The following is a 40455-nucleotide window of genomic DNA, read 5'->3' on the forward strand; positions in this document are numbered from 1 at the left end:
CAGAAGTGAAACGCCGTAGCGCCGATGGTAGTGTGGGGTCTCCCCATGCGAGAGTAGGGAACTGCCAGGCATCAATTAAAGCCGAAAGCCCATCCTCACGGATGGGCTTTTTGCGTTTCTGCGTATTCTATCCCGTCTTTAAAGTTATCCCCCTAACCGATTCCATATACGGTAAACTATCCCGGTTTTTGCATCTGGATAGCGTCTATGAATCACTCCCTTAAGCCCTGGAACACCTTCGGTATTGACCGAAATGCCCGACAGATCGTGCGGGCCGACGATGCGCAGCAACTGCTGGCCGCATGGAATCACGCCACGCAACACCACCTCCCTGTTCTTATTCTGGGCGAAGGCAGTAACGTTCTCTTTCTGGAAGACTTTTCTGGTACGGTGATCGTTAACCGCATCAGCGGGATTAAAGTTGAAGAGGCGCAGGATTGCTGGCGTTTGCACGTGGGAGCCGGGGAGAACTGGCATCGCCTGGTGCAGTTTACCCTTGAAAATAATATGCCGGGTCTGGAAAACCTGGCGCTAATCCCTGGCTGTGCGGGTTCATCTCCTATTCAGAATATCGGTGCCTATGGCATCGAACTCAAACATGTTTGTGATTATGTCGACTGTATCGAGCTGGCAACGGGTAATCCGCTGCGTTTAAGTGCGGAACAGTGCCGCTTTGGCTATCGCGACAGCATTTTCAAACATGAGTATCAGGATAAATATGTCATCGTTGCGGTTGGTCTGCGCCTGACCAAAAACTGGCAGCCTGTCCTGACCTACGGCGATCTCACTCGTCTGGATCCTGCCACGGTCACTGCAAAAGAGATTTTCGACGCGGTTTGCCATATGCGAATGAGTAAATTGCCCGATCCGAAAGTGAACGGTAACGCCGGAAGCTTCTTCAAAAATCCGGTTATCTCCGGTGAAAAAGCCGAAACCTTACTCGCCCAGTGGCCGCAGGCGCCACACTATCCGCAGGCAGATGGCAGCGTTAAGCTGGCTGCGGGCTGGCTGATCGATCAGTGTCAGCTTAAAGGCACAACCTGTGGCGGCGCAGCGGTACATCGTCAGCAGGCCCTGGTGCTTATCAACGAAAACAATGCGACCAGCCGTGATGTCGTGCAGCTGGCCCATCAGGTGCGCCAGCATGTGGGTGAGAAATTTGATGTCTGGCTGGAGCCGGAGGTGCGCTTTATCGGCCATCACGGTGAAGTTAATGCGGTGGAGGCCATTGCATGAAGGATCATACCGTTCCCCTGAAGCTTATCTCTGTTCTGGCTGATGGCGATTTCCATTCCGGTGAACAGCTGGGCGAACAGCTGGGAATGAGCCGCGCCGCCATCAATAAACATATTCAGACCCTGCGTGACTGGGGAGTGGATGTCTTTACCGTGCCGGGCAAAGGCTACAGTCTGCCGGAGCCGGTTCAGCTCCTGGACGAAGCCTTTATCAGCGGTCAGATCACCGACAGCAGCGTTGCCGTTCTGCCGGTAATTGACTCTACTAACCAGTATCTGCTCGACCGGCTTGACACGCTACAGTCCGGCGACTGCTGCGTGGCAGAATACCAACAGGCGGGTCGTGGCCGCCGGGGACGTAAATGGTTTTCGCCTTTTGGTGCCAATCTTTATCTCTCCATGTACTGGCGTCTGGAACAAGGTCCCGCCGCCGCCATCGGCCTCAGTCTGGTGATTGGCATTGTGCTGGCAGAAGTGTTGCAGTCGCTGGGCGCCGACAAAGTGCGCGTGAAGTGGCCAAACGATCTCTATCTGAACGATCGCAAACTGGCTGGTATTCTGGTAGAACTGACCGGGAAAACCGGTGATGCCGCGCAGATCGTAATGGGTGCGGGGATAAATCTGGTGATGCGCAATGTACAGGCCGAAGATATTAATCAGGGCTGGATCAACCTGCAGGAAGCAGGGATCGCCATCGATCGCAATGTCCTTGCCGTGCAGGTGATTAACGAGCTACGCCATTCGCTGAAAATCTTCGAACAGGAAGGTTTAGCCCCGTTCCTGCCCCGCTGGGAAAAGCTGGATAACTTTGCTCACCGTGCGGTGAAGCTGATCATCGGCGACAAAGAGGTCTACGGCACGTCGCGCGGTATCAACGAGCAGGGCGCGCTGTTGCTGGAGCAGGATGGCGTGATTAAACCATGGGTCGGCGGCGAGATTTCACTGCGCAGCGCCGAATAAATTGCGGGGAGCCGCGGGCTCCCCGGTTCTTCAGCTATACCGCCGCCATCCCCCGTGCGAAGCGGCAACCAGAATAATCCCTAAACGCCTGGTTACACTCTCTTAAACAGTTCCCGATAAGGTATACTCTGAAAGCAGCAGGGTAACAGTTGATTAACCTGCCTTTCGCGTTTCTGGAGATCCATTTTGCGTGTCAGCCGCTCTTTAACTATCAAACAAATGGCGATGGTCACTGCCGTCACTATGGTGTTTGTTTTCGTCTTTTGCGTTATTTTGCTGTTTCATGCCATTCAGCAAAATCGCTACAACACGGCTACGCAACTCGAGAGCATCGCCCGCTCAATCCGTGAGCCTCTCTCTGCCGCTATTCTGAAGGGTGATATTCCTCAGGCGGAGTCCATTATCAAAAGCATCAAGCCGGCAGGGGTCGTCAGCCAGGCGGATGTTGTGCTGCCGAATCAGTTCCAGGCGCTACGCATGAACTTTATCCCGGAGCATCCGGTACCGGTGATGATGAAGCGGCTGTTTGAAATGCCGGTGCAGATCTCCCTTCCGGTCTATTCGTTGCAGCGTCCGGCGAACCCGCAGCCGCTGGCCTATCTGGTGCTACAGTCTGACTCCTGGCGGATGTACAAATTTGTCATCAGTTGGATCTCGACGTTGGTAACCACTTACTTATTGTTGACGCTGATGCTTACCGTGGCGCTGACCTGGTGCATAAACCGTCTCATCGTCCATCCGCTGCGTCGCATTGCCCGGGAGCTGGATACCCTCTCGCCGCAGCAACAGATGGGGCACCAGCTTGCCCTGCCGCGCCTGCATCACGACGACGAAATTGGCATGCTGGTCCGCAGCTACAACCTCAACCAGCAGCGTATGCTGCGCCAGCATGATGAGCTCAACCACAATGCCACCCGTTTCCCGGTGTCGGAACTGCCCAACAAGGCGTTTCTGATGGTGATGCTGGAGCAGGCGGTGAAGCGGCAGCAGACCATGGCGCTGATAGTGGTGGCCTGTGAAACATTGCAGGATACCGCCGGCGTGCTGAAAGAGAGCCAGCGAGAGATGGTCTTGCTGACGCTGGTTGAAAAGCTGAAATCCGTGCTTGCGCCGCGGATGGTACTGACGCAGGTAAGCGGCTACGACTTCGTGATTATCGCTAATGGCGTCAAGGAGCCGTGGCATGCCATCACATTAGGTCAGCAAGTGCTTACTGTTATCAATGAGCGGTTGCCGGTTCAGGGGATCCAGCTGCGCCCGAGCGCCAGTATTGGTATCGCCATGTTTTACGGCAACCTGACCGCAGAGCAACTTTACCGCCGGGCCTTTTCCGCCGCGTTTACCGCCCGGCAGAAGGGTAAGAATCAGATTCAGTTCTTTGAGCCCGAGCAGATGGAGAAAGCGCAGCAGCGGCTCTCAGAAGAGAACGATATTCTGACCGCGCTGGACAGCAACAATTTTGCCATCTGGCTACAGCCGCAGGTCGATCTGCGTACCGGTGAGGTCCATAGCGCCGAAGCGCTGTTGCGGATGCGTCAGCCCGATGGCAGTTGGGCGCTTCCGGAAGGGCTGATCGACCGTATTGAAAATTGCGGCCTGATTGTGACGGTGGGGCACTGGGTACTGGAAGAGTCCTGTCGTCTGCTGTCAGCCTGGCAGTCGCGTGGGGTGATGATGCCGCTATCGGTTAACCTGTCGGCGCTCCAGCTAATGCACCCCAACATGGTTCCGGACCTGCTGGCGATGATTCTCCGCTATCGGATTAAGCCGGATACCCTCATTCTGGAAGTGACCGAGAGCCGCCGAATTGACGATCCTAACGAAGCGGTAGCGATACTCCGCCCGCTGCGGAATGCCGGGGTGCGCATCGCGCTGGACGATTTTGGCATGGGATACGCTGGTCTGCGCCAGCTGCAACATATGAAAACCCTGCCGGTAGACGTACTGAAGATTGATAAGGCGTTTGTGGAGGGGCTGCCGGAAGACAGCAGCATGGTCGAGGCGATTATCCAGCTGGCGCGTAGCCTGAAGCTGAGCATTATTGCCGAAGGGATCGAAACCGAAGCCCAGCGTCATTGGCTGGCCGATGCCGGGGTAGAGTGCGGGCAAGGATATCTGTTCGATAAAGCCGTTCCTGGCGATATTTTTGAGAGTCGCTATCTTAAACACAATGCCAATAGCGCTGATGACTGAAATGTTGCTGGATTGTGCGAGTCAGCTCAAATTTCTTAACATTTGCGTTTCAATTTCAGCCTGAACTTCTATCTGTCCTGATTTATGGGTGGTATTTTAAGGCCGCAGGTAACGGGTAACCCTACATTTCCTGCGGCTTTTCTTCCCAAGGACATCTTATGAAAACCTCTCTCTTCAAAAGTCTTTACTTTCAGGTATTAACCGCCATTGCCATTGGTATTCTGCTTGGTCATTACTACCCTGAATTAGGCGCCCAGATGAAACCGCTTGGCGATGCTTTCGTTAAGCTGATTAAGATGGTGATCGCGCCGGTTATTTTCTGCACCGTCGTGACCGGTATCGCAGGCATGGAAAGCATGAAAGCCGTTGGCCGTACGGGTGCAGTGGCGCTGCTCTATTTCGAAGTCGTCAGTACCCTCGCGCTGATCATTGGTCTGGTGATTGTTAACGTCGTGCAGCCCGGCGCGGGCATGAACGTTGACCCCTCGACGCTGGATGCGAAAGCGGTGGCGGTCTACGCCGAGCAGGCGAAAGATCAGGGTGTGGTCGCCTTCCTGCTGGATGTGATCCCCGGCAGCGTAATTGGCGCCTTCGCCAGCGGGAATATTCTGCAGGTGCTGCTGTTCGCCGTGATGTTTGGTTTTGCCCTGCATCGCCTCGGCAGCAAAGGTCAGCTGATTTTTAACGTTATTGAAAGCTTCTCGCAGGTGATTTTCGGCATCATCAACATGATTATGCGTCTGGCACCCATTGGCGCCTTCGGGGCAATGGCCTTCACCATCGGTAAATATGGTGTCGGTACCCTCGTGCAGCTGGGCCAGCTGATCGTCTGCTTCTATATCACCTGTATACTGTTTGTGGTGGTGGTGCTGGGCAGCATCGCCCGCGCGACCGGCTTCAGCATCTTCAAGTTCATTCGCTACATCCGTGAAGAGCTGCTGATTGTGCTGGGCACCTCCTCATCCGAATCGGCGCTGCCGCGCATGCTCGATAAGATGGAGAAGCTGGGCTGCCGTAAATCGGTCGTCGGGCTGGTGATCCCCACCGGCTACTCCTTTAACCTGGATGGGACATCGATCTACCTGACGATGGCGGCGGTGTTTATCGCCCAGGCCACTAACAGCCATATGGATATCTTCCATCAAATTACGCTGCTGGTTGTGCTGCTGCTCTCCTCAAAAGGGGCGGCTGGGGTCACGGGGAGCGGATTTATCGTCCTGGCGGCAACCATTTCCGCGGTGGGACATCTGCCGGTGGCCGGCCTGGCGTTGATCCTCGGTATCGACCGCTTTATGTCTGAAGCCCGTGCGCTGACCAACCTGGTCGGTAACGGCGTGGCAACAGTAGTCGTGGCGAAGTGGGTAAAAGAGCTGGACCACAAAAAGCTCGACGATACGCTGAATAATCGTGCGCCAGACGGCAAAACACACGGTTTGTCCTCCTAAAATCTTCCCTCAGGCCCGCATTCCCTTGTCGGGGTGCGGGCTCCTGCGCATAATGGCCCAGCATACTTGTCATAATTCGATAAGATTTATTTCGGGTAAATTTCACTTCATGCCGTGACGTTTCGTTTCATGCGCGGTCTAATCGGAGTGTTTTGTACATCATATTTAGAGTGCGACAGGGCGTGTGGCACTCTTTGTTACCAGGAATGTTGATCAGGGGTTCACATGCAGGGCACAAAAATTCGACTCTTAACCGGCGGTTTGCTCATGATGGCAGCAGCCAGTTACGTGCAGGCTGACGCGCTCCAGCCGGACCCGGCCTGGCAACAGGGAACGCTGTCTAACGGTTTTCAGTGGCAAGTTTTAGCCACCCCACAGCGCCCCAGCGACCGCATTGAAATCCGCCTTTCCGTCAATACCGGCTCCCTGACCGAGAGTACGCAACAGAGCGGTTTCAGTCATTTCCTGCCCCGACTGGCTCTGACCCAAAGCGGTAGCCTTCAGGCTGTACAGGCCCGTTCACTGTGGCAACAGGGTATCGATCCGAAACGCCCGCTGCCGCCTGCTGTCGTCTCCTACGACTACACCATGTTTAACCTCAGCCTGCCAAACAACCGCAACGATCTGCTTAAAGAGGCGCTGACCTGGCTGTCAGATACCGCCGGTAACGTGTCCATTACCCCTGAGACGGTGAATTACGCCCTGAGCAACAGCGACATGGTGGCGACCTGGCCTGCGGATACCAAAGAGGGCTGGTGGCGCTATCGTCTGAAAGGTTCGGCGCTGCTGGGCCACGATCCGGCAGAGCCGCTAAAGCAACCGGTTGATATTGAACAGGTGAAGTCGTTCTACCAGACCTGGTATACCCCGGATGCCATGACCCTGATTGTGGTCGGTAACATTGATAGCCGCGCGGTGATTGAGCAGATTGGCAAAACCTTCGGCGAGCTGAAAGGCAAACGTAACACGCCAGCGCCGGTGCCAACGCTTTCACCTCTGCGCGCAGAGCCGGTGAGCATCATGACCGATGCCGTGCGCCAGGATCGTCTCTCCATCATGTGGGACAGCCCGTGGCAGCCGATTCGTGAGTCTGCCGCGCTGCTGCGCTACTGGCGCGCCGATTTAGCCCGTGAAGCGCTGTTCTGGCATGTTCAGCAAACCCTGAGTAAGAACAACGCCAAAGATATTGGTCTGGGCTTTGATTGCCGGGTGCTGTTCCAGCGCGCCCAGTGCGCCATTAATGTTGAGTCGCCGGGCGACAAGCTGAACGCCAATATGGCGATAGTGGCAAAAGAGTTGGCGAAAGTACGTGATAATGGCCTGAGCGAAGAGGAGTTCAACGCGCTGGTGGCGCAGAAAAATATTGAGCTGCAAAAACTGTTCGCCACCTATGCCCGTACCGATACCGATATCCTGATCAGCCAGCGTATTCGCTCCCTGCAAAATCAGGTGGTGGATATCGCGCCGGAACAGTATCAGAAGCTGCGCCAGGATTTCCTTAACAGCCTGACCGCGGATATGTTGAGCCAGGATCTGCGTCAGCAGCTTTCTCAGGATATGTCGCTAATTTTAATGCAGCCGAAAGGTGAACCTGAATATGATATGAAGGAGCTGCAGGCGACGTGGAACGACATTATGGCACGCGCGCAGTAAAAGGAAAAAGGCAACGTAAGTTGCCTTTTTTAATGGATAGAGCCCTTAAGCAGGCATCGCTTCGCGTGGAATGATGGCGCCGCGATACTGGATCACCGTGCTGGCGGTCAGGTGGCCGCGCTGCGCTGCCGCTTCCGGCGTACCGCCCGTCAGACGCACCGCCAGATAGCCGGCGCTGAAGGAGTCACCCGCCGCGGTCGTATCAATCACTTTCTCTTTCGCCAGCTTCACCGCAGGTACTTCGATAACCGCTTCTCCGGCGATCGCCACCAGGCAGGAATCTGCCCCGCGCTTAATTACCACTTCGCTGACACCGGCGGCCTGCGTACGCGCAATCACCTCATCAACCGGCTTCTCGCCCCACAGCGCATCTTCGTCGTCGAGGGTTAAGAAAGCGATATCGGTGCATTCCAGCATCTGGCTATAGACCTGCTGCGTCTCTTCGCGGCTGGCCCACAGGCGTGGACGGTAGTTGTTGTCGAAAATCACCTTCCCGCCGTTGGCGCGGCATTCGCGCAGCAAGGAGAGCAGTTTTTCACGGCTGCTCTGGCTGAGGATCGCAAGGCTGATGCCGCTCAGATAGAGGTAGTCGAAATGGGCCAGCGTTTCGCAGATCTGCGCCGCGCTGTCGCTCTCCAGCCAGAATTTGGCGGCAGCTTCGTTACGCCAGTAATAGAAGGTGCGCTCGCCGGTGCTGTCGGTCTCGATGTAATAGAGGCCCGGCAGGCGGTTTTCCATCCGCTGGGTCAGGGAAGTATCGACATTTTCACTCTGCCATGCGTCCAGCATCTGCTGGCTGAAATTGTCGGTGCCCAGCGCCGTAACATAGTTTACCGCCAGCGCGTCAGCATCGACCTGACGAGCAATATATACGGAGGTATTTAAGGTGTCGCCACCAAAGCCGCGGCTGACTTCCGCGCCTTTCTGGGAGAGTTCGATCATACATTCGCCGATCACGGCAATTTTTTTGGACATAGTCGTGAACCTGGATAATTAAACTGCGGTTAGTTTGCGCTGGAGGCCGGAAGCGGTCAACTGTATTAAAACGACGTTCCATTATTTTTTTGAACTCGGACAAGTTCCTGACGGGTTTGATATCTCAGATTTTCATTTTCGTCCGCAACCGGACATAAAGTTCTCTTACCAGGAGCCGATAATCCTTTGACCAGTCCCGACAGGCTCTTTCCCATTCAACAGGACATCTGAAATGAAGTTAAGGCAGGACATCCAGCTGCTGAGCATCCCTGAAGCGAGTATTGAGAACTTACAGGAACACCGCTACTGGCTGCAATGTGAGCGCGCTTATACTTATCAGCCGATCTACCGTACCGACGGTAAGCTGATGGCGATTGAGATCCTGACCGTCGTGACCCATCCTTCAAACCCGGCACAGCGGATTGCACCGGATCGCTACTTCGCGGAAGTCCCCGTGCGTCATCGTCTGGATATCCTGGAGGAGCAGCTCGCCATGCTGGCGGTGAGACAAAACTTTTTCGCCGACAACAACATTCTGGCTTCGGTTAACGTCGATGGCCCAACTCTGCTGGCGGTGCGGCAGGATGAGAGCCTACAGAAGCTGATCCAGCGGCTGCCGTGGCTGCGCTTTGAGCTGGTGGAGCACGTTCGTCTGCCGCAGGACTCCTCGTTTGCCACCATGTGTGAGTTTGGCCCGCTGTGGCTGGACGACTTTGGCACCGGTATGGCGAACTTCTCCGCCCTGAGCGAAGTGCGTTACGATTACATCAAAGTGGCGCGCGATCTGTTCATTATGCTGCGCCAGACGCCGGAAGGGCGCAATCTGTTCACGCTTCTGCTGCAACTGATGAACCGCTACTGCCAGGGGGTTATCGTCGAAGGCGTCGAGACGCTGGAAGAGTGGCGCGATGTACAGAACTCACCCGCCGCTGCCGCCCAGGGCTATTTCCTCTCCCGCCCGGTGTCGATGGAGACGCTCGACAACGTAATCATCACCCTGTAAAACCCAGCAGCTTCCCGTAATAGCGCGTGGTTAACGCGTTATTACCGGACGCTGCCGCCCCCTTTCCGCATGCCTGGACTATATTCATGAAAGGCAAGTGATTACTGAAAGGGAGTATGGGATGACAAAAACAGCGAAGATTATCACCTGGACAGGGGGAGTCTTCTTGTTGCTGATTGTGGTGCTGATTGTCGTGATCGCGACATTTGACTGGAACCGCCTCAAACCGACCATCAACCAGAAAGTCTCGACCGAACTTAACCGTCCTTTCGCTATTCGCGGGGACTTGGGCGTGGTATGGGAGCGGCAGAAGGGCGAAACGGGCTGGCGCAGCTGGATACCCTGGCCGCACGTTCACGCTAACGACGTTATTCTCGGCAACCCGCCGGACATTCCTGAAATCACCATGGTGCATCTCCCGCGCGTGGAGGCCACCCTTGCGCCGCTGGCACTGCTTACCAAAACGGTCTATCTGCCGTGGATCAAACTGCAACAGCCAGATGCCCGGCTGATCCGCCTGTCGGAGAAGACCAATAACTGGACCTTCGATCTGGCAGGCGATGATAAAGAAAAAGATCCTGATGCCCAGCCTTCGTCCTGGTCTTTCCGCCTCGATAATATTCTGTTCGATCGTGGGCGGATCGACGTGAACGACGCGGTCAGCAAAGCACAGATGGAGATCTTCGTCGATCCGCTGGGCAAGCCGGTACCCTTCAGCGAAGTGACTGGCGATAAAGGCAAAAAGGATAAGGTCGGCGATTACGTCTTTGGCCTGAAGGCGGAAGGGCGCTACAACGATCAGCCGCTGCGCGGCACCGGTAAAATTGGCGGTATGCTGGCGTTGCGCAGCGAAGGCACCCCCTTCCCGGTGCAGGCTGACTTCCGCTCCGGCAATACCCGGGTGGCTTTTGTCGGTACGGTGAACGACCCAATGAAGATGGGCGGCGTCGATCTGAAGCTGAAATTTGCCGGGGATTCGCTGGGCGAACTTTATGAGCTGACCGGCGTACTGCTGCCTGATACGCCGCCGTTTGAAACCGATGGTCGGCTGGTGGCGAAGATCAATTCGGAAGAGGCCTCGGTCTACGATTACCGCAACTTTAATGGCCGGATCGGTGACAGCGATATCCACGGTTCGCTGACCTACACCACCGGCAAACCGCGGCCGAAGCTGGAAGGGGATGTGGAGTCGCGTCAGCTGCGGCTGGCGGACCTCGGGCCGCTGATTGGCGTCGACTCCGGTAAAGGCACCAAAGCGGAGGAGGTACGCAAGCAGGCACCGCCGTCCGGCAAAGTGCTGCCGAACGACCGCTTCGAAACCGATAAGTGGGACGTAATGGATGCGGACGTGCGCTTCAAAGGGCGGCGGATCGAGCATGGCAGCAGCCTGCCTATCAGTAATCTTTCTACCCATATCCTCCTGAAAAACGCCGACCTGCGTCTGGAGCCGCTGAAGTTTGGTCTGGCTGGCGGCACCATCTCCTCAAATATCCATCTTGAAGGCGATAAAAATCCGATGCGGGGCCAGGCCGATATTCAGGCGCGACGGCTGAAGCTGAAGGAGCTGATGCCGGATGTGGAGCTGATGCAGAAAACCCTGGGGGAGATGAATGGCGATGCCAAAATTCGCGGTACCGGCAACTCTGTTGCGGCCCTGCTGGGGAACGGTAACGGCAATCTGAAGCTGCTGATGAACGACGGGCTGGTGAGCCGTAACCTGATGGAAATTCTGGGTCTGAACGTCGGGAACTTCATCGTCGGCCAGATCTTTGGCGACGACGAGGTGCGGGTAAACTGCGCAGCGGCCAATATTGACCTGGTCAACGGCGTCGCACGGCCGCAGATTTTCGCCTTCGATACTGAAAACGCGGTGATCAACGTCACCGGCACCGCCAGTATGGCCTCGGAACAGCTGGATCTCACCATCAACCCGGAAAGTAAAGGCATTCGCATCGTGACGCTGCGCTCGCCGCTGTACGTGCGTGGTAGCTTTAAAGATCCGGATGCGGGGGTGAAGGCGGGGCCGTTAATTGCTCGTGGTGCGGTGGCCGCTGCGCTGGCGACCCTGGTTACCCCTGCTGCAGCGCTGCTGGCGCTCATCTCGCCGTCTGAGGGGCAGGCCAATCAGTGTCAAACCATTCTGTCGCAGATGAAGAAATAGTGGGAGGCTTTGCCCGGCCTACAGGAGAATGTAGGCCGGGTAAGCGCAGCGCCACCCGGCATTAAGGATCACAATGACTGATGGCGAGTCTCGTGAGTCAGCAGCAGCGCAATCAGCGTCAGTGCCGCCATCGCCGCCAGGTAGATCCCTACGTATTGCAGACCGTAATTCGCCTGTAACCAGGTAGCGATATACGGCGCCACGGACGCACCCAGAATCGAAGAGACGTTATAGGAGAAGGAGGCGCCCGTGTAACGCACTTCGGTCGGGAACAGCTCTGGCAGCAGCGCGCCCATCGGACCGAATGTCAGCCCCATCAGGCTCAGGCCAATCAGCAGATACGCCATCACCAGCGCCGGATTACCGGAACCGAGCAGCGGCGGGAAGACGAACAGCGCAAACAGAATAATCAGCGAAGTGATCACAATCATGCTCGGGCGACGGCCAAAACGGTCGGCCAGCAGGCCCGCAATCGGCACCATCACGCCAAAACCGATAACCGCCATCATCAGCATCCACAGCACTTCGTTACGCGGCAGGCCCAGGCCCACCGGCGCAGGCGTGGTGCTGAAGGTCATGGAATAGACGGTCATGATATAGAACAGCGTGTAGGTCGCCAGCATGATGAAGGTGCCGAGCACGGTCACGCGAACGTGTTTGGTCAGCAGCGTGCCCAGCGGGATTTTTACCTGTTTTTTCGCGGCGGCCACTTTGGCAAACACCGGGGTCTCGTGCAGGGAGACGCGCACATAGAGGCCAATCAGCACCAGCACCGCCGAGAAGATAAACGGAATACGCCAGCCCCAGGTCATGAACTGCTCGTCAGTCAGCAGCCAGGAGAGCAGCAGGAAGGTGCCGTTGGCAAAGAAGAAGCCAATCGGCGCGCCCAACTGTGGGAAGGATCCATACAGCGCACGTTTGCGTGGCGGGGCATTTTCGGTGGCCAGCAGCGCCGCTCCGCCCCATTCCCCGCCCAGTCCCAGACCCTGGCCAAAACGGGCCAGCGCCAGAAGCAGCGGGGCCAGAATCCCGATGGTTTCATAGGTCGGCAGCAGGCCGATGGCAACGGTAGAGATACCCATGGTCAGCAGCGAAGCAACCAGGGTTACCTTACGCCCGACGCGATCGCCGAAGTGACCGAACAGGGCCGAGCCGATAGGGCGCGCAACAAAGGCGATGGCGAAGGTTGCCAGCGACTGTAGCGTGGCCGCCGTCGGGTCGCCCTGCGGGAAGAAGATATGCGGGAAAACGATAACCGCAGCGGTGGCGTAAATATAGAAGTCGAAGAATTCAATGGCGGTGCCAATCAGTGACGCGACGACGACTTTATTGCGCGAGTTAACCGGGGCGTTTTCCTGCTCTGAATTAAGTGTTGTGGCTGTGGCTTGCATAAACTTTTCTTATTTTTGGCGAACGAAAGGCCATATTACGCACAGCAAAAGCGATATTTCAATCTGTAACAAACGCAGCGGCCGGTGAAAAAGCGAGCAAAAAGCGGATAATTTTCGGACCAGAAGAATCACATCTATGAAATGCTTCACAGAAATAAAAAGTTGGAATATATAACTGGTTTTCGGTTAAATAAAAGTTACAGGCTGGATTTATATGCTGAAATGATGAATCGGGCTGATATATTTCATTCTTATTCAGCCCGATAGGGGAATTAACGGTGGCTTTTACCGGGCATTCGCCGGTCATCCGGGTACTCGGCGGTGGCGATCCATGCCGCGCAGAAGAGGGTCAGTCTGGCGAAGAAATAGAAGAAGGCCAGCAACCCCAGCACGGAGCCGAATGCCGCCCCGGACGGGGAGGTCACCAGTGACGGCAGGGTGTAGGTCATCACGATTTTAATGACCTCAAAGCCGATAGCGGCAATGAACGTGCCGCGGATCAGCGCCTTACGGCGAGGGCGATGGCGCGGCAGGCGCCAGAAAATCCAGAAGAAGAGCAGGTAGTTCGCCAGCATCGAGATCCCTAACCCCACCAGATGCCAGACTGGCTTCAGCCACTCGATGGTGTCGAGATAGAGCGCGGAGATGATCATCTGCTGCGCCGAGCCTGCCGCGGAAGTGATGGAGAGGGTGATAACCAGCGCCACCAGCAGCCCGATCAGCGAGACGAAGTCGCGGAAATACTTAATCCAGATTTTCTCCTGGTCCTGCGGCTTACGCTCCCAGACGTCGCGGGACTGGGCGCGGATCGCTTCACGCAGGTTGCCCATCCAGTTGATGCCGGAGTAGAGCGCCACAAACAAACCGACAATCCCGACAGTAGTACGTTGCTGGACGGCGGTGTTGATGGTGCTTTTCAGGGTCGAGGCCAGCGTCGGATCGCTGACGTTTTGCAGGATTTTGCTGAAGATGTCCTGCAACAGCGTCGGGTGCGACACCAGCACAAACCCAGCTGCCGCAAAGGAGAGCATCAGGATGGGGATCATCGACAGGAAGGAGAAGTAGGTGATTGCGGCGCCAAACTGGTTGCCCAACCGATCGTTAAAACGCTCGGCGGCGCGCAGCAGGTGAGCAATCATCGGCCGCTGTTGGATCAGCTGGATGAGATCTTTCGCCTTGTCGAGCAGGCTGCCCCTTTTACGCACGGCGGTAATTTTGGGTTCATCTGGCGCCGGGGGCGGGCTATTTTCCAGTTTCTTAATCGGCTCGTAGTCCAGATCCTGGGTGGGACGTTGCTGGCTGCTATCCGGCATCAGTCACGTTTTCCTTATCGTTAGCGAGAGTTCATTGCAATTATAGCCTGCGCTCAGTCAACGTAGGTTTTCATGATTTCCGTGAGCCAGGCCATAAACAGATGTACCCGGCGGGAGAGGTTGCGGCGGTGGGGATAAATGAGCGACACCGGCATGGGCCTGGCGCGGTACTGCGGGAGGATCTCCAGCAGCTTTTTGGCCCGCAGGGCGTCACGCACGCCTACCCGCGGCACCTGAATAATTCCCAGCCCGGCGAGGGCGGAGGCATGGTAAGTCTCGGTGCTGTTGACCGTCAGGACACCGCCGGTCTTAACCCAGTGGGTCGCTTCACCATCGTAATATTCGAACCCCTGGGGCCGGGTGCCGAGATGCGTTGCGTAATGCACCACCGCATGGGAGGTTAAATCATCCAGCCCGTCGGGATAGCCAAAACGCGACAGATAATCGGGGCTGGCGCAGTTGATCACCGACAGCCTGCCGAGCGGGCGGGCAATTAAGCCGGAATCTTTCAGGGTGCCGACGCGCACCACGCAATCAAATCCTTCCCGAATCACATCCACCAGCCGGTCGCTGCTGCTCAGCTCCAGTTCAATGCCGGGGTACTGTTGCAGGAAGAGCGGCAGTTTGGGGATGACTAAATTTCGCGCAACGTTGGCCGGCATATCGACGCGTATTCTTCCACTGACGCTGGCAGGGTCGTGCAAAAAAAGACCATCCAGTTCTTCCATATTGGTCAGCAGATCTTTGGCCCGCTCGTAGTAGACCATACCGTCCTGCGTCAGGCTGACCCGACGCGTGGTGCGGTGCAGTAACTGGGTGCCAAGCCCGTTCTCCAGCGCCTGAATCTGGCGCGATACGCTACCTTTAGGCAGGCCCATTGAATCTGCGGCGCGGGAAAAACTCTCCAGTTCAGCGACGCGAATAAATAACTGCATTGCGTGAATTTTATCCATAGGGAGCGCTCATTGTTGTTTATTTTGAAACAGTGAAGCGTTGCGTAGCGTATTTATTGATTTTCTATCACCTAATAAGCTCTTTCTCAATCATCACAACAGCCGAAACGAGGTTTCTTATGACTGAACGTATAGCAATAGTGACCGGCGGCAGCCGCGGGCTCGGTAAAAACGCGGCGCTGAAGCTGGCAGCAAAGGGTGTCGGGATCCTGCTGACCTACAACCGGAGTGAGCAGGAGGCGCTCGACGTTGTGCACGAAATTGAGCAAAAAGGGGTAAAAGCGGCGGCATTGCAATTGAACGTCGGTGATATTACCGGATTTGAACGGTTCATCACTGAGGTAAGTGAGAAACTGCATTCAGTCTGGCAGCGTAACACCTTCGATTATTTGTTGAACAACGCAGGCGTGGGTTTATATGCCCCTTATATGGAGACCACGGAAGCGCAGTTCGATGAAGTCATGAACATCCATTTCAAAGGTCCCTTCTTTCTGACCCAGGGGCTATTACCGCTGATGGAAAACGGCGGGCGGATCCTGAACGTCTCCTCCGGCCTCGCCCGTTTTGCGCTACCGGGCTCCAGCACCTATGCAGCGATGAAAGGCGCGATGGAAGTGCTCACCCGTTATCAGGCTAAGGAGCTCGGCGCGCGTGGGATCACCGCCAACATCATCGCTCCCGGGGCTATCGAAACCGATTTTGGCGGCGGTCGTGTACGCGATAACAAAGCGATCAATCAGCAGATCGCCTCCCAGACAGCGCTGGGCCGCGTTGGGTTACCGGACGATATCGGCGATGCGATTGCGGCGCTGCTCAGCGACGAACTCGGCTGGATGAATGCGCAGCGCATTGAGGTCTCCGGAGGGATGTTCCTGTAATCAGGTGCCGGGGAGGGAGCCCCGCGGCACGCTTAGCAGTACTCTTTTCTTAACAGCCCAAACAGCCAGTCGTTTTGCCACTCACCTGCCAGCCAGTAGCTTTCGCGCAGTTCACCTTCCAGCACAAAGCCCACTTTTTCCAGCAAACGTTTAGAGGCGACATTGCCCGCCGTCACCGTAGCGGTCAAACGGCGGATATCTCCCTGCATAAAGGCGTAATCGCACACCGCCTGTAAGGATTCAAAGCCGTAACCTTTGCCCTGCGCCTGCGGGGCGAAAAGGAACCCCACTTCGGCACAATCATCATCGCGATGAATATAGCCCGTGACCCCAAGCGGGGTCTGATTGTGATCGCGCACCACCAGGCACAGCCAGTGATCACTGCCTGGAGACCACGCGGGCAGGCGAGAGGTAAATGTTTCGCGAATGGCCTCTTCCGGACGGGCTTCGGCCACGTAGCGCATCACATCGGGGTGTTGCTGTAGGGAGAGAAAAAAGGGCCAGTCCTCTTCCTGCAGTGGGGAACAGGTTAAACGCGGGGTGTGCAGCACAGGCATGCCAGATCTCCGGGAGCTTTTGTAAATGATATTAACATTATCACTGAAATAGTGCCGGTTATCGGGTATGTTTAATCTGGTATAACCACTTAAAAAACAACCGCTCTCCGTTCGCTGCGCCTGAATCTTTGCGCGGCAGTTAAGGATAATGATGACCCTTAGTAAATCGCACGTGATCCGCGAGCAGTTTGAACGCTGTCTGGGAATTATTCGTCAGGCCTCTGTGGAGATCCTGCTCCTGTTAAAGGTGCATGTTGCCGAAGGCAAAGATCCCCGTTGGTTCCTTGAGCAGCTGGATTCCGCCAGGCTGGCGCTGGGGGGCTGGGCGAGCGTGGCAAAACGCCTGAACCTCAACGATGCGGAGCTCTCACAATTCACCCTGCAATTGCGGCTTTTGCAGCAGCGGGTGCCGCAGTATGAGAGCGGGCAGGATGTGAGCGACAACCAGCTGATTGCCGCGACGCGCTTTGTGACGGCCCTGGAACACCTGCGTTTGCAGCAGCCGCTGCTGACCTACAGTACCGAAATGAGCCCGGGCGATGAGCTTCAGCAACAGCAAGCCCGGAAACAGGTACGTGCGCTGGAATTGATGATTAAAGGGCTGATTATGCAGGCCTGGCCAGATCCAACGCGCCTGAACAATCACCTCAAAACGCTCTTCGGTGCCGATCGGGTTCGCCGCTGGCTGCAGCAGGGCGAGCGCAACGATGCCCTCGGCGGCATGATGTTTAGCGAGCTGGCGCTGATGCTGGTGGACAAGAAAGAGTACTCCCGCTCTTATTCGGCGCTGTTCAGCGATCCCGCTCTGCTGACGCTGATGGTGGAACCGCGTAAGACGCTCCACTCCTTTCTTGATGATATCCGCCTGATCCGCAACAACATCATTGCCCGGCAGCCGCTGACCTCTGCGCAAATCCTGCTGCTGGACAACTACTACGCCCAGATTGCCGGCCCCGTTCAGCGTGCCTTTAACGAAGGCCGTACCGCCGTAAACCCGACGGGGTTGATGGCAGAGAATAACCACGAGCTGGAGCTCTTCTGGGAAAATGCGCGAGAAAAAAGCCGGGCCACCGGCGATGACATTTTTGAGGTGCGCGACGCTATCGATAAACCGAACCGTCGGCCCGCGCGCACCCCGGAGCAACGCGATCATCTGATCTCGGTGGGACTGTGGGGGGCGGTGGGGGTGATGGTGATGGGAATGCTGGCGGCGGGTACCTGGCTATTAATGGAAAGCAGCACGCCGACCCAGGCGGCCAGTACCACCTCGCCTCCTGTGCAAACGGCGGCGGAAGAGATGCGTGAGTCGCCCTCCTCCCGCGAAACGCTGACGCGCATGGGCGTCACCTGGGATGAGAATAACTTCCGCGCAGCGATTGACAGGAACGATACCCGCGTGGCGCTGCTGTTTCTGAAGGCGGGAATGGAGTGGAAGCTCTCCTGGACAGAGCACGCCCTGTCGGTGGGACATCGGGAGGTGCTGGATATCCTGATGCGCTATCGTCTGCAGATGGGGCAGGCGAAGCCCTGCCGACAGTTTATCAACACCCTCGCACACGCGATGTCAGCGGGCGAACCGCTGACGGATCTGCGTAAAGAGTATCTGCAGGCATTTTGTACCGTTCCGGCGGTGGTAGAACGCCAGCGACGCGAGATGGATCAGGCGAAGCGGCGGGCACAGGCCCAGCCGGACGCCAGTACCAAAAAATGGCAGACGATTCATACAGCCATTTATGAGGTGATCCGCTGACAACGCGGGGAGCTACGGCTCCCCGTACAGGCCAATGAGTCTGCGCACCACGCCGTTAGTCCAGCCAAAACCGTCCTGCAGGGGATACTCACCCCCGCCCCCTTCCCGGGGCTGGCTGCTGGCGATGTGGTACTTCTCGATGAGCTTGTGATTCATTTTGTAGAAATGGTTTACCGTGTGCAGCCAGCTCCACGCGATCTCATCCCCCAGAGAATCATTGCCGTATTGTTTGAATCCCTGGATCGCCATCCACTGTAATGGCGCCCAGCCGTTAGGTTTATCCCACTGCTCCCCGGTTTCATACTCGGTGGCAAGGATACCGCCCGGCGTCAGGAGCCGCGCTTTTACCGCGTCGGATAACCGTTCGGCCTGCTCATGGGTACACATACCGACATACAGCGGCACGATGCTGGCCGCGGAAAAGAGCGCCAGCTGCTCCCGGCGCCAGTCATAATCGCGATAGCAGCCGTTCTCCTCATCCCACAGATAGCGGTTAACCGCCGCGCGGCGATCGCTCGCTTTCTGGCGGAAGCGATCCGCAGTCTCTTTATCCCCTTTTGAGGCTGAAATATTGGCGATGGCGCTCTCCAGCTTGAACAGGAACGCGTTGAGATCGATAGGGATAAACTGCGTGGTGCGGATACTCGCCAGCCGGCTCGGATCCCGCAGCCAGCGGGAGGAGTAGTCCCAACCGGAGGCAGCCCCGGCGCGCAGATCGCGATAGACCTCGTTAGGTGGACGCCCGGAGTGACGGGCGGTTTCAACGTCCTCTATCCAGGATTCATCCCTTGGAGTGTCACGGTCATCCCAGTAACGGTTGAGCAGAGAGCCGTCCGGCATACGTACCGCACTGCGGTAAGCCTGGTTGAGCAGCAGCGACTCTGCGCCGTCCATCCAGAAGGCGTACTCCATCTTCAGATGGTCCAGATAGCGTTTGGCACCGCGCACGCCATCCTCTTCAAACAGCTCCACCATCAGGGCAAACACCGGCGGTTGCGAGCGGCTCAGATAGTAGGTGCGGTTGCCGTTAGGAATATGACCGTACTTTTCAATCATCCACGCAAAGTTATCCGCCATGCACTTGAGCATGTCGTGGCGACCGCTTTCGGCCAGCCCCAGCATGGTAAAATAGGAGTCCCAGTAGTAGGTCTCGCTGAATCGCCCGCCGGGGACGATGTAGGCCTGCGGCAGCGCCAGCAGTGACGACCACGGGATATGATCTTGCGGCTCCCGGGTCAGTACCGGCCACAGGTTGTCGATATGGTCTTTGAGCGAGAAAGAGGGATCCGATACATATTCGCTCGACAGCACTTCTGGCAGCCAGAAGTGGTTTTCCACAAACTGGCGCAGGTCAAAGTCGCGGTGTCGTCTCACCTTGCGATAGCGGATAAGGATATCCAGCGGATCCATTTTCGGCGCACAGTCGGGAAAGGTTTTGCTGTCTTCAAACAGTCGCGACGACTGAACATGCTCGAAGAGTTCAAGGTAGCGATCGGCAGGGGTGAGCGCATCGGATGCGGGCAGCCCTTCAATCATTTCAGGTTCCGGTTCCGCCTCGAGCATTTCATCCAGTTTTAACTCGCAGGGATCGATTTCGTAGAGAAGTTCTTGTTCTATGTCGAACTCTACGGTCTCTACAGTGCGTATTTTCTGGTTGAACATGGTGGTCAGGACCTCCGGTTTGCGTAGTCTCAGGTCTGGTTTTATCCGGTTGCTTACTAATCTTAGACATTCGCTTCGGTCTGTGAAGAGGTATATGTGCGGTAGATCACATTTTACTGGCGGGGCAAAACGGGCACTACTGGAGGCATGTTGATGTTATTGCAGGCAATAAACGGGCAATCCAGCAGTGCGCAGGCGATCTAAAATTCGGATCATTCGCTTTGCAACAGAGTATGAATCAGAGGGCTTCTTCTGTCTCCTCGTTGAAGCGCCAGGCTTTCGCGCGGTCAAAAATCTCTTCAGAGGAGAGACGGGCGCGGAAACCCCGGCCTTCAGGCTGAATTACGATCTGTAGGGATGCTGATAGCGCGACAGGTTGCTCATTACTGTCGGTCCCGATGTTGGCATTTGGGGCGAAGTGGGCAATAGCCTCAGCAAACGCCTCCTGCATCTCTTCATGCGTTTTATAATGCGCATCTTCGATATTAAGGGCGCTATGGAGAAGAGCGCAGTCAAGCATCGTGCCCTGCAACCAGTAGCATGAAGAGGAATAGGCGGCGCACCAGGTCAGTTTGCTACCTTCCAGAAACGCCTCCAGTAAATGGGGGTCGCTGCCCGCAAAACATGAGCCCAGCATCAAACCTTTGATGTTGAACTTCCGGGATTTATCATTAATGGCGTCAAGGATGTCGGTGAGAGAAACATCGCCGATACGGGTTTTACTGCCATGCGCCGCAATATAGACGAGGGTATTATCAAATTTCTGACGGCACAGGCAATCCAGCGCAATCTCGAAGCTCTTTTTATTATAAAAATTCAGAGAGTAGACCTCAGTGTCGCCATGCATTTTGGCAATTCCGTGCACGAACGGCAGCACGGATGAGCGGTTGGCATCATAATCATCGAGTTTCCACGGTGATTCAAACACCAGAATAGCGTTCTTACTTTTGCTGATTGGCATTAAATATCCCCTTAAGGTAAATTATTTTTGTAGTTGTTTAATAACGCTGTGTATTCGACTTTTCTTTTATTGGCCAACTCTGCAAATAAGTGTCCAAAATCGCCATTGTTTCGCTACGCGCAAATAAGTAATTAAGGCCTTTCACCTCGTCGTCATCGTCTCTGATGACGCGCTCAAACAGGAAATCCTTATGAACCTTAACGCGAAGCGTCAGGGCGCTATGCCTTTTTCTTTTGCAAAGCCGAGCGGCTATCAATCCACTATAACAGAACTGCAGGGGCTGCTGGAAAGCCACCATTTAGCATGGCTGGATATTTTTGAAGGAGAGAACAACGCCATTATTTTCCGCTGTAATCTGAAGCAGAGTGTGTTCCGCAATATACAGTTCAGCAGTTTATTAATTAACCGCTGTTATATCGACGAGCTCTGTTTTGAAAATTGCGATATGCGCAATGTCTTTTTATCAAATAGCGTGGTTACGCAGCCGATCCGCTTACGCTATTGCCAGGTGGCGGGAATGCGCCTGTTAAATATGCCACGCAGAATGTTTATTTTTGAGGAGTGTACCGGCGTCGGGCAGATCCTGTTTGCCTGACACCGGTGAGGCACGATCAGTGCGCCTGACGTGGATCGCCTGCTATTTCATCAGTCTTTTGCCGGGTCTCTTCGCTTTGATTCAGGGCATTGCTGGCCGCTTTTTCCGCATGGGCCGCGCTATAGGCCGCCAGATGCGAAACCACAATGGCGTAAATACTCATCAGAGAGACCCAAAGAATACTGTTTTTCCACCACAGAAGGGTGGGTATGGTTAACATCGCCCATACCAGGGCAAGAATCAGATGGAATTTAGCCAGCCTTTTTGCGTTGATCTTCACTTGCATACTCTTTTCTCTAATCTTAATTAATCGATCCAGGTAAGCGCTTAATACTTTTTAAGCGTAGCCAGGCCTGCCGTCATTACCGGTGAATTTTGTTACCGTATGTACATCTGCGCCAGCAGCGGCGTGGCGGTGGGGGAGGGTGCATAAAAAAACCGGCCACTGAGGGCCGGTCTTTAAACGTGCATACTCGCTGACAAGGCGAACTAACGCATGGTCACGAACTCTTCTGCCGCCGTTGGGTGAATAGCTACGGTATTATCGAAGTCTTTCTTGGTCGCACCCATTTTCAGCGCGACCGCAAAGCCCTGCAGGATCTCATCCATACCAAAGCCGATACCGTGAATGCCGACAATCTTCTCATCCGGGCCGACGCACACTAACTTCATGCGGCACGGCTGACGGTGAGACGTGACCGCGGTATACATGGCGGTGAAGGCGGATTTATACACTTTCACCTGGTCGTCGCCATAGTGCGCTCGCGCCTGAGGCTCGGTTAAACCGACGGTACCGATTGGCGGGTGGCTGAAGACCACGGTCGGGATGTTGTTGTAATCCAGGTGCTCTTCCGGTTTGTTGTTAAACAGACGCTCGGAAAGACGACGACCCGCGGCGACAGCAACAGGGGTCAGTTCAACGGCGCCGGTATTATCGCCCACGGCATAGATGCCCGGTACGCTGGTGTTCTGGAACTTATCGACAACGATATAGCCTTTCTCATTGGTTTTGACACCCGTGACGGCCAGGTTGAAGTTGTCGTTTGCGGGTTCACGGCCAATGGCCCAGATCAGGCAATCAACGGTCTGGCTGCGGCCATCTTCCAGCTCAAGGGTCAGGCTGCCGTCAGCGTTTTTCACAACCGCTTTCGGAATGGCTTCGGTATGCAGATGTGGGCCTTCGGCATTCATCACCTCCACCAGGGTATCGACGATCAGCGGATCGAAGTTGCGCAGCGGGGCGTGTTTACGCACAAACAGGTGCGCTTCGGCGCCGAGGCCGTTAATCACGCCCGCCAGCTCCACGGCGATGTAACCCGCGCCAACGATGGCAACGCGTTTCGGCAGGGCAGGCAGCTCAAAGAAACCGTCGGAGTCGATACCGTATTCCGCACCCGGAATAGCTGGATGACTCGGGCGGCCACCGGTAGCGATCAGGATATGATCGGCGGTGATCGTTTCACCGTTGACTTCGATCGTCTTCGCATCGACAAAGCGGGCAAAACCGCGGATCACATCGACATTATTCTTGCCCAGCACGTTATCGTAGGAGGTGTGAATACGATCGATGTAGGCGGTACGGCTGGCGATCAGACGATCCCAGTCGAAGTTATTAATGGTGGTATCAAAACCATAATCCGGGCCATAGAGATGGATGGCCTCGCGGATCTGCGCCGCATGCCACATCACCTTTTTCGGTACACAACCGACGTTAACGCAGGTGCCGCCGAGATCTTTTGCTTCAATCAGCGCGCACTTCTGGCCGTACATGGCCGCACGGTTAATCGAGGCGATACCGCCGCTGCCGCCGCCGATAGCGATGTAATCGTAATGCTTGGTCATGGTCTTATCCTTAATCGTTAATTGCCGCGATTGTATACCTGAAATCAATAGTTTCCATCGATGACTGCGATTACTCTGGCACGATCCAGCTAACGGTAGTATGGCCGGTACCGGCCGGGACCAGCTTTTTGTGCAGCCACGGCAGGACGTTATTCATCTGCGCTTCGAGCTTCCAGGGCGGGTTAATCACAATCATGCCGGACGCGGTCATGCCGCGCTGATCGCTGTCCGGGCGAACGGCCAGCTCAATTTGCAGGATCTTACGGATGCCGGTCGCTTCCAGATCCTTGATCATGCGTTTGATCTGTGAACGCAGCACCACCGGATACCACAGCGCATAGGTGCCGGTGGCAAAGCGTTTGTAGCCCTCGTTGATACCCGCAACCACCGCCTGGTAGTCGCTTTTGATTTCGTATGGCGGGTCGATCAGCACCAGACCGCGACGGGAAACCGGCGGCAACTTCGCTTTCAGCTGCTGGTAGCCGTCCGATTTCTCCACGCGCGCGCGGCTGTCTTTCTGGAATTCAGAGCGCAGCAGCGGGTAGTCGCTTGGATGCAGTTCAGTCAGCTGAATGCTGTCCTGCTCGCGCAGCAGCTGGCGCGCGATAAGCGGCGAACCCGGGTAGTAGCGTAACTGGCCGCTGCGGTTAAAATGGTTGATCACGCCGATATAGGGTTCCAGCTCCGCCGGCAGGTCATCCTGCTGCCAGATGCGGGCGATGCCTTCGAGGTACTCTCCGGTGCGCTCGGCATGCTCGCCGCTCAGCTGATAGCGGCCCGCGCCGGCATGGGTGTCCAGATAGAGAAAAGGCTTATCTTTCTCTTTCAGCGCCTCGATGATCAGACTCTGTACGGTGTGTTTAAGAACGTCGGCGTGGTTGCCCGCGTGAAAGCTGTGGCGATAACTGAGCATGGGTAGATATGTTCCGATAATGTCGATTGAGCACAGTTTACAGCAGAACGGCACAGATTACCCGCAGGCCCGGCACGCACCGTCGCGGCGGCTGTTTTTCTGTCACCTCAGCCATTGAAATTCACTACACTTAACCCCATCCTGGAAACAATATGCTCGCGCAGGATGCGCGCTTCATTCACTCATTTAACAGGACAGTGCTTATGACCAATCCATTACTGACGCCTTTTTCGTTGCCACCGTTTTCCTCCATTTTGCCTGAACATGTTGTTCCCGCTGTCACCAAAGCACTGGACGATTGCCGTGCCGCCGTTGAGAGCGTGGTAGCGCATGGCGCCCCTTATACCTGGGAAAACCTGTGTCAGCCGCTGGCGGAAGTGGATGATGTGCTCGGCCGCATCTTTTCCCCGGTCAGCCACCTGAACTCGGTGAAAAACAGCCCGGAACTGCGTGAGGCCTACGAACAAACCCTGCCCCTGCTGTCGGAGTACAGCACCTGGGTCGGGCAGCACGAAGGGCTCTACAAAGCGTACCGCGACCTGCGCGAGGGCGATCACTATGCGACGCTGAATATCGCGCAGAAAAAGGCTGTCGATAACGCGCTGCGCGATTTTGAACTGTCGGGCATTGGTCTGGCAAAAGAGAAGCAGCAGCGCTACGGCGAAATCGCGACGCGCCTGTCTGAGTTGGGCAACCAGTACAGCAATAACGTGCTGGATGCCACCATGGGCTGGACGAAGCTGATTACCGACGAAGCGGAGCTGGCTGGCATGCCGGAAAGCGCCCTGGCGGCAGCAAAAGCGCAAGCCGAAGCGAAAGAGCAGGACGGTTATCTGTTGACGCTGGATATCCCGAGCTATCTGCCGGTAATGACCTACTGCGATAACCAGGCCCTGCGTGAAGAGATGTATCGCGCCTACAGCACCCGCGCGTCCGATCAAGGCCCGAACGCCGGGAAGTGGGATAACACCCCGGTGATGGCGGAAATTCTTGCCTTGCGTCACGAGCTGGCGCAGCTGCTGGGCTTTGACAGCTACGCAGATAAATCTCTTGCTACCAAAATGGCCGAAAACCCGCAGCAGGTACTCGATTTCTTAACCGATCTGGCCAAACGCGCTCGTCCTCAGGGCGAGAAAGAGCTGGCCCAGCTGCGCGCCTTTGCCAAAGCGGAATTCGGCGTCGATGAGCTGCAGCCGTGGGATATCGCGTATTACAGCGAGAAACAGAAGCAGCATCTCTACAGCATCAGCGATGAGCAGCTGCGTCCGTACTTCCCGGAAAACAAAGCCGTTAACGGCCTGTTCGAAGTGGTGAAACGCATTTACGGCATCACCGCCAAAGAGCGCAACGATGTGGAAGTGTGGCACGACGACGTGCGCTTCTTCGAACTGTACGACGACCAGAACGAACTGCGCGGCAGCTTCTATCTCGACCTCTACGCCCGCGAAAATAAACGCGGCGGCGCCTGGATGGATGACTGCGTAGGGCAGATGCGTAAAGCGGATGGCTCGCTGCAAAAGCCGGTTGCTTATCTGACCTGTAACTTCAACCGTCCGGTTAACGGCAAACCTGCGTTGTTCACCCATGACGAAGTGATCACTCTGTTCCACGAATTCGGCCACGGTCTGCACCACATGCTGACCCGCATTGAAGCGGCAGGCGTTGCCGGTATCAGCGGTGTACCGTGGGATGCCGTGGAGCTGCCGAGCCAGTTTATGGAAAACTGGTGCTGGGAGCCGGACGCGCTGGCGTTTATCTCCGGCCACTATGAGACCGGCGAGCCGCTGCCAAAAGCGCTGCTGGATAAGATGCTGGAAGCGAAAAACTACCAGGCGGCAATGTTTATCCTGCGCCAACTGGAGTTCGGTCTGTTCGATTTCCGTCTGCATGCGGAGTTCAGCCCGGAGCAGGGGGCGAAGGTCCTCGAAACCCTGGCGGAGATCAAAAAGCAGGTTGCCCTTATTCCAGGCCCGGCCTGGGGACGCTTCCCGCACGCGTTCAGCCATATCTTTGCGGGCGGCTATGCGGCGGGCTACTACAGCTACCTGTGGGCAGACGTGCTGGCGGCAGACGCCTACTCCCGCTTCGAGGAAGAGGGGATTTTCAACCGCGAAACCGGTCAGTCATTCCTGGATAACATCCTGACCCGCGGCGGTTCTGAAGAGCCAATGGAGTTGTTCAAACGCTTCCGTGGCCGCGAACCGCAGCTGGATGCGATGCTGGAGCATTACGGGATCAAGGGTTAGTTGATTCGTGAAAATCTGCTTAGTAGATGAAACAGGCGCCGGAGACGGCGCCTTATCTGTTCTTGCCGCCCGCTGGGGGCTGGAGCACGATGAAGAAAACCTGATGGCGCTAGTGATGACCCCGGACCATCTGGAGCTGCGCAAGCGCGACGAGCCCAAACTCGGCGGCATTTTCGTCGATTTTGTTGGTGGGGCGATGGCGCACCGGCGCAAGTTTGGCGGCGGACGCGGCGAAGCGGTGGCCAAAGCGGTCGGGATTAAGGGCAGCTACCTGCCGGACGTGGTGGATGCCACGGCGGGACTCGGGCGCGACGCTTTTGTGCTGGCCTCGGTAGGCTGTCGTGTGCGGATGCTGGAGCGCAATCCGGTGGTGGCCGCGCTGCTGGATGACGGCCTGACCCGTGGCTATGCCGATCCGGAAATCGGCGGCTGGTTGCAGGAGAGGTTACAGCTGATCCACGCCTCAAGCCTGACGGCGCTGACCGATATCACCCCACGCCCGCAGGTGGTCTATCTCGACCCGATGTTCCCGCATAAGCAGAAAAGCGCGCTGGTGAAGAAAGAGATGCGGGTGTTTCAGTCGCTGGTGGGGCCGGATCTCGATGCGGATGGCCTGCTGGCGCCTGCGCGTCTGCTGGCTACGAAGCGCGTGGTGGTGAAGCGCCCGGATTACGCGCCGCCACTGGCGGAGGTTGCGACGACCAATGCGGTGGTGACCAAAGGGCACCGGTTTGATATCTATTCCGGTACCCCGGAATAAAAAAAGCCGGGTGGCGGCTTCGCCTTACCCGGCCTACATTCAGGCAATCCCGCCTTACTCGTCGTCTTCGTCGCGCAGCGGCACAATCAGCATATCAACGTGTACGGTGTTAATCAGCTGACGGGCGGATGACATCAGCTTGCTCCAGAAGTCCTGATGATGGCCGCAGACCACCAGATCCATATCGTATTTCTTAATCGCATCGACCAGCACCTGGCCCAGGTCGCCGCTGCCGCTCAGGGTTTCGGTGATCGGATAGCCCGCATTGGTGGAAAGCTCGGTCAGTGCATGGTGGGTCTCTTCGGAGATACGCTTCTGCATATCCCCCAGATTCACATCGATCAGGCCGGTATAGAGATCGGAGTAGTTTACGTCCACATGAATTAAGGAAACTTTCGCATTGTACGGACGCGCCATGGATACCGCTTTATCAACCAGCACTTTGCTCTCCGGGGAGAGGTCAACAGCGATCAGAATATGTTTATAAGCCATAGTGTTACTCCTTCCTTAAGTTATCGATGACCAATGCGTGTAGCAGTCGTCTACCTGCTTTCATTACGGCCCAGTTAAACAAAATTTTCAAGCATTGGTGTTGATAACGATTAACCTTGTGGCAAAAAAATTAACGGATCTCCTACACTATTGAATAAGCCGTTCGGATAATAAAATGTGAAGCCGATCGGCTTTTGAGTCTCTCTATCACTGAACCGTCTGTCAGGGCATTGGGGTGCGGTAGTCCCGAAGCGTTGCTTCGAGGGCGGACGCCGGGGAGGAAGTATGATTAGCACCGTCGCATTGTTTTGGGCGTTATGTGTGGTTTGCATTGTAAATATGGCGCGTTATTTCTCATCCTTGCGCGCGCTATTAGTGGTACTTCGTGGCTGCGATCCGTTGCTTTATCAATATGTGGACGGCGGGGGATTCTTTACCTCGCACGGGCAGCCCAGCAAACAGATGCGCCTGGTGTGGTATATCTACGCCCAGCGTTATCGCGATCATCATGATGATGAGTTTATCCGTCGCTGTGAGCGCCTGCGTCGTCAGTTCATCCTGACCAGCGCACTGTGCGGCCTGGTGGTGGTGAGCATGATTGCTCTCCTCATCTGGCATTGAGCGCAGAGGAAGGCGGGTCAAACCTCGCCTTCCTTTTGTCACTTATCGGGTAAAACCGTAAACCGAAGGTTTGAGATATCTTTCTGCACTGAGAATATTTTCCCACTGTAGGAGATGTTCACTTCGCCGTTACTCCCTATGCTGGCATCAGTGATTGTGCCTGTTCCCTCAAGTACCGGAACGCGCATGGCAAGCTTTCGAATAATGTCCCTCTTTTCCCCGCGTATCTCTTTTGACAGATAGTAACGGTAGATTATGGGTACCGTTGCACCACCCTTATCGTTAACCGTCATATAGAGCCAGACGCTGTCAGATAATTTATAAATCCTTTGCAGTTCATCACCCTTTCGCGGATCGGGCTGGTGGTTTAGCCACATGAACCCTAAGACCAGAATTAGTAGCGCAAGCGTGACAAACCGGTGGGTCCATTTAATAGCCGTTTTGAATGGCATATTCTATTCCTTCTCTGATATTGCGCTGGTCTGTCGGATCATCTCCGTAAGGGGGCTTTTCATACCATTTTCCCCATTCAGCTTTCGATGTACCCGCACGCCCCTGAGCCCATCCCGCGCCCATCAGGAGGATATTTGCAGGAATACCTGCAGCCGTACCGGCAGCCCCGAAATTGAAATTACCAAATGCTGCGTAGTACGGATCGAATTTTTTGTAGTCCCATGGCCCACCATTTCTGACCTTTTGATAAAACCAATAATAGGTAGAAGGCGTTGCCATATTGCGCGACATGCCATGTCGACGCGCTTCGCGCATATTGTTAACGATGACGATTGAGCCGGGCCCAGGGGTAGGTACAGAAGCCATACATTCTCCATTGCATGATAATTAATTGCACCCGGCATGATAATGATTTCCCTGTCAACGGAGTGAACAAAAAATGTTCAGATTTTCCTTATATTAACAATGGAATAAGCTTAAATCGCACCCATAAAAAAAGCGGGCCAGTTACCTGACCCGCTCTTCGCGTAACCTGCCTGCGATTACAGGAATTGCAGGGAGATCCAGTACAGACAGCCGGACAGCAGAATCGATGCCGGCAGGGTAAATACCCAGGCCATCAGAATGCTGGTCACGGTTTTGCGTTGCAGACCGCCGCCATCAACCAGCATGGTACCCGCCACGGACGAAGAGAGAACGTGGGTAGTGGATACCGGCATACCGGTGTAGCTGGCCAGACCGATAGAGACTGCCGCCGTCATCTGAGCGGACATCCCCTGGGCATAGGTCATGCCTTTCTTACCGATCTTCTCGCCGATGGTTGTCGCCACGCGACGCCAGCCGATCATCGTACCGAGACCCAGCGCCAGCGCGACCGCCATGATGATCCAGATCGGTGCGTACTCGATGGTGTTCAGCATGTCGACTTTCAGCTTCTTCAGCAGACGTTTGTCGTCGGCAGAGACTTCAGGCAGCTTAGAAACTTTGTCGGTGACGTCGGAGATGCACAGCATGATGCGGCGCATCTGGCCACGCTGCTCTACGGAGAGCTTGTCGTAGCTTTCAACGTCCGTCAGCATGCCTTTTGCGCGCTCCAGGGCGCTGATCGCATTAGCCGGATGGCAATGGAACTCCGCCGGTTGGGTCGCGCCCGCTTCCGGAGAAGGGATCAGCTGGTCAACGCCGGTCGCTTTCTTCAGCAGGCCAGGACGCTGCTGGAAATAGGTCTCGACGTTGTTGATGGCGTCACGGGTACGGGTAATTTCGTAACCGGACGCATTCATATTCACCACGAAGCCCGCCGGGGCCACGCCGATCAGCACCAGCATCACCAGACCAATGCCTTTCTGACCATCGTTAGCGCCGTGCGAGAAAGCCACGCCGATAGCAGAGATGATCAGGGCGATACGCGTCCAGAATGGCGGCTTCTTCTTACCGTCTTTCTTTTCACGCTCGGCCGGCGTCAGGTGGATACGGGCACGTTTTTTCGTACCGCTCCAGTAACGACGCAGCAGGAAGATCAAGCCACCCGCCACAACCAGACCGACAATCGGGGAGATAATCAGTGAACCGAAAATACCCAGAACTTTAGGGATGTTCAGGGCGTCCACCACAGACGTACCGGTCATCAGCGCATTGGTTAAACCAATACCGATGATAGCGCCGATCAGCGTGTGGGAACTGGATGCTGGCAGGCCGAAATACCAGGTACCGAGGTTCCAGATAATTGCAGCAAACAGCAGGGAGAAGACCATGGCGAGACCATGACCAGAGCTGACATTCAACAGCAGATCCGTTGGCAGCATATGCACAATGGCGTAGGCTACGCTCAGACCTCCAAGAAGAACGCCAAAGAAGTTAAACACTGCAGCCATCACCACCGCAACTTGCGATCGTAATGCCCGGGTGTAGATAACCGTTGCCACTGCGTTTGCAGTATCGTGGAAGCCGTTAATCGCTTCGTAGAACAATACAAAGGCCAGAGCAAGCAAAAGTAAAAGCCCGGTATGGAAATCCAGGCCAGCAAACAAATGTAGCATAGGACGTTACGCCATTTTGAGGACATGAACGCGGCGCATTATCCAGGACAAATGCGCAACGGGCAAAGTGAAATATAGCCTTTTTTTGATTTGCTTACTGACATAAGCGTAGCAGCAAAAGAATTACTTTTTAAATTTCAAAGAAATGCATGAAATTACAGATTTTTACGCTGGTGCGTTTCTTGAGGAAACTTTACAATTCGCGCCCTGAAAACCAGGAGGATCGAGACGTGGAAAAGTACGATGCCATCATTATTGGCGCAGGTGCGGCGGGTTTATTCTGTGCGGCGATGGCCGGACAGGCAGGACGCCGGGTTCTGCTGCTCGATAACGGCAAAAAGCCAGGTCGTAAAATCCTGATGTCTGGTGGGGGCCGCTGCAACTTTACTAATCTTTATATCGAACCTACGGCCTATCTGAGCCAGAACCGTCATTTTTGCAAATCTGCGTTAGCGCGCTACACCCAGTGGGACTTCATCGACCTCGTCGGTAAACATGGGATCGCCTGGCATGAGAAAACGCTGGGGCAATTATTTTGCGACGATTCCGCGCAACAAATCGTCGATATGCTGGTGGCGGAGTGTGAAAAAGGTCAGGTTACCCTGCGACTTCGCAGCGAAGTGCTGGATGTGGCGCGTGATGAGACAGGTTACACGCTGCAGCTTAATGGCGAAACCGTGTGCGCAGATAAGCTGGTGATCGCCAGCGGCGGGCTCTCCATGCCGGGGCTGGGTGCCACGCCGTTTGGCTATAAAATTGCCGAGCAGTTTGGGCTGAAGGTACTCCCGACCCGTGCCGGACTGGTGCCATTCACCCTGCATAAGCCGCTGCTGGAACAGCTGCAGACCCTCTCCGGCGTGTCGGTGCCGTCGGTGATTACCGCCGAAGACGGTACGGTGTTTCGGGAGAATCTGCTGTTCACCCATCGTGGCCTCTCCGGCCCGGCGGTGCTGCAAATCTCCAGCTACTGGCAGCCGGGTGAGTTCGTCACCATCAATTTAGTGCCGGATTGCGATCTGGAGAGCTTCCTCAATGAGCAGCGTGCGGCGCACCCTAACCAGAGCCTGAAAAACACCCTGGCGATACAGCTGCCGAAACGGCTGGTGGAGTGCCTGCAGCAGCTGGGGCAAATTCCTGATGTGTCACTCAAGCAGCTCAACAGCCGCGATCAGCAGGCGCTGGTCGAAACCTTAAGCGCCTGGCGCGTACAACCCAACGGCACCGAAGGTTATCGCACCGCGGAAGTGACGCTGGGGGGTGTGGACACTAACGAACTCTCTTCGCGCACCATGGAGGTCCGCAACGTGCCTGGACTCTATTTTATCGGCGAAGTCATGGACGTTACCGGCTGGCTGGGTGGCTATAACTTCCAGTGGGCGTGGGCCAGCGCCTGGGCCTGTGCAGAGGCGCTGGCCGAAAGGTAGTATTCCGGCGCAACTATTGCACCCTGTACTTCGCCCCCATCCGCTACACTGCATCTCAAACGTTCCGCTATTTTACGCCCTGTTCAGCTGAGCAGGGCGTATTGCGTTACCTTTCAGAGAGTGTGATATGCAGCTTGTGAGCATTATTATTTTGATCAACCTGACGGTGATCATTCATTCCACATGGATGTTTTTTATCCTGAAATTCATCAACCTGAATGTGGAATCGGTGATGCGCGTGGTGTTCCGCAATATCGTTATCATCATGACTGCCCTGTTTGCCCATCTGCTTGAAGCCAGCCTGTTTGCCGTTTTTTATCGCTATGTCGGCGCGTTTAATGACTGGAACACCAGCTTCTATTTCTCGCTGGTCAGCTACGCTACAGTGGGATATGGCGACGTCACGTTGCCGGAACACTGGCGACTGACTGGCGGAGTGGAAGGGCTGGTTGGCGCGCTGATGGTTGGCTGGTCGGTGGCGGTGCTGGTGGCCGTCCTGCAGCGGCTACGCGGCATGAGCCAGTAAAGCGCCGATGGCAGAACCTCCGCATTGTGAGGTAAAGTACACTCCCTCACGCAGGGTTATGCGTTTTAAGGGGAGAAGCCGGTAAACGGTCCCTCTTTTTTCTTTACTGGCCTCGCCAGTCTGCATGGTGTGTATTTTGTCTTCAAAAAGGGTTGTCTATGTCCTCTGCTCATCTCGGTTTCCCGACGGAAACCGTTGTTGTTTTTGTGGTTATGGCTGTCGGGGCGATGTTTATCGACCTCTTCATGCATCGCCATGACAAACCGATCTCACTAAAAAGCGCCTCACTCTGGTCTCTCTTCTGGGTGATGATGGCGATGGCGTTCGCCGGGTTCCTTTACGTGCATCACGGCGCCGAAGTGGCGAGCCTGTTCCTCACCGGTTACGCCCTGGAAGAGGTGCTCTCCGTTGATAACCTCTTCGTGATGATGGCGATCTTCGCCTGGTTTGGCGTGCCGGATCAGTATCGTCACCGGGTGCTCTACTGGGGGGTGATTGGCGCGATTGTCTTCCGCGGGATCTTCGTCGCCATCGGCACCAGCCTGCTGAGCCTGGGGCCATACGTTGAAGTGGTCTTTGCCCTGATTGTGGCCTGGACGGCGGTGATGATGCTTAAACGCGGCGAAGAGCAGGACGAGATTGAGGATTACTCCCAGCATCTGGCCTACCGCGCGGTAAAACGCTTCTATCCGATCTGGCCAAAAATCACCGGTAACGCGTTTCTTCTCAGCCAGAAAGAGGTGGATGCCGAGCTGGCCAAGCCTGAAAACCAGGATGTGATGGTGGGACGGGTGAAGAAGGCGAAGCGCTATGCCACGCCGCTGCTGCTCTGTGTGGCGGTGGTGGAGCTGTCAGACGTGATGTTCGCCTTTGACTCGGTGCCGGCGATCATCGCCGTCAGCCGCGAGCCGCTGATTATCTACAGCGCCATGATGTTCGCCATCCTCGGCCTGCGTACCCTCTACTTCGTGCTGGAGGCGCTGAAGCAGTATCTGGTGCATCTGGAGAAAGCGGTGATCGCGCTGCTCTTCTTCGTCGCCTTTAAGCTCGGTCTGAACGCGACGGATCACTTCTGGCACCACGGCTACGGTATCGGCGCTACGGCGAGTCTGTTGGTGGTGTTGGGCGTACTGGCAGCGGGGATTCTGGCGAGCCTGCTCTTCCCGGGGAAACGGGAAGCCTGACGGATTTTGCCCGGCGGCGCTACGCTTGCCGGGCCTACAACACCCGGCATCTTTTACGGCTTGATCGGTGAATTGCGGCGCGCGCGCGGCGGATGGAAATGGCGCCAGTGCGGATCCTGCGCCGCCGCCAGCAGCTCGTGGTCGCCCCGGGTGTCGCCCCAGGCGCGCACGTGGTAATTGGTCAGGCTGCCGTACACGCTCTCCAGCCGGGCCACCTTCTGCGCACAGCGGCAGTTATGGCCGGTGATCCGCCCGGTCAGCTTGCCCTCTTTCACCTCCAGTTGGGTACCGATAAGCTTAATGCCGAGCTTGTCGGCCCATGGCTGCAACACCAGCGCCGGCGAGGCAGAGCAGATGGTCACTTCCGCGCCGGAGTTGACTTCCGCCGCCACCGCCAGCACCCCCTGGGGGCGCATCAGTTTATCCCAGTACTTTTCGCAGAACCGCTCTGCCTGCTCACGCAGCCAGTGCTCATCCACGCCGGTCAGGAAGGTTTTGATCAGCACCTCTTTCAGTTCATCACGGGTCAGCTTGCGGCGTACGCAGTGAATGGTGGGCAAGGCCATCCGCACCAGGCGACCGGCAAAGTAGCGCTTACCGAACGCAAAGCGTAAGAAGGGGATAAAGCTGTCGTGATGGGTCAGCGTGCCATCAAAGTCGAACACGGAGAGGACGCTGGATTTTGCCATCGCCTCATCGGCAATCATATTGGTCATAACAGAGTCTTAGCGTAAATTCACATTCTGTCCTCAGTTTACCTGCTTTAGCGTCAGATGCCACCCGCCAGCGGACGGGTAGCCATCGGCAGCGCTAGATAATATCGTCCACCACGCCGCCATCCACGCGCAGCGCCGCGCCGGAGGTGGCGGATGCCTGCTGGGAACAGACGTAAACCACCATGTTCGCCACTTCGTCTACCGTGGCGGCTCGCTGGATCACCGAGCTTGGGCGATTGGCCATCACGAACTCTTTTGCCAGCGTCTCCAGGGACTTGCCGGTTTTCTCTATTTCGTCTTTCATCATCTCAGCAAAGCCGTCCGACATCGTCGGGCCAGGCAGGACGCTGTTCACGGTGACGCCACTCCCGGCGACAAACTTTGCCAGACCGCGCGCCAGAGAGAGCTGGGCGGTTTTGGTGACCCCATAGTGGATCATGTCCGCCGGAATATTGCAGGCCGACTCGGAGGAGATAAAGACCACCCGGCCCCAGCCTTTTTGCACCATGCCGGGCAGCAGGGCGCGCGATAGCCGTACACCGGACATCACGTTGGTTTGCCAGTAGTGATTCCAGGTCTCGTCGTCGGTAGCGTAAAAATCCTGAGGGCCGTAGATCCCGGCATTGTTGACGAGGATATCGACGCCCGAAGCGACCCGGAGCAGAGCATCCACCCCTTCCTGCGAACTGAGGTCGGCAATGGCAGCCCGCACCTGAACGCCCGGTATCTGCTGCTGCAGCTGCTGGATGCCCCGGTTGACCGAGTCGACGCTGCGTCCGTTAACAATCACCTCTGCACCGCTCTCCGCCAGCCCTCTGGCAATGGCGAAGCCAATGCCGCCTGTGGAGGCGGTCACTAACGCCACTTTTCCCGTAAGATCGATTTTCACGGTCTGCTCCTTGTCATATTTGAAGTTCAGACCATTAAGCGTAGCAGTTCACCTTTGCGACGGCTGGCTGAAGAGGTGCAGTAAGGTTTCCACCTGTTCGTCGAGCGGGGCGAGCGTGCGTTTTACAATCAGATGCAGCGGTGTAGCACGGCGCGTGCCGTGGCTCAGGGGCACCGTTTTTAGCACACCGGTTTCCAGCTGTTGCTGAATTCGCTCTTCCGGCAGCCAGCCATACCCCACCTGATACATCACCGCATCGATAGCGGCGTCGATGGTGGAGAAGGTCCAGGCTTCGCCGCCGGGAGGCGCGGCGTAGTTCTGCCCGGCGATCTGGATGAGTGGCCAGGAGCGTAGCATTTCATCAGTGAGCGGCGTGTCGTGTTCAAACAGCGGATGTTCCCGATGCGCCACGGCGACAAAGTCGATATTCATCAACCACTCGCCGCGCCCGGTCACATCCTGGCGGCGGGTTAGCACCATCACGTCGGCTTCGCTCTGGGCCAGCGCCTCGCCGGTGTTCTCAAGTATTTCGGTCAGATGCACCTCGGTTTGCGGATAGCGCTGTTGAAACTGGCGCAGAATGGCAAACAGATGACGGCGAGGGAAAATGCTGTCCACCACCACATCCAGTCGGGTACGCATCCCGTTGCGTAGCGTCGTGGCGCGCGTCTCCAGCAGGGTAAAGGCGTTTAGCAGCGGTTTGACCTGATTTAACAGCAGCTCTCCTTCCGGGGTCAGCACCGCCTTACGCCCCACCTGGACCAGAAGCGCCACGCCCAGCCGCTCCTGCAACAATGCCAGGTTATAACTGACGGAAGATTGGCTGCGATGCGTCTCCTCTGCGGCGCGGGCAAAGCTGCCCAACTCAACGACGCGTTCCAGCAGCGACCACTGCTCAAGGGTAGTTTTGTGCATAACTAATCTAATTTTTGGATGAATTTGATTAAATCATAGCGTTATTCATCCAATTTTTGCAGGCGTAAGATGGGTTCATTAAAACAGAGGAGAAAGATTATGAGCCAGTTTGATAAACATGATTTGAGCGGTTTCGTCGGCAAACATTTGGTATATACCTACGATAACGGCTGGAACTACGAAATTTATGTCAAAAACGAGCAGACGCTCGACTACCGTATTCATAGCGGGATCGTGGCAAACCGTTGGGTAAAAGATCAGCAGGCTTATATCGTTCGTGTGGGCGAGAGTATTTATAAAATTTCGTGGACTGAACCGACCGGTACCGATGTGAGCCTGATTGTGAACCTCGGCGACAAGCTGTTCCACGGCACGATCTTCTTCCCGCGTTGGGTGATGAATAACCCGGAAAAAACCGTCTGCTTCCAGAACGATCATATTCCGCTGATGGTCTCTTATCGCGAGGCGGGCCCGGCCTACCCAACCGAGGTCATTGATGAGTTCGCCACCATTACCTTTGTGCGCGACTGCGGTGCCAATAACGATGCTGTCATTGACTGTGCTGCCAGCGAGCTGCCGGCAGACTTTCCGAATAATTTGAAATAAGCGGGTTACAGAAGCTGAAGTGCGCCGTTATGGAGGGTGAAGGGCGTTGGCGTACAGACCGCAAGGCTGAGTTCGCCGCGCTGAAAGTGGCTGACGCAGAGCGCCGATCTTAAGGTGCTGTCGATACTGACAATCTGCCAGGCGCTGCCGCCGCGCTGTTTGACGATCGCCTCTTTACGCGTCCAGATGCGCCAGAAGGCCGACAGTTTTGCCTCAGGTGCCTCCCGCTCCAGCTCATCATGTTCGGCGAGGCTAAAGACGGCGTTAGCCAGCGCCTGCCAGTTATCCCGCGGACGGATCACTTCGATATCGCAGCCCACTTCGCCTTCGTCGCTTAACAGCAGGGCGATATCGTCCCCGCTGTGGCTCAGGTTAAACCAATAGGGTCTGGCATCGACGAAGGCCGGTTTGCCCTGTTCACCGAAGACAATTTCCGGTACCGGGGCGGGCGATAAGGCCCGGGCGAGCAGCGCCCGGCCAGCCAGCCAGGGGAGTCGGCGCGCGCCCTGCGGCGCCTGCTCAGAAAGCGCTGACGCCAGAGAGTCAGCGCTGAGGGTAGAAATCTTTCCCAGAAGAAACTGGTACATAGTCACGCCCAGCGTTTAATGATTATGGAAGTATTAATGCCGCCGAACGCGAAGTTATTACTTTGAATATATTCGCAGTCAATGTGACGGGCTTCACCCATAATATAATCTAACGTGCCGCATTGCTCATCCGGTTATCTTAAATTGATGGTCGGCGCGAACCCGCCCCCACGCATCATCTGCGGGCTCATTCACGCCTCCAGCGCGTACAGGGATTATCCCGGCAGCCTGCTTTTTGGTCTGCCTGGCCCAAGCAGGATCGCCAGTTTGCTGCCGCCCCGGGTGGTCTCCATCCAGATCTTACAGACGCTGGTGAGCGGCACGGAAAGTAACATCCCCACCGGGCCGAGCAACCAGCCCCAGATCAATAACGACAGGAAGACCACCAGAGTGGACATTCCCAGCCGGTGGCCCATCATTCGCGGCTCAACGATATTGCCCAGCACCATGTGGACGATAAGGAATAGCGCCCCCACCATCATGCATTCGTAAAAACCGTTGAACAGGAACGCCTGGATCATCGGCGGTACGGCGGAGATCACCGCGCCGATATTAGGCACATAGTTCAGCAGGAAGGCCAGCACGCCCCACATCAGGGCAAACTGCACCCCCAGCAGCGTCAGCCCCAGCCAGACAATGGCCCCGGTCCACAAACTCAGCAGCGTTTTCAGCGCCAGGTAGTGCGACACGCCCTTCAGGGCGCGGTGTAAACCGGCGATATGGATCTGCGGATTATTGAGGGCAAAACGCATCTTGTACGGCACGTGGCGCACTTCAAACAGCATAAAGACCACGGTCATCACCAGCAGCAAAATGCTGGCCATCGCCCCGGAAAGCTGGGTCATCAGCGCGGTGGCAAAGGTCATCACCTTTTCCGAGTCCATCCGTCTCAGCATCCGCTCCGGGGAGATGTGCAGGTTGAGGAACGGGAACATTTGCTGCAGATCGACAATCTTGCGCGTCAGCTCTTTGTTGTATTTCGGCAGCATGGCGGCAAATTCATTGAGCGAGGCCGCCAGCACCCCAAACAGCGCCGTCAGTCCAATCAGCATTACCACCACGACAATGGTGATGGCAACAGGGCGGCTTACCCCCCGGCGCAAAAACCAGGTGACGAGGGGGTTAAGGACGATGGCGAAAAAGAGCGCCAGCAATAGCTGAACGAGAATATCTGCTGCGGCGTGAATGCCTGCCAGGATCACCACCAGACAGGCCAGCTTCATTAAAATATGGAGACCCGCTTTATCAGCGGGTGGAAGACCCGTTTTATCGGGCGGCGTGATTATCATGATTATTCCTCTTATAAGATGCTCCTAAGTGTAGTGCGCCCGCAGCGCTTCGGCTGACGCCGTTAATCTTAAAGTCGCTGCTGCATTTCTCTCCCTGGCGTGGTAATAGTGAAACACTGTTGTAAAAATTCTGGTGAACCTGATGCCCGAACCTGCCGCCGAACCGGCACTGAGTGGATTGCGCCTCAACCTGCGTATTGTTTCCGTCGTGATTTTCAACTTTGCCAGCTATCTGACCATCGGCCTGCCGCTGGCCGTCCTGCCGGGCTATGTGCATGACATCATGGGATTTAGCGCCTTCTGGGCGGGTCTGGTCATCAGCCTGCAATACTTCGCCACCCTGTTAAGCCGCCCCTATGCCGGGCGCTATGCCGATCTGTTCGGGCCCAAGAGCATTGTGGTGCTGGGGCTGTGCGGCTGCTTCCTGAGCGGGGTGAGCTATTTCCTGGCCGGGTTGACCAGCGCCTGGCCGGTGGTCAGCCTGGCGTTACTCTGTTTTGGCCGGGTGATCTTAGGCATCGGACAAAGCCTTGCCGGAACGGGCTCAACGCTGTGGGGCGTGGGGGTAGTGGGAGCTTCGCACATCGGGCGGGTGATCTCCTGGAACGGCATCGTCACCTATGGCGCAATGGCGATGGGCGCGCCCCTTGGCGTGCTCTGCTATCGCTACACCGGCCTGAGCGGGCTGGCGTTGACCATTATGGGGGTGGCGCTGCTGGCGATCCTCTTCGCCCTGCCACGTCCGAAAGTGAAGGCCAGCAAAGGCAAGCCGATGCCGTTTCGCACGGTGCTGGGGCGCGTCTGGCCCTACGGCATGGCGCTGGCGCTCGGTTCGGCAGGTTTTGGGGTTATCGCCACTTTCATTACGCTGTTTTACGCCGATAAAGGCTGGGACGGCGCGGCCTTCGCGCTGACGCTCTTTAGCTGCGCCTTCGTCGGCACCCGCCTGCTGTTCCCCAACGGCATCAACCGGCTGGGCGGACTGAACGTGGCGATGATCTGCTTTAGCGTTGAGATCCTCGGCCTGCTGCTGACCGGCATCGCTGAGGCGCCGTGGATGGCGCGGATCGGGGTGTTCCTTGCGGGGGCAGGCTTCTCGCTGGTCTTCCCGGCGCTGGGGGTGGTGGCGGTCAAAGCGGTACCGCAGCAGAACCAGGGGGCGGCGCTGGCGACCTATACGGTGTTTATGGATATGTCGCTGGGGGTGACCGGGCCGCTGGCCGGGCTGGTGATGGCGTGGGCCGGGGTACCGGTTATCTATCTGGCGG

At 56.2% G+C, this 40455-nt stretch carries 35 protein-coding genes and 3 pseudogenes; 18 read left to right on the forward strand and 20 right to left on the reverse strand.

All coding sequences use genetic code 11. The features are described 5' to 3' along the window. The first annotated feature begins 207 nt into the window (after positions 1 to 207). The 5 genes and pseudogenes from murB to ACOKCT_RS21940 all read left to right on the forward strand — a co-directional run. Complete coding sequence (gene murB / locus ACOKCT_RS21920; protein ID WP_103177407.1) at positions 208 to 1236, forward strand: UDP-N-acetylmuramate dehydrogenase; 1029 nt, start codon at positions 208 to 210, stop codon at positions 1234 to 1236. Next, positions 1233 to 2195 (forward strand): bifunctional biotin--[acetyl-CoA-carboxylase] ligase/biotin operon repressor BirA, encoded by a 963-nt coding sequence (birA, locus tag ACOKCT_RS21925; protein ID WP_156655347.1) that lies wholly within the window; start codon positions 1233 to 1235, stop codon positions 2193 to 2195. The genes murB and birA overlap by 4 nt, the downstream gene beginning before the upstream one ends. 186 nt (positions 2196 to 2381) lie before the next feature. After that, entirely contained in the window at positions 2382 to 4388 is a 2007-nt protein-coding gene (gene hmsP, locus ACOKCT_RS21930) for a biofilm formation regulator HmsP (RefSeq protein WP_210406389.1), read from the forward strand. 158 nt (positions 4389 to 4546) lie between these two features. After that, on the forward strand, positions 4547 to 5833 hold the full coding sequence (gene dctA / locus ACOKCT_RS21935; RefSeq protein WP_114316450.1) for a C4-dicarboxylate transporter DctC: 1287 nt from the start codon (positions 4547 to 4549) through the stop codon (positions 5831 to 5833). 225 nt (positions 5834 to 6058) lie between these two features. After that, positions 6059 to 7471: pseudogene (locus tag ACOKCT_RS21940) on the forward strand (M16 family metallopeptidase); the annotation flags it as partial. Between the two features lie 60 nt (positions 7472 to 7531). On the opposite strand, the gene ACOKCT_RS21945 reads toward ACOKCT_RS21940, so the two are convergent. Continuing rightward, entirely contained in the window at positions 7532 to 8461 is a 930-nt protein-coding gene (locus ACOKCT_RS21945; protein ID WP_103824715.1) for a sugar kinase, read from the reverse strand. A 232-nt stretch (positions 8462 to 8693) separates the two neighbouring features. Here ACOKCT_RS21945 and pdeH point away from each other — a divergent pair, with 232 nt between their 5' ends. Further along, entirely contained in the window at positions 8694 to 9464 is a 771-nt protein-coding gene (gene pdeH, locus ACOKCT_RS21950) for a cyclic-guanylate-specific phosphodiesterase (protein WP_103177401.1), read from the forward strand. A 121-nt stretch (positions 9465 to 9585) separates the two neighbouring features. Next, positions 9586 to 11625 carry an AsmA family protein gene (locus ACOKCT_RS21955; RefSeq protein WP_156655344.1) on the forward strand — a complete coding sequence of 680 codons (2040 nt, stop codon included), beginning with the start codon at positions 9586 to 9588 and terminating at the stop codon, positions 11623 to 11625. A gap of 68 nt (positions 11626 to 11693) precedes the next feature. Here the strand turns inward: ACOKCT_RS21955 and ACOKCT_RS21960 are convergent, their stop codons facing one another. The 3 genes from ACOKCT_RS21960 to ACOKCT_RS21970 form a co-directional block, all read right to left on the reverse strand. Beyond that, positions 11694 to 13016 carry an MFS transporter gene (locus ACOKCT_RS21960; RefSeq protein WP_103177399.1) on the reverse strand — a complete coding sequence of 441 codons (1323 nt, stop codon included), beginning with the start codon at positions 13014 to 13016 and terminating at the stop codon, positions 11694 to 11696. A gap of 272 nt (positions 13017 to 13288) precedes the next feature. After that, positions 13289 to 14329, reverse strand: coding sequence for an inner membrane protein YhjD (yhjD, locus tag ACOKCT_RS21965; RefSeq protein ID WP_371816542.1), 1041 nt, complete (start codon positions 14327 to 14329; stop codon positions 13289 to 13291). Positions 14330 to 14382: 53 nt separating this feature from the next. Beyond that, the gene (locus ACOKCT_RS21970) at positions 14383 to 15282 is read right to left on the reverse strand and encodes a LysR family transcriptional regulator (protein WP_103177397.1); all 900 of its coding nucleotides are present in this window, start codon (positions 15280 to 15282) and stop codon (positions 14383 to 14385) included. A gap of 119 nt (positions 15283 to 15401) precedes the next feature. Here ACOKCT_RS21970 and ACOKCT_RS21975 point away from each other — a divergent pair, with 119 nt between their 5' ends. After that, a complete protein-coding gene (locus tag ACOKCT_RS21975) occupies positions 15402 to 16160 on the forward strand; it encodes an SDR family NAD(P)-dependent oxidoreductase (RefSeq protein ID WP_420193907.1) in 759 nt (252 codons plus the stop codon). Positions 16161 to 16192: 32 nt separating this feature from the next. Here the strand turns inward: ACOKCT_RS21975 and ACOKCT_RS21980 are convergent, their stop codons facing one another. Further along, positions 16193 to 16717, reverse strand: coding sequence for a GNAT family N-acetyltransferase (locus ACOKCT_RS21980; RefSeq protein WP_103177395.1), 525 nt, complete (start codon positions 16715 to 16717; stop codon positions 16193 to 16195). Positions 16718 to 16868: 151 nt separating this feature from the next. Here ACOKCT_RS21980 and ACOKCT_RS21985 point away from each other — a divergent pair, with 151 nt between their 5' ends. Continuing rightward, entirely contained in the window at positions 16869 to 18467 is a 1599-nt protein-coding gene (locus tag ACOKCT_RS21985) for an STY4199 family HEPN domain-containing protein (RefSeq protein WP_103177394.1), read from the forward strand. 12 nt (positions 18468 to 18479) lie between these two features. Here the strand turns inward: ACOKCT_RS21985 and ACOKCT_RS21990 are convergent, their stop codons facing one another. Together ACOKCT_RS21990 and ACOKCT_RS21995 are read right to left on the reverse strand one after the other, a co-directional pair. Next, entirely contained in the window at positions 18480 to 20129 is a 1650-nt protein-coding gene (locus ACOKCT_RS21990; RefSeq protein ID WP_103177393.1) for an alpha,alpha-trehalase, read from the reverse strand. 238 nt (positions 20130 to 20367) lie between these two features. Beyond that, positions 20368 to 21090: a hypothetical protein gene (locus ACOKCT_RS21995; protein WP_103177392.1), complete on the reverse strand. Its 723-nt coding sequence runs from the start codon at positions 21088 to 21090 to the stop codon at positions 20368 to 20370. A gap of 190 nt (positions 21091 to 21280) precedes the next feature. On the opposite strand from ACOKCT_RS21995, the gene ACOKCT_RS22000 reads away from it, so the two are divergent. Next, a complete protein-coding gene (locus ACOKCT_RS22000; protein ID WP_103177391.1) occupies positions 21281 to 21685 on the forward strand; it encodes a hypothetical protein in 405 nt (134 codons plus the stop codon). Positions 21686 to 21701: 16 nt separating this feature from the next. On the opposite strand, the gene ACOKCT_RS22005 is transcribed toward ACOKCT_RS22000, so the two are convergent. The 3 genes from ACOKCT_RS22005 to ACOKCT_RS22015 form a co-directional block, all read right to left on the reverse strand. Then, positions 21702 to 21971: a monooxygenase gene (locus ACOKCT_RS22005; RefSeq protein ID WP_103177390.1), complete on the reverse strand. Its 270-nt coding sequence runs from the start codon at positions 21969 to 21971 to the stop codon at positions 21702 to 21704. 203 nt (positions 21972 to 22174) lie between these two features. After that, positions 22175 to 23527, reverse strand: coding sequence for a glutathione-disulfide reductase (gene gorA, locus ACOKCT_RS22010; RefSeq protein ID WP_103177389.1), 1353 nt, complete (start codon positions 23525 to 23527; stop codon positions 22175 to 22177). 70 nt (positions 23528 to 23597) lie between these two features. Next, a complete protein-coding gene (locus ACOKCT_RS22015; protein ID WP_103177388.1) occupies positions 23598 to 24440 on the reverse strand; it encodes a 23S rRNA (adenine(2030)-N(6))-methyltransferase RlmJ in 843 nt (280 codons plus the stop codon). Positions 24441 to 24643: 203 nt separating this feature from the next. On the opposite strand from ACOKCT_RS22015, the gene prlC reads away from it, so the two are divergent. Together prlC and rsmJ are read left to right on the forward strand one after the other, a co-directional pair. Next, positions 24644 to 26686 (forward strand): oligopeptidase A, encoded by a 2043-nt coding sequence (gene prlC / locus ACOKCT_RS22020; protein WP_103181001.1) that lies wholly within the window; start codon positions 24644 to 24646, stop codon positions 26684 to 26686. Between the two features lie 7 nt (positions 26687 to 26693). Further along, positions 26694 to 27446, forward strand: coding sequence for a 16S rRNA (guanine(1516)-N(2))-methyltransferase RsmJ (rsmJ, locus tag ACOKCT_RS22025; protein WP_159340194.1), 753 nt, complete (start codon positions 26694 to 26696; stop codon positions 27444 to 27446). 54 nt (positions 27447 to 27500) lie between these two features. Here rsmJ and uspA read toward each other — a convergent pair whose 3' ends face one another. Beyond that, the gene (gene uspA / locus ACOKCT_RS22030) at positions 27501 to 27938 is read right to left on the reverse strand and encodes a universal stress protein UspA (RefSeq protein ID WP_103177386.1); all 438 of its coding nucleotides are present in this window, start codon (positions 27936 to 27938) and stop codon (positions 27501 to 27503) included. A 285-nt stretch (positions 27939 to 28223) separates the two neighbouring features. Between uspA and uspB the strand changes: the two genes are divergently transcribed. Then, complete coding sequence (gene uspB / locus ACOKCT_RS22035) at positions 28224 to 28559, forward strand: universal stress protein UspB (protein WP_032615027.1); 336 nt, start codon at positions 28224 to 28226, stop codon at positions 28557 to 28559. Between the two features lie 38 nt (positions 28560 to 28597). Here uspB and ACOKCT_RS22040 read toward each other — a convergent pair whose 3' ends face one another. The 3 genes from ACOKCT_RS22040 to pitA all read right to left on the reverse strand — a co-directional run bounded on the left by ACOKCT_RS22040 (position 28598) and on the right by pitA (position 31051). Further along, positions 28598 to 29011: a hypothetical protein gene (locus ACOKCT_RS22040; protein WP_159340195.1), complete on the reverse strand. Its 414-nt coding sequence runs from the start codon at positions 29009 to 29011 to the stop codon at positions 28598 to 28600. Continuing rightward, positions 28989 to 29378, reverse strand: coding sequence for a polymorphic toxin type 44 domain-containing protein (locus ACOKCT_RS22045; RefSeq protein WP_201304749.1), 390 nt, complete (start codon positions 29376 to 29378; stop codon positions 28989 to 28991). Before ACOKCT_RS22045 ends, ACOKCT_RS22040 begins: the two co-directional genes overlap by 23 nt. Positions 29379 to 29554: 176 nt before the next feature. Beyond that, positions 29555 to 31051, reverse strand: coding sequence for an inorganic phosphate transporter PitA (gene pitA / locus ACOKCT_RS22050; protein WP_420193908.1), 1497 nt, complete (start codon positions 31049 to 31051; stop codon positions 29555 to 29557). 230 nt (positions 31052 to 31281) lie between these two features. On the opposite strand from pitA, the gene ACOKCT_RS22055 reads away from it, so the two are divergent. From ACOKCT_RS22055 to ACOKCT_RS22065, 3 genes are all read left to right on the forward strand, one after another. Beyond that, positions 31282 to 32475, forward strand: a complete 1194-nt coding sequence (locus tag ACOKCT_RS22055; protein WP_420193909.1) for an NAD(P)/FAD-dependent oxidoreductase — start codon at positions 31282 to 31284, stop codon at positions 32473 to 32475. 127 nt (positions 32476 to 32602) lie between these two features. Continuing rightward, the gene (locus ACOKCT_RS22060) at positions 32603 to 33001 is read left to right on the forward strand and encodes an ion channel (protein WP_103177384.1); all 399 of its coding nucleotides are present in this window, start codon (positions 32603 to 32605) and stop codon (positions 32999 to 33001) included. A 158-nt stretch (positions 33002 to 33159) separates the two neighbouring features. Continuing rightward, the gene (locus ACOKCT_RS22065; RefSeq protein WP_103177383.1) at positions 33160 to 34185 is read left to right on the forward strand and encodes a TerC/Alx family metal homeostasis membrane protein; all 1026 of its coding nucleotides are present in this window, start codon (positions 33160 to 33162) and stop codon (positions 34183 to 34185) included. Between the two features lie 53 nt (positions 34186 to 34238). Here ACOKCT_RS22065 and ACOKCT_RS22070 read toward each other — a convergent pair whose 3' ends face one another. From ACOKCT_RS22070 to ACOKCT_RS22080, 3 genes are all read right to left on the reverse strand, one after another. Then, on the reverse strand, positions 34239 to 34901 hold the full coding sequence (locus tag ACOKCT_RS22070) for an HAD family hydrolase (RefSeq protein WP_103177382.1): 663 nt from the start codon (positions 34899 to 34901) through the stop codon (positions 34239 to 34241). 94 nt (positions 34902 to 34995) lie between these two features. Next, positions 34996 to 35790: an SDR family NAD(P)-dependent oxidoreductase gene (locus ACOKCT_RS22075; protein WP_103177381.1), complete on the reverse strand. Its 795-nt coding sequence runs from the start codon at positions 35788 to 35790 to the stop codon at positions 34996 to 34998. Positions 35791 to 35838: 48 nt separating this feature from the next. Further along, the gene (locus ACOKCT_RS22080) at positions 35839 to 36705 is read right to left on the reverse strand and encodes a LysR family transcriptional regulator (RefSeq protein ID WP_103177380.1); all 867 of its coding nucleotides are present in this window, start codon (positions 36703 to 36705) and stop codon (positions 35839 to 35841) included. 99 nt (positions 36706 to 36804) lie between these two features. On the opposite strand from ACOKCT_RS22080, the gene ACOKCT_RS22085 reads away from it, so the two are divergent. Beyond that, positions 36805 to 37311 (forward strand): phenolic acid decarboxylase, encoded by a 507-nt coding sequence (locus ACOKCT_RS22085; protein WP_103177379.1) that lies wholly within the window; start codon positions 36805 to 36807, stop codon positions 37309 to 37311. Between the two features lie 5 nt (positions 37312 to 37316). Here ACOKCT_RS22085 and acpT read toward each other — a convergent pair whose 3' ends face one another. The 3 genes and pseudogenes from acpT to ACOKCT_RS22100 form a co-directional block, all read right to left on the reverse strand. After that, positions 37317 to 37898: a 4'-phosphopantetheinyl transferase AcpT gene (gene acpT, locus ACOKCT_RS22090; RefSeq protein WP_103177378.1), complete on the reverse strand. Its 582-nt coding sequence runs from the start codon at positions 37896 to 37898 to the stop codon at positions 37317 to 37319. Between the two features lie 2 nt (positions 37899 to 37900). Next, positions 37901 to 38089: pseudogene (locus ACOKCT_RS22095) on the reverse strand (beta-ketoacyl-ACP synthase); the annotation flags it as partial. 24 nt (positions 38090 to 38113) lie between these two features. Beyond that, positions 38114 to 39187 carry an AI-2E family transporter gene (locus ACOKCT_RS22100; RefSeq protein WP_103177377.1) on the reverse strand — a complete coding sequence of 358 codons (1074 nt, stop codon included), beginning with the start codon at positions 39185 to 39187 and terminating at the stop codon, positions 38114 to 38116. A gap of 108 nt (positions 39188 to 39295) precedes the next feature. On the opposite strand from ACOKCT_RS22100, the pseudogene ACOKCT_RS22105 reads away from it, so the two are divergent. Further along, a pseudogene (locus ACOKCT_RS22105) lies at positions 39296 to 40455 on the forward strand (MFS transporter); the annotation flags it as partial.

It is taken from the genome of Leclercia sp. M-A074-M (genome assembly GCF_965195605.1).
Taxonomy (GTDB): Bacteria; Pseudomonadota; Gammaproteobacteria; order Enterobacterales; family Enterobacteriaceae; genus Enterobacter.

What these genes read in the sequence shown, in the direction of transcription:
- ACOKCT_RS22080 (WP_103177380.1), bottom strand. Translation starts at nt 36,705, where the DNA reads ATGCACAAAACTACCCTTGAGCAGTGGTCGCTGCTGGAACGCGTCGTT.
- ACOKCT_RS21980 (WP_103177395.1), bottom strand. Translation starts at nt 16,717, where the DNA reads ATGCCTGTGCTGCACACCCCGCGTTTAACCTGTTCCCCACTGCAGGAA.
- prlC (WP_103181001.1), top strand. Translation starts at nt 24,644, where the DNA reads ATGACCAATCCATTACTGACGCCTTTTTCGTTGCCACCGTTTTCCTCC.
- ACOKCT_RS21945 (WP_103824715.1), bottom strand. Translation starts at nt 8,461, where the DNA reads ATGTCCAAAAAAATTGCCGTGATCGGCGAATGTATGATCGAACTCTCC.
- ACOKCT_RS22085 (WP_103177379.1), top strand. Translation starts at nt 36,805, where the DNA reads ATGAGCCAGTTTGATAAACATGATTTGAGCGGTTTCGTCGGCAAACAT.
- uspB (WP_032615027.1), top strand. Translation starts at nt 28,224, where the DNA reads ATGATTAGCACCGTCGCATTGTTTTGGGCGTTATGTGTGGTTTGCATT.
- ACOKCT_RS22100 (WP_103177377.1), bottom strand. Translation starts at nt 39,187, where the DNA reads ATGATAATCACGCCGCCCGATAAAACGGGTCTTCCACCCGCTGATAAA.
- gorA (WP_103177389.1), bottom strand. Translation starts at nt 23,527, where the DNA reads ATGACCAAGCATTACGATTACATCGCTATCGGCGGCGGCAGCGGCGGT.
- ACOKCT_RS21970 (WP_103177397.1), bottom strand. Translation starts at nt 15,282, where the DNA reads ATGGATAAAATTCACGCAATGCAGTTATTTATTCGCGTCGCTGAACTG.
- yhjD (WP_371816542.1), bottom strand. Translation starts at nt 14,329, where the DNA reads ATGCCGGATAGCAGCCAGCAACGTCCCACCCAGGATCTGGACTACGAG.
- murB (WP_103177407.1), top strand. Translation starts at nt 208, where the DNA reads ATGAATCACTCCCTTAAGCCCTGGAACACCTTCGGTATTGACCGAAAT.
- pitA (WP_420193908.1), bottom strand. Translation starts at nt 31,051, where the DNA reads ATGCTACATTTGTTTGCTGGCCTGGATTTCCATACCGGGCTTTTACTT.
- ACOKCT_RS22045 (WP_201304749.1), bottom strand. Translation starts at nt 29,378, where the DNA reads ATGGCTTCTGTACCTACCCCTGGGCCCGGCTCAATCGTCATCGTTAAC.
- ACOKCT_RS22005 (WP_103177390.1), bottom strand. Translation starts at nt 21,971, where the DNA reads ATGCAAGTGAAGATCAACGCAAAAAGGCTGGCTAAATTCCATCTGATT.
- ACOKCT_RS22000 (WP_103177391.1), top strand. Translation starts at nt 21,281, where the DNA reads ATGAACCTTAACGCGAAGCGTCAGGGCGCTATGCCTTTTTCTTTTGCA.
- pdeH (WP_103177401.1), top strand. Translation starts at nt 8,694, where the DNA reads ATGAAGTTAAGGCAGGACATCCAGCTGCTGAGCATCCCTGAAGCGAGT.
- ACOKCT_RS22065 (WP_103177383.1), top strand. Translation starts at nt 33,160, where the DNA reads ATGTCCTCTGCTCATCTCGGTTTCCCGACGGAAACCGTTGTTGTTTTT.
- ACOKCT_RS21955 (WP_156655344.1), top strand. Translation starts at nt 9,586, where the DNA reads ATGACAAAAACAGCGAAGATTATCACCTGGACAGGGGGAGTCTTCTTG.
- birA (WP_156655347.1), top strand. Translation starts at nt 1,233, where the DNA reads ATGAAGGATCATACCGTTCCCCTGAAGCTTATCTCTGTTCTGGCTGAT.
- ACOKCT_RS21995 (WP_103177392.1), bottom strand. Translation starts at nt 21,090, where the DNA reads ATGCCAATCAGCAAAAGTAAGAACGCTATTCTGGTGTTTGAATCACCG.
- ACOKCT_RS21975 (WP_420193907.1), top strand. Translation starts at nt 15,402, where the DNA reads ATGACTGAACGTATAGCAATAGTGACCGGCGGCAGCCGCGGGCTCGGT.
- ACOKCT_RS21990 (WP_103177393.1), bottom strand. Translation starts at nt 20,129, where the DNA reads ATGTTCAACCAGAAAATACGCACTGTAGAGACCGTAGAGTTCGACATA.
- ACOKCT_RS22060 (WP_103177384.1), top strand. Translation starts at nt 32,603, where the DNA reads ATGCAGCTTGTGAGCATTATTATTTTGATCAACCTGACGGTGATCATT.
- ACOKCT_RS22070 (WP_103177382.1), bottom strand. Translation starts at nt 34,901, where the DNA reads ATGACCAATATGATTGCCGATGAGGCGATGGCAAAATCCAGCGTCCTC.
- acpT (WP_103177378.1), bottom strand. Translation starts at nt 37,898, where the DNA reads ATGTACCAGTTTCTTCTGGGAAAGATTTCTACCCTCAGCGCTGACTCT.
- ACOKCT_RS22040 (WP_159340195.1), bottom strand. Translation starts at nt 29,011, where the DNA reads ATGCCATTCAAAACGGCTATTAAATGGACCCACCGGTTTGTCACGCTT.
- ACOKCT_RS21960 (WP_103177399.1), bottom strand. Translation starts at nt 13,016, where the DNA reads ATGCAAGCCACAGCCACAACACTTAATTCAGAGCAGGAAAACGCCCCG.
- ACOKCT_RS21985 (WP_103177394.1), top strand. Translation starts at nt 16,869, where the DNA reads ATGACCCTTAGTAAATCGCACGTGATCCGCGAGCAGTTTGAACGCTGT.
- uspA (WP_103177386.1), bottom strand. Translation starts at nt 27,938, where the DNA reads ATGGCTTATAAACATATTCTGATCGCTGTTGACCTCTCCCCGGAGAGC.
- ACOKCT_RS22015 (WP_103177388.1), bottom strand. Translation starts at nt 24,440, where the DNA reads ATGCTCAGTTATCGCCACAGCTTTCACGCGGGCAACCACGCCGACGTT.
- dctA (WP_114316450.1), top strand. Translation starts at nt 4,547, where the DNA reads ATGAAAACCTCTCTCTTCAAAAGTCTTTACTTTCAGGTATTAACCGCC.